Origin of the sequence: Microvirga terricola (assembly GCF_011777495.1) — a bacterium.
GTDB lineage: Bacteria > Pseudomonadota > Alphaproteobacteria > Rhizobiales > Beijerinckiaceae > Microvirga > Microvirga terricola.
Genome location: NZ_JAATJS010000001.1, coordinates 399,350 through 453,792, shown reverse-complemented (window position 1 = coordinate 453,792; position 54,443 = coordinate 399,350). Strand labels below are relative to the sequence as shown.

The 54,443-nt window shown below is 62.6% G+C and carries 62 protein-coding genes (1 of these 62 cut by a window edge); 45 read left to right on the top strand and 17 right to left on the bottom strand.

All coding sequences use genetic code 11. The annotated features are described in order from the left end of the window. Positions 1-66 precede the first annotated feature (66 nt). From HB375_RS02095 to HB375_RS01930, 35 genes are all read left to right on the top strand, one after another. Positions 67-621, top strand: coding sequence for a TIGR02594 family protein (locus tag HB375_RS02095; RefSeq protein ID WP_167671289.1), 555 nt, complete (start codon positions 67-69; stop codon positions 619-621). Positions 622-730: 109 nt separating this feature from the next. After that, positions 731-1,237 carry a hypothetical protein gene (locus HB375_RS02090; protein WP_167671288.1) on the top strand — a complete coding sequence of 169 codons (507 nt, stop codon included), beginning with the start codon at positions 731-733 and terminating at the stop codon, positions 1,235-1,237. Then, entirely contained in the window at positions 1,234-1,563 is a 330-nt protein-coding gene (locus HB375_RS02085) for a hypothetical protein (protein WP_167671287.1), read from the top strand. Before HB375_RS02090 ends, HB375_RS02085 begins: the two co-directional genes overlap by 4 nt. Further along, positions 1,563-1,958, top strand: coding sequence for a DUF2730 family protein (locus HB375_RS02080; RefSeq protein ID WP_167671286.1), 396 nt, complete (start codon positions 1,563-1,565; stop codon positions 1,956-1,958). Before HB375_RS02085 ends, HB375_RS02080 begins: the two co-directional genes overlap by 1 nt. Beyond that, positions 1,955-2,260: a VpaChn25_0724 family phage protein gene (locus tag HB375_RS02075; RefSeq protein WP_167671285.1), complete on the top strand. Its 306-nt coding sequence runs from the start codon at positions 1,955-1,957 to the stop codon at positions 2,258-2,260. Before HB375_RS02080 ends, HB375_RS02075 begins: the two co-directional genes overlap by 4 nt. A 3-nt stretch (positions 2,261-2,263) precedes the next feature. After that, positions 2,264-2,851, top strand: coding sequence for a DUF3486 family protein (locus tag HB375_RS02070; RefSeq protein WP_167671284.1), 588 nt, complete (start codon positions 2,264-2,266; stop codon positions 2,849-2,851). Continuing rightward, a complete protein-coding gene (locus HB375_RS02065) occupies positions 2,848-4,470 on the top strand; it encodes a terminase large subunit domain-containing protein (RefSeq protein ID WP_167671283.1) in 1,623 nt (540 codons plus the stop codon). The genes HB375_RS02070 and HB375_RS02065 overlap by 4 nt, the downstream gene beginning before the upstream one ends. Continuing rightward, positions 4,470-6,050 carry a DUF935 domain-containing protein gene (locus tag HB375_RS02060; protein ID WP_167671282.1) on the top strand — a complete coding sequence of 527 codons (1,581 nt, stop codon included), beginning with the start codon at positions 4,470-4,472 and terminating at the stop codon, positions 6,048-6,050. Before HB375_RS02065 ends, HB375_RS02060 begins: the two co-directional genes overlap by 1 nt. Continuing rightward, positions 6,047-6,748, top strand: a complete 702-nt coding sequence (locus HB375_RS02055) for a phage head morphogenesis protein (RefSeq protein ID WP_167671281.1) — start codon at positions 6,047-6,049, stop codon at positions 6,746-6,748. The genes HB375_RS02060 and HB375_RS02055 overlap by 4 nt, the downstream gene beginning before the upstream one ends. Beyond that, entirely contained in the window at positions 6,745-7,254 is a 510-nt protein-coding gene (locus HB375_RS02050; RefSeq protein ID WP_167671280.1) for a phage virion morphogenesis protein, read from the top strand. Before HB375_RS02055 ends, HB375_RS02050 begins: the two co-directional genes overlap by 4 nt. A 232-nt stretch (positions 7,255-7,486) precedes the next feature. Further along, on the top strand, positions 7,487-8,593 hold the full coding sequence (locus HB375_RS02045) for a phage protease (RefSeq protein WP_167671279.1): 1,107 nt from the start codon (positions 7,487-7,489) through the stop codon (positions 8,591-8,593). Beyond that, complete coding sequence (locus HB375_RS02040) at positions 8,593-8,988, top strand: hypothetical protein (RefSeq protein WP_167671278.1); 396 nt, start codon at positions 8,593-8,595, stop codon at positions 8,986-8,988. Before HB375_RS02045 ends, HB375_RS02040 begins: the two co-directional genes overlap by 1 nt. Positions 8,989-9,015: 27 nt before the next feature. Next, entirely contained in the window at positions 9,016-9,930 is a 915-nt protein-coding gene (locus HB375_RS02035) for a Mu-like prophage major head subunit gpT family protein (RefSeq protein WP_167671277.1), read from the top strand. Positions 9,931-9,942: 12 nt separating this feature from the next. Next, positions 9,943-10,338 (top strand): HI1506-related protein, encoded by a 396-nt coding sequence (locus tag HB375_RS02030; RefSeq protein WP_167671276.1) that lies wholly within the window; start codon positions 9,943-9,945, stop codon positions 10,336-10,338. 123 nt (positions 10,339-10,461) lie between these two features. Continuing rightward, the gene (locus tag HB375_RS02025; RefSeq protein WP_246728290.1) at positions 10,462-10,896 is read left to right on the top strand and encodes a gp436 family protein; all 435 of its coding nucleotides are present in this window, start codon (positions 10,462-10,464) and stop codon (positions 10,894-10,896) included. Beyond that, the gene (locus HB375_RS02020) at positions 10,896-11,471 is read left to right on the top strand and encodes a hypothetical protein (protein ID WP_167671275.1); all 576 of its coding nucleotides are present in this window, start codon (positions 10,896-10,898) and stop codon (positions 11,469-11,471) included. The genes HB375_RS02025 and HB375_RS02020 overlap by 1 nt, the downstream gene beginning before the upstream one ends. 16 nt (positions 11,472-11,487) lie before the next feature. Then, positions 11,488-11,814: a DUF2635 domain-containing protein gene (locus tag HB375_RS17925; protein WP_205800012.1), complete on the top strand. Its 327-nt coding sequence runs from the start codon at positions 11,488-11,490 to the stop codon at positions 11,812-11,814. Between the two features lie 27 nt (positions 11,815-11,841). Next, entirely contained in the window at positions 11,842-13,329 is a 1,488-nt protein-coding gene (locus HB375_RS02010; protein WP_167671274.1) for a phage tail sheath subtilisin-like domain-containing protein, read from the top strand. 14 nt (positions 13,330-13,343) lie between these two features. Then, positions 13,344-13,709: a phage tail tube protein gene (locus tag HB375_RS02005; protein ID WP_167671273.1), complete on the top strand. Its 366-nt coding sequence runs from the start codon at positions 13,344-13,346 to the stop codon at positions 13,707-13,709. Beyond that, positions 13,706-14,167: a hypothetical protein gene (locus tag HB375_RS02000; protein WP_167671272.1), complete on the top strand. Its 462-nt coding sequence runs from the start codon at positions 13,706-13,708 to the stop codon at positions 14,165-14,167. The genes HB375_RS02005 and HB375_RS02000 overlap by 4 nt, the downstream gene beginning before the upstream one ends. Positions 14,168-14,169: 2 nt before the next feature. Then, the gene (locus tag HB375_RS18330) at positions 14,170-14,301 is read left to right on the top strand and encodes a hypothetical protein (RefSeq protein WP_281409313.1); all 132 of its coding nucleotides are present in this window, start codon (positions 14,170-14,172) and stop codon (positions 14,299-14,301) included. Continuing rightward, positions 14,298-16,586, top strand: coding sequence for a phage tail tape measure protein (locus HB375_RS01995; protein ID WP_167671271.1), 2,289 nt, complete (start codon positions 14,298-14,300; stop codon positions 16,584-16,586). The genes HB375_RS18330 and HB375_RS01995 overlap by 4 nt, the downstream gene beginning before the upstream one ends. An 8-nt stretch (positions 16,587-16,594) precedes the next feature. Next, a complete protein-coding gene (locus HB375_RS01990) occupies positions 16,595-17,878 on the top strand; it encodes a DNA circularization N-terminal domain-containing protein (RefSeq protein ID WP_167671270.1) in 1,284 nt (427 codons plus the stop codon). Further along, positions 17,875-19,092, top strand: coding sequence for a phage baseplate assembly protein (locus HB375_RS01985; protein WP_167671269.1), 1,218 nt, complete (start codon positions 17,875-17,877; stop codon positions 19,090-19,092). Before HB375_RS01990 ends, HB375_RS01985 begins: the two co-directional genes overlap by 4 nt. 8 nt (positions 19,093-19,100) lie before the next feature. Further along, a complete protein-coding gene (locus HB375_RS01980) occupies positions 19,101-19,664 on the top strand; it encodes a phage baseplate assembly protein (protein ID WP_167671268.1) in 564 nt (187 codons plus the stop codon). A 58-nt stretch (positions 19,665-19,722) separates the two neighbouring features. Beyond that, positions 19,723-20,187 (top strand): phage GP46 family protein, encoded by a 465-nt coding sequence (locus HB375_RS01975; RefSeq protein WP_167671267.1) that lies wholly within the window; start codon positions 19,723-19,725, stop codon positions 20,185-20,187. Further along, entirely contained in the window at positions 20,187-21,326 is a 1,140-nt protein-coding gene (locus HB375_RS01970; protein ID WP_167671266.1) for a baseplate J/gp47 family protein, read from the top strand. The genes HB375_RS01975 and HB375_RS01970 overlap by 1 nt, the downstream gene beginning before the upstream one ends. Continuing rightward, positions 21,323-21,913 (top strand): YmfQ family protein, encoded by a 591-nt coding sequence (locus tag HB375_RS01965; protein ID WP_167671265.1) that lies wholly within the window; start codon positions 21,323-21,325, stop codon positions 21,911-21,913. Before HB375_RS01970 ends, HB375_RS01965 begins: the two co-directional genes overlap by 4 nt. A 14-nt stretch (positions 21,914-21,927) precedes the next feature. Then, on the top strand, positions 21,928-23,643 hold the full coding sequence (locus tag HB375_RS01960) for a glycine-rich domain-containing protein (protein WP_167671264.1): 1,716 nt from the start codon (positions 21,928-21,930) through the stop codon (positions 23,641-23,643). A 1-nt stretch (position 23,644) separates the two neighbouring features. Continuing rightward, a complete protein-coding gene (locus HB375_RS01955) occupies positions 23,645-24,262 on the top strand; it encodes a DUF4376 domain-containing protein (protein ID WP_167671263.1) in 618 nt (205 codons plus the stop codon). A gap of 157 nt (positions 24,263-24,419) precedes the next feature. Further along, complete coding sequence (locus HB375_RS01950; RefSeq protein WP_167671262.1) at positions 24,420-25,235, top strand: DNA adenine methylase; 816 nt, start codon at positions 24,420-24,422, stop codon at positions 25,233-25,235. Between the two features lie 59 nt (positions 25,236-25,294). Next, positions 25,295-25,777: a hypothetical protein gene (locus tag HB375_RS01945; RefSeq protein WP_167671261.1), complete on the top strand. Its 483-nt coding sequence runs from the start codon at positions 25,295-25,297 to the stop codon at positions 25,775-25,777. Between the two features lie 186 nt (positions 25,778-25,963). Next, a complete protein-coding gene (locus HB375_RS01940) occupies positions 25,964-26,710 on the top strand; it encodes an SDR family oxidoreductase (RefSeq protein ID WP_167671260.1) in 747 nt (248 codons plus the stop codon). Positions 26,711-26,836: 126 nt separating this feature from the next. Continuing rightward, a complete protein-coding gene (locus tag HB375_RS01935; protein WP_167671259.1) occupies positions 26,837-27,823 on the top strand; it encodes a hypothetical protein in 987 nt (328 codons plus the stop codon). 167 nt (positions 27,824-27,990) lie between these two features. Continuing rightward, positions 27,991-29,013 (top strand): zinc-binding dehydrogenase, encoded by a 1,023-nt coding sequence (locus tag HB375_RS01930; protein WP_167671258.1) that lies wholly within the window; start codon positions 27,991-27,993, stop codon positions 29,011-29,013. A 10-nt stretch (positions 29,014-29,023) separates the two neighbouring features. Here the strand turns inward: HB375_RS01930 and HB375_RS01925 are convergent, their stop codons facing one another. Continuing rightward, complete coding sequence (locus HB375_RS01925; RefSeq protein WP_167671257.1) at positions 29,024-30,043, bottom strand: glycosyltransferase; 1,020 nt, start codon at positions 30,041-30,043, stop codon at positions 29,024-29,026. Between the two features lie 208 nt (positions 30,044-30,251). Here HB375_RS01925 and HB375_RS01920 point away from each other — a divergent pair, with 208 nt between their 5' ends. Genes HB375_RS01920 through HB375_RS01910 form a run of 3 tightly spaced genes read left to right on the top strand, consistent with a single transcriptional unit; the run spans position 30,252 to position 33,194 of the window. After that, on the top strand, positions 30,252-31,421 hold the full coding sequence (locus HB375_RS01920) for a glycosyltransferase (RefSeq protein WP_167671256.1): 1,170 nt from the start codon (positions 30,252-30,254) through the stop codon (positions 31,419-31,421). Between the two features lie 55 nt (positions 31,422-31,476). Further along, positions 31,477-32,427: a lipid A biosynthesis lauroyl acyltransferase gene (locus HB375_RS01915; protein WP_343232336.1), complete on the top strand. Its 951-nt coding sequence runs from the start codon at positions 31,477-31,479 to the stop codon at positions 32,425-32,427. A gap of 17 nt (positions 32,428-32,444) precedes the next feature. Beyond that, a complete protein-coding gene (locus tag HB375_RS01910; protein WP_246728289.1) occupies positions 32,445-33,194 on the top strand; it encodes a DUF1223 domain-containing protein in 750 nt (249 codons plus the stop codon). Positions 33,195-33,204: 10 nt separating this feature from the next. Here the strand turns inward: HB375_RS01910 and HB375_RS01905 are convergent, their stop codons facing one another. The 3 genes from HB375_RS01905 to HB375_RS01895 are packed head-to-tail and all read right to left on the bottom strand — an operon-like array spanning position 33,205 to position 35,242. Further along, positions 33,205-33,813 carry a TPM domain-containing protein gene (locus HB375_RS01905; protein ID WP_167671255.1) on the bottom strand — a complete coding sequence of 203 codons (609 nt, stop codon included), beginning with the start codon at positions 33,811-33,813 and terminating at the stop codon, positions 33,205-33,207. A gap of 2 nt (positions 33,814-33,815) precedes the next feature. Continuing rightward, a complete protein-coding gene (locus HB375_RS01900) occupies positions 33,816-34,601 on the bottom strand; it encodes a TPM domain-containing protein (RefSeq protein WP_205800038.1) in 786 nt (261 codons plus the stop codon). A gap of 38 nt (positions 34,602-34,639) precedes the next feature. After that, the gene (locus tag HB375_RS01895; RefSeq protein WP_167671254.1) at positions 34,640-35,242 is read right to left on the bottom strand and encodes a LemA family protein; all 603 of its coding nucleotides are present in this window, start codon (positions 35,240-35,242) and stop codon (positions 34,640-34,642) included. 133 nt (positions 35,243-35,375) lie between these two features. On the opposite strand from HB375_RS01895, the gene HB375_RS01890 reads away from it, so the two are divergent. Further along, positions 35,376-36,017, top strand: coding sequence for a LysE family translocator (locus HB375_RS01890; RefSeq protein WP_167671253.1), 642 nt, complete (start codon positions 35,376-35,378; stop codon positions 36,015-36,017). Positions 36,018-36,122: 105 nt separating this feature from the next. Here HB375_RS01890 and HB375_RS01885 read toward each other — a convergent pair whose 3' ends face one another. The 6 genes from HB375_RS01885 to HB375_RS01860 all read right to left on the bottom strand — a co-directional run bounded on the left by HB375_RS01885 (position 36,123) and on the right by HB375_RS01860 (position 42,033). Continuing rightward, on the bottom strand, positions 36,123-36,599 hold the full coding sequence (locus HB375_RS01885) for a hypothetical protein (protein ID WP_167671252.1): 477 nt from the start codon (positions 36,597-36,599) through the stop codon (positions 36,123-36,125). After that, positions 36,596-37,483 (bottom strand): hypothetical protein, encoded by an 888-nt coding sequence (locus HB375_RS01880; protein ID WP_167671251.1) that lies wholly within the window; start codon positions 37,481-37,483, stop codon positions 36,596-36,598. The genes HB375_RS01885 and HB375_RS01880 overlap by 4 nt, the downstream gene beginning before the upstream one ends. 81 nt (positions 37,484-37,564) lie before the next feature. Further along, positions 37,565-38,881, bottom strand: a complete 1,317-nt coding sequence (gene rlmN, locus HB375_RS01875; protein ID WP_167671250.1) for a dual-specificity RNA methyltransferase RlmN — start codon at positions 38,879-38,881, stop codon at positions 37,565-37,567. A 258-nt stretch (positions 38,882-39,139) separates the two neighbouring features. Beyond that, positions 39,140-39,802, bottom strand: coding sequence for an invasion associated locus B family protein (locus HB375_RS01870; protein WP_205800011.1), 663 nt, complete (start codon positions 39,800-39,802; stop codon positions 39,140-39,142). Positions 39,803-40,180: 378 nt separating this feature from the next. Beyond that, the gene (locus HB375_RS01865; RefSeq protein WP_167671249.1) at positions 40,181-41,521 is read right to left on the bottom strand and encodes a calcium-binding protein; all 1,341 of its coding nucleotides are present in this window, start codon (positions 41,519-41,521) and stop codon (positions 40,181-40,183) included. Between the two features lie 140 nt (positions 41,522-41,661). Beyond that, the gene (locus HB375_RS01860) at positions 41,662-42,033 is read right to left on the bottom strand and encodes a YkvA family protein (protein ID WP_167671248.1); all 372 of its coding nucleotides are present in this window, start codon (positions 42,031-42,033) and stop codon (positions 41,662-41,664) included. A gap of 51 nt (positions 42,034-42,084) precedes the next feature. Between HB375_RS01860 and HB375_RS01855 the strand changes: the two genes are divergently transcribed. Further along, the gene (locus tag HB375_RS01855; RefSeq protein ID WP_167671247.1) at positions 42,085-42,870 is read left to right on the top strand and encodes an SDR family NAD(P)-dependent oxidoreductase; all 786 of its coding nucleotides are present in this window, start codon (positions 42,085-42,087) and stop codon (positions 42,868-42,870) included. A 17-nt stretch (positions 42,871-42,887) separates the two neighbouring features. On the opposite strand, the gene HB375_RS01850 is transcribed toward HB375_RS01855, so the two are convergent. The 7 genes from HB375_RS01850 to HB375_RS01820 form a co-directional block, all read right to left on the bottom strand. Then, the gene (locus tag HB375_RS01850; RefSeq protein WP_167671720.1) at positions 42,888-43,889 is read right to left on the bottom strand and encodes an Ldh family oxidoreductase; all 1,002 of its coding nucleotides are present in this window, start codon (positions 43,887-43,889) and stop codon (positions 42,888-42,890) included. A 64-nt stretch (positions 43,890-43,953) separates the two neighbouring features. Beyond that, on the bottom strand, positions 43,954-44,256 hold the full coding sequence (locus tag HB375_RS01845) for a 4a-hydroxytetrahydrobiopterin dehydratase (protein ID WP_167671246.1): 303 nt from the start codon (positions 44,254-44,256) through the stop codon (positions 43,954-43,956). Between the two features lie 62 nt (positions 44,257-44,318). Next, positions 44,319-45,335 carry a YeiH family protein gene (locus HB375_RS01840; RefSeq protein ID WP_167671245.1) on the bottom strand — a complete coding sequence of 339 codons (1,017 nt, stop codon included), beginning with the start codon at positions 45,333-45,335 and terminating at the stop codon, positions 44,319-44,321. A gap of 104 nt (positions 45,336-45,439) precedes the next feature. Further along, on the bottom strand, positions 45,440-46,030 hold the full coding sequence (locus tag HB375_RS01835) for a histidine phosphatase family protein (RefSeq protein WP_167671244.1): 591 nt from the start codon (positions 46,028-46,030) through the stop codon (positions 45,440-45,442). A gap of 38 nt (positions 46,031-46,068) precedes the next feature. Continuing rightward, on the bottom strand, positions 46,069-46,605 hold the full coding sequence (gene thpR, locus HB375_RS01830; protein ID WP_167671243.1) for an RNA 2',3'-cyclic phosphodiesterase: 537 nt from the start codon (positions 46,603-46,605) through the stop codon (positions 46,069-46,071). A gap of 206 nt (positions 46,606-46,811) precedes the next feature. Further along, complete coding sequence (locus HB375_RS01825; protein WP_167671242.1) at positions 46,812-47,861, bottom strand: aldo/keto reductase; 1,050 nt, start codon at positions 47,859-47,861, stop codon at positions 46,812-46,814. Positions 47,862-47,921: 60 nt separating this feature from the next. Then, positions 47,922-48,575 (bottom strand): arylesterase, encoded by a 654-nt coding sequence (locus HB375_RS01820; RefSeq protein WP_205800010.1) that lies wholly within the window; start codon positions 48,573-48,575, stop codon positions 47,922-47,924. Between the two features lie 175 nt (positions 48,576-48,750). On the opposite strand from HB375_RS01820, the gene HB375_RS01815 reads away from it, so the two are divergent. From HB375_RS01815 to HB375_RS01795, 5 genes are all read left to right on the top strand, one after another. Then, positions 48,751-49,443: an ABC transporter ATP-binding protein gene (locus tag HB375_RS01815; RefSeq protein WP_167671241.1), complete on the top strand. Its 693-nt coding sequence runs from the start codon at positions 48,751-48,753 to the stop codon at positions 49,441-49,443. A gap of 15 nt (positions 49,444-49,458) precedes the next feature. Further along, entirely contained in the window at positions 49,459-52,047 is a 2,589-nt protein-coding gene (locus tag HB375_RS01810) for an ABC transporter permease (RefSeq protein ID WP_167671240.1), read from the top strand. Between the two features lie 231 nt (positions 52,048-52,278). Further along, positions 52,279-53,061 carry a Bax inhibitor-1/YccA family protein gene (locus HB375_RS01805; protein WP_167671239.1) on the top strand — a complete coding sequence of 261 codons (783 nt, stop codon included), beginning with the start codon at positions 52,279-52,281 and terminating at the stop codon, positions 53,059-53,061. 89 nt (positions 53,062-53,150) lie between these two features. Beyond that, complete coding sequence (locus HB375_RS01800) at positions 53,151-53,687, top strand: GNAT family N-acetyltransferase (RefSeq protein WP_167671238.1); 537 nt, start codon at positions 53,151-53,153, stop codon at positions 53,685-53,687. A 23-nt stretch (positions 53,688-53,710) separates the two neighbouring features. Further along, positions 53,711-54,443: the 5' portion of an MFS transporter gene (locus tag HB375_RS01795; RefSeq protein ID WP_167671237.1), read on the top strand. The gene runs 497 nt beyond the window's last position; the window shows 733 of its 1,230 coding nt (coding positions 1-733); its start codon is at positions 53,711-53,713; the stop codon falls past the right edge of the window.

Sequence of the window (54,443 nt, the reverse complement as noted above, 5' to 3'; positions counted from 1 at the left end):
ATGATATAAGACGCATGTCTCCGGCATCTTCGGATCAGCATTCGAACATGACCTGCCGGAGCTGCAATGATTCCCGCCCGTTTTGCTTTTCTTGAGCGCATCCCGCGCCCTGTGTGGTTGACGAGCGCTCTGCGCGAGATCCGTCAGGGAGTCGCTGAGTTTCCGGGGCCGGGAAGCAACGCCGTCATCCTCAACTATCGCAAGATCGCGAAGATCGACATCAAGGGTGATGACAGTGACGTTTCGTGGTGCGCGATCGGTGCCAACGCAATGCTCGAAGAAAACAGCATTGTCGGCACGCGTTCAGCGATGGCGCGATCCTTTCTCTATCACAAGAGTTGCGTGACGCTCGATCGACCTATGATCGGCGCCATCACGGTCCTATCGTCGAGCCGAGGGCCAGCCTCCGGGCATGTCGGTTTCTATGTCGGCGAGAGCGGCGAGTACATCTACCTCGCCGGTGGCAACCAGAATGACAGCTGGTCCATCGCCGGCTTTCCGCGCTCGCGGGTTCTTGGCTATCGCTGGCCGGCTGGGCAGGCGCAGCTCCCATCTCCCTACAATGCTCCATTCCCGATCACGTCGTCCGCCTCCGTCCCGAAGGACGTCCGCGACGCGTAACCGACTTCGGCGGGCGCACACGCGCGTCCCGCAGTATCGCAGCCGCTGGCACAACCCGGACCGCGTCACTGCCGCCCGCCGGAGACTGAGAAAACCCACGGAGAACTTAATGAGAATTTTCTCAAGCCTCTCGCCGATCACCTCGCGATGTGCAGCGTTTGCAGCGTTCGCTCTGTGCTTCGGCATTCTGTTCCTCGGCTCGCCGGTCCTGGCGGCCGAGGGAGCAGATCGACTGAGCGTCGGTCCCGCTATCAGCGATGTCACGCAGATCGTCTACATGACTATCTACGGCCTGATCGGCTTCGCGATCCAGCGAACGATCAGGAACAAGGCACTCAAGGACCTCCTAATGGCGTCGCTCGACAAGGCCGCTGACTATGGTGTCCGGGTCGTCAACAACCTCACTCACGACACCTCCGTCAGTATCGGGAACGAGCGGTTAAGCTACGCCCTGCAGTATGCCCTCACGCAGTTTCCGGCGCTTGCGAAGAAGAACGGCTTCGGCAAGGTCGATCTCGCCCGAATGCTGTGGGCTCGTCTGCCTGTCTCGAATGGCGGCGAGCCGGACTTCGCGGGTTTGGTGGCCCGTTGGGAGCGTGAGGGGGTGATCCGATGATCGCACTCAACGCCGAACCCGCTCCGGCGCGCGCGCCTTGCGATCGGCGGAAGGTGGCGGCGGCGCTCTTACGCGCCGCCGGCTCCGTTCTCGACGGCACGGCGGGCGGCCCAGGAAGTCAGCAAGCCATCACGGCTACAATCCACGCTCGTAACGAGCTGGCGGCGCTTGGTTTTATTCAAGATGAGAAAGAGCTGCGTTGGGCGCTGAATGTCCTGCGCGGCGAGTGCGCCGGCGACATTCACGCGGCGGTCGTCCTGACGACAACGGCGACGACGCTCCTCAAAGCACAATTCAACGCGGAACAGCCGCAGCAGGTTCGGTGATGGAAGATTTCTCGCTGATCAAGCAAGTCAAGGAATGGTGGTGGTTGGTCAGCGTCGCCTCCACCTTTCTCTTTGCCATAGCGATGCTTTACCTCCGGGATAAGTTCACGACGAAGGAGGAGCATGCGCGGCAAACCGCAGAGCTTTCCGCGCAGATCGAGGGCGTGAAGAAGGACGTCGGTGGTGTCGGCAACCGTGTTGTGAAGCTGGAAAGCCTGACTGAGAATCTTCCCGATCGCGACACCTTCCATGCCATGGCCGAGCGTATCGGGGCCGTGGAGCGTGGTGTTGCGGTGACGACCGAAACCGTACGCGGCGTCGAAAAGATGGTCGGCAAGGTCGACCATACCCTAACCCTTATCCTTGAAAACCAGCTGAAAGAGGCCAACCGATGAGCCTTGTGGATGTGCTGGCGAAGGATCGCCGGCTTGCACTCCTCCGCTTCCTGTCCGAAGCGGATGGTTATTCGCTCAACGCCAGCGTCCTGACGACCGCACTGTCGGCTGTTGCGCACCGCGTTTACCGCGACACGATCGAGGCCGATCTCGTTCTTCTGGAGCAACACCAGCTCGTGACCCTGGAGCGCATGCCGCTGCCATCGGGCGAACTGATTTGCGCCACCCTGACGGCGCTCGGCATGGATGTGACCAACGGCCGCCCGCATCCCGTAGTCGCTCGCCCCACGCCGAAGGGATAGGCCATGGCGCGCACCTCGACGGTCGACAAGCTGCCGGCCGAGATCCGGGACCTAATCGGCCAGCTGAAGGATAAAGGACGGACCCTCGACGAGATCGTCGCTTGCCTTCGGCAGATGCTTGGCCCGGACGACGCGCCGTCGCGCTCGGCACTGGGGCGACACTTGCAGAAGGTGGAGGCAATCGCAGAGCGCATGCGCCATTCCCGCGTCGTTGCGGACACCCTCGTCCGGCAACTCGGTGAGGAGAGCACGGACAAGACGACGAGGCTCAACATCGAGCTGATGCACACCGTCATCTTCGACCTGGTCACAGCCGCGCAGATGGCGAATGGCGAAGACGGTGAACCGGCCTCGCTGACCCTCGACCCGGAACAGGTGATGTTCCTGGCGAAGAGCTTGGATCATCTCGGCAAGGCATCGGTCGCGGACGTGCAGCGCATCGAGAAGATTGAGAAACGCGCGGCCGAGAAGGCGAAGGTGGAGGCCGCAAAGGCAGTCGATAACGTGGCAAAGACCAAGGGCCTTACCTCGGACACGGTGGATGCGATTAAGCGTGAGATCCTCGGTATTCGATCGGAGCCCAAGGTTTGAGCAGGCCAATAACAGACGCAGAATGGGCGAAGCTACGGCAGGACAGCATTTCAATCCTGCCGGAGCAGCTTTCAAACGGGCTTCTGCCGGACGCGCTCCTGACGTATCAGAAGCGCGCAGTCGATCTCCTTGAAACCACGGCCGTCCTGCTCGTAGAGAAGAGCCGACGGATCGGCTTTACCTGGGGCCTTGCGGCCTACGCTGTGCTGCGAGCCGCGCGCAGCCGTAGCGCCGGCGGCATGGATGGAATGTATATCTCCTATAGCCAGGAGATGACACGCGAGTTTATTGATGCGGCAGCCATGTGGGCCAAGGCATTCGCGCTCGCGGCCGGGGAGATGGACACTTTCATCTTTGATGATGCGGACCCTGACAACCCTGCCGACACCCGTCAGATCCAAGCCTTCCGGATCCGGTTCGCCTCAGGCTTCGAGATCGTGGCGCTGTCAAGCGCTCCGCGATCGCTTCGTGGTAAGCAGGGCTTTGTCATCGTCGACGAGGCCGCGTTCGTCGACAATCTTAAGGAGCTGATGAAAGCTGCCTTAGCATTCCTGATGTGGGGTGGACAGGTTATTGTCGTGTCCACTCATAACGGTGCTGACAACTATTTCAACGAACTGATCCAGGATGTGCACGCGGGTCGCAAGCCATACACGCATATGCGGATCGACTTCGATCAAGCTCTATTGGACGGTCTGTATCAACGCATCTGCCTTGTCACCGGGAAGGAGTGGACAGCGGAAGCAGAGGCCGAATGGCGCGCTGAGATCGTCGCCTTCTACGGCGATGGCGCCGACGAGGAGTTGTTTTGCGAGCCAGCGCAGGGCGATGGTGTTTGGCTTCCCGCAACTCTGATTGAGGCGCGGATGACGGCCGATGCGCCTATCATTCGCTGGGAGCTTCCCGAGAACTTCTTGTCCTTGCCGGAGCTGAAGCGACAAGGTCTTGTCGAGGCATTTGAGGTGCTGATCGACGAGGCGCTCGCCAACTTAGACCCCGATGAGCCCCACGCTATCGGCTTTGACTTTGCCCGCGTCGCGGATCTTTCCGTTTTGACGGTCTTGGCCATACGCCGCCGGCTGGAGCGTGCGTTGCGCCTGGTCATTGAGATGCGGAGGATCCCGCACCGTGAGCAAGCTGCTATTACACAGCGCGTCGCTAAGCGGCTACCACGATTCCTCGGCGGTGCGTTCGACGCAACAGGCGCGGGTGAATTTGTGGCGGAGGATATGGTCCGCATCTACGGCGGCAGGGTTTCTTCGATCAAGATGTCGATCGATTGGTATCGCACGGAGATGCCACCGTTGAAAGCGGCCTTCGAGGACAACACAATCGCTATTGCCAGAGACAGAGATCACTTGGCCGATCTTCGTCTCGTCCGCAACATCAAGGGCGTGGCACGAGTGCCTGACGTACGCACGGGTGAGAAGGGCAAGAAACGCCATGGTGACTTCGCGGTGTCTCTCGCGCTGGCCTATCACGCGACCCAGATGGACATTCAGGAATTCGGTTACGAACCCGTCATCGGGGGCGATCCGACTTCTACAAACGGCAGCTTTCGCGACGACTTTGAGGATCGCGACCTCAGCCACCTTCCGCGCCTGAGAGGACATCTCTAATGCCCCGCCTGTCCACCATCCTCGGCCCTGATGGCGAACGCATCGATCTGGATGAACTGTTCGGTCCAGAAAAGGCCGGGCCGACGCTGACCGGCGTTCGCTCGCCGATCTCCGGCCATCCGGCGGAGGGGCTGACGCCGGCGCGCCTTGCAGCTATCCATCGCGCGGCGGCCATGGGCGATGCAACCGCCTATCTGGAGCTTGCAGAGGACATCGAGGAGCGCGATCCGCACTACCTCACGGTGCTCGGCACACGGAAGCGCGCGGTGGCGCAGCTCCCGATCACCGTTGAGGCGGCAACTGATGATCCAGAGCACGTCAAGCATGCCGACCTTATCCGCGAATGGCTCAACGGGGGCGCGCTCGATGCGGCGCTGTTCGACATCCTCGACGCCCTGGGCAAGGGCTTCTCCGTCCATGAACTCGAATGGGAAAGCACCCCGCAGCGGGTCGTGCCGAAGGACCTGATCTATCGGCCGCCGCAGTGGTTCACCTTCGACCAGACGGATCTTGAGACAATCCTTCTCAATGAAGGCGTAACGGGTGAGCCGCTGGCTCCCCACAAGTTCCTTGTCCACCGCCATAAGGCCAAGTCCGGCATCACGATCCGATCTGGCCTGGCGCGCGTTGCCTCGTGGTCCTGGATGTTCAAGTCCTTCACCCTGAAGGACTGGGCAGTCTTCGTGCAGAACTATGGCACTCCGATTCGGATCGGCAAGTACGACAGCACTGCCAGCAAGGAAGACAAGGAAGTCCTGTGGCGGGCCGTCGCCAACATCGCTGGCGATTGTGCGGCCATCATCCCGAAGGGGATGGAGATCGAGTTCATCAGCCTCAAGGACGTTGCGAAGGGCGCGGAGGTCTATGAGAAGCGATGCGACTGGCTCGATCGGCAGATCTCGAAGCTCGTCCTCGGCCAAACCACGACAACGGACGCCGTCAGCGGCGGCCATGCGGTGGCGAAGGAGCACCGGCTTGTGCAGGAGGACATCGAGCGGGCGGACGCGAAGCTCGTCTCCGCGACGCTGACACGCCACCTGGTGCCGTATATCATCGCCTTCAACTTCGGCCCGCAAGAAAAGTACCCGCGCATCCTGATCGGCCGGCCGGACGAGGTTCCGCTCCCTGTTGTGATTGAGGCGATCTACAAGCTTGGGCCCTTGGGGCTGACGGTAGAGGCCAGTCAGCTCCGCGATCGCCTGGGCTTTGCGGAGCCTGCGGCGGATGCCGTTGTCATCGGCGGCCGGAAGGCAGAGCCTGGGTCAACCGACGCGAGCCAGCACGGGCGTGGTCCGCTCGATCGTCTGCGCCACCTCATGTCACGCCACTCCAGCGCGCCGGAGCCGGAAGTCGTCGATCGCCTGACTGAGCGTCTGGCCGAGGATGCCGCTGGAGCGCTTGCCGGGCTGACGGATGAAATCCGGCAAGTCTTCGACAGCGCAACCGACCTCACTGACTTGATGGCGCGTCTCGAAGAGCTTGATCTCGATCAGGAACAGTATCAGGCCGCGATGGCGCGCGGCGTCGCCCTCGCACAGCTGGCGGGTCAAGCGTTCCTTCTCGACGAATTGAAGCAATGACCACGACGATCCAGGCGCTCGATCTTCCCTTTGACGAGGCGATAGCTTTCTTCCGTGAGAAGATGAGCGTCACGTCCGAGCACTGGACGGACATCTGGCAGAAGGCGAACTCGAGGGCGTTTACTGTCGCCGGCGCGACAACGCAGGCGCTCGTCGACGACTTCCGCCGCGAGGTGGCGAAGGCGCTGGAGCGAGGCACAACGCTCCAGGACTTTCGTCAGTCCTTCGACGACATCGTGAAGCGCCATGGTTGGGAACATGTTGGCAAGCCCGGTTGGCGCTCGCGCGTCATCTACGAGACAAACCTGTCCATGGCCTATGCGGCTGGGCGTTATGAGCAGATGACCGAACCCACAACGCTCACCATGTATCCCTACTGGCAGTATGTCCATTCAGGCGCGAAGCATCCGCGTCAGGAACATCTGTCTTGGAACGGCCTCACATTGCGGGCCGACGATCCTTTTTGGAAAACGCACTATCCGCCGAACGGCTGGAACTGTGGCTGCCGCGTCCGTCCACTCTCCGCGAAGGGATTAGAGCGCCAGGGCAAGTTGAAGCCGGACGTTTCGCCGATCATCGATACGCGCCCCTGGACCAATCCCAAGACAGGCCAGATCGTTCATGTTCCGGTCGGGATTGATCCTGGCTTCGATTACAATCCTGGCGACGCGTGGAGGCAGTTGGGGAGCGCAACATGACCGGCATTACCCTCGAAACCAAGATCGACGCCAAGGCCGCCATTGTAGCCTTCAGAAAGGTGCAGCGCCGTGTCGCTGACATGACGCCTTTGATGCGGGCGATCGGCACAGGGCTGGTCGAGAACACTCATACCCGCTTCGAGCGCGCGCAGGATCCACAAGGCCGCGCCTGGAAGCCCGTCAGCCCAACCTATGCGCTCGGAAAGCGCGGGCCGGGCATTCTGCGCGAAAGCGCCATGCGCGGCGGTCTGATGGGCTCGATCACCTTTCGCGCGTCTGCGCAGTCGGTCGCTGTCGGCAGCAACAAGGTCTATGCCGCCGTTCACCAGCTCGGCGGCACCATCTCCGCGAAAGGGTCGCATCTGGTTTTTCCAATGGGCAACCGCATGGTCTTCGCCAAGTCCGTCACCATTCCGGCGCGTCCATTTCTCGGCATTGGCCGCGAGGATGAAGAGACGATTCTCGAAGTTCTTGAAACCGCGCTCGATCCGGACAAGGGTCTCTAGACGATCCGCGTTTGAGCGCGTATCTCTCCTTGCGGGGTACTCCTCTCGTATGAGAGTATTTTAAGAGCCCGTAAGAGGCATAAGAGCGGGCTTCGCCTCATCGCTGCCACATCGATGGCACCTCGGCAGTAAGAAGCCGTCAGCGGCGAAAAATTCACGCACGATAGAAATCGTTCAGCCACAGCCCTGTGGCATGAACACGAGCAGTCGCGTCTGCCAAGTTGGCATCGTTATGACGACGATTGTGACCTCCTTGAACTCGAACATCCCCGCTGGGCAAGCGATCCCGGAATGGATCCATCTTGTCCCGGCGGGGACCTTTTATGGCGAGGATGGTCGTGGGCCTTACATCCTGCCGGAGAACGTCGATGAACTGATCCGCAAGTCGATGATGGCGGGCAAGCTCGCCATCGACGAAAACCATGCGACCGATCTTGCCGCGAAAGAAGGACGGCCTGCGCCGGCGCGCGGCTGGATTGTGAGCTTGGAGAAACGCGACGACGGCCTATGGGGCCGTGTCGAATGGACTGCCTCGGGGCGCGCTCTTCTCGAAGACCATGCCTATCGCGGCATCTCCCCGGTCATCATGTCAGAAAAGAAGACCGGGCGGATCGTTAAAGTCCTGCGCGCCTCGCTCACGAACGATCCCAATTTCCACCTCACGCATCTCCATCATTCACGGAGCCAGGATATGGACCTGATCGAGAAGCTGCGCAAAGCGCTGAACCTTGGGGCCGATGCCTCCGAGGCCGACGTGCTGGCTGCAGCGACGGCCGCGAGCGCGGCTGTCACCACACACGCCGCCAGCTTGAAGACGATCGCCGAGGCGGCGGGCCTGAAATCCGAGGCGGCGGTCGACGATCTCGTGACGCACCTGCAGTCGCGCACGGCGGACTTCAAGAAGCTCGGCGATGCTGCCGGCATCCAGGGCGACGTGACCGTCGACGCGCTCGTGACGCATCTGCAGGCCAAATCCGACAAGGGCGACAAGGGTGACGAGAAGACGATCATCTCTCTGCAGTCGCAGCTCGACACGCTCCGCAATGAGCGCGCCAAGGAAAAGGCCACCGCCGCCATCGATAAAGCGATCGAAGGCGGCAAGCCGATCAAGCCGCTGCGCGATCGCTACATCGATCGGCACATGAAGGACCCGGAGGGCGTCCAGGCGGAGCTTGACGCGCTTCCCTCCATCCACGCCGGCGGATCCCCGGCGACCCGCGAGCCCGCAAATAAGGACGAGGCTGCGCTCGACGACAACGATCTTCATATCTGCGAACTCATGGGCATCGACCCGAAGGAGTACGCGAAGACGAAGAAGCTGCAGGTGGAGAAGCTCTGATGGTGGCGACCAAGGATCGTACGATTCCGACCCGTGGCGGCGATGCCTACGGATACTCGGTCAAAGGTGGGGTGCGCCTCTTCAAGCGGACGCTCGTGGCTTTGACCGCTGCCGGTCTCGCCGTGCCTGCCGGCACCGCTGGCGCAGTGGCGATCGCCGGCGTTGCGAGCCATCACGCGGACAACCGCGAAGGGCTCGACGGCGACGGCAAGCTGCGTTGCGAGAAGGGGGCTTTCCCCTTCGACTTCGCCGCTGCGCCGACCTTCGCCGACATCGGCAAGGCCGTCTATGCGGTCGACGACAACACCGTGTCGCTCGACAATTCCGGTGGAACCCGCCTGCGGGCCGGTACGCTGGAAGGCTTCGAAGATGGCCTGATCTGGATCCGCGTCTGACGCGACCAAAACGAAAGCAAGCATCCCATGGACGTCACTCCTCAGAACCTCCGCGCCATCTACACGTCGCTGTCGACATCATTCAATCAGCGGCTCCGCGCCACCACGACGCTCTATGGCCGCGTGGCCATGGACGTGAACTCGACCAGCTCGAAGAACGAGTATCCGCGTCTCGATGACCTTCCGGGTTTCCGCGAATGGGTCGGTGATCGGCATGTCCATGACTTGTCCGAGATGACCTATGCCATCCAGAACAAATCGTTCGAGAAGACGATCGGCATCGACCGCGACAAAATCGAAGATGACGAGATCGGGATATTCACTCCTGTCGTACAGCAGTTCGGCCAAGACACTGCTCTCTTCCCGGACCTGCTTGTCTTTGACCTGATGAAGCGTGCCAATCAGGTTGTGTGCTACGACAGTCAGTACTTTTTCGACACCGATCATCCCAGCTACAATGATCAGGGGCGCGAGATCTCGGTCTCGAACTTTCAAGCCGGCGCAGGTCCGGCCTGGTATCTGATCGACGACAGCCAGGTCATCAAGCCCTTCATCTACCAGAAGCGCAGGCCCTTCACCTTCGTCTCGCGAACGGCGCTCACCGACGACAATGTCTTCAACGCGAAGAAGTTCGTCTACGGCGTGGACGGTCGCTGCAATGTCGGCGTCGGCATGTGGCAGACGGCGTTCATGTCAAAGGCAGCACTGACGCCGGATAACTATGCAGCCGCCCGCGCCGCGATGACGTCCATCCGCCGCCGAGACGGCGCGCCGCTCGCAATCGCTCCACGTATCCTGGTCGTGCCGCCGGCGCTTGAAGGAGCCGCCCGTGCGCTCATGGCTAACGACATGATTAGCAAGGACGTCGGCGGCACCCCGGTTGCCGTTAGCAACGAGTGGAAGGGAACGGCCGAAGTCCTCGTCGTTCCGTACCTCGGCTAAGAGGAGGGGCTCATGAAGCTGCGCATCCTCTGCAGTCGCCCCGGCTTTCGCCGGGCCGGCGTGGCCCATCCGGCCGACAAGACTTGGCCGGCGGACGCCTTCACCGAAGAGCAGCTTGAGCAGCTTCGTGCCGAGCCGCTCCTCACCGTGATCGAGGTTGAGGCGGGGAGCCCGCAGGGCAACGAACCGTCTCAGATCTCCGTGAATACCGAGGCGACCGGGATAGCCCCCGGCTCGCAGCACGGCGCGGCTGGCAACCAGACGGGTGCCGGTCAGGAGAGCCAGGGCGGCTCTAGCTCTGGTGCTTCCGACGAAGCCAGCAAGGGAGCGGAGGGCAATTCAACCGCGCCGTCCGCTCCCGCCAAGAACACCAAGCCGAAGGCCGTCAAGGCCACGGCGAAGAAATAACCCCCGAGCGAGGGGCGTGCCGGCTTCGTCGACAAGGCCGGCATCGGGAGTGCGAACCGAGCCCCGCCAGATCTGGGCCTGCGCCGTGTCGACCGGCGCAGGCCGCCACGAATTTCCACGGTCATGATGGCTTATCGCTACGCATCAGTTGAGGACATGGTCGCCCGCTTCGGCGAAGGCGAGATGCTGCGCCTGTCCGTGGCGGATGGCGATCTTCCCGACAGCATCCTGCCGGAGCGCATCGAGAAGGCGCTCACCGATGCGACGGACCTTATCGATAGCTATCTGCGCAGCCGCTACACGGTTCCGCTCGCTCCTGTTCCGGAAGCGATCCTGCGCGCGGCCTGTCATCTGGCGCGCTATGATCTGTCGAACAGCGGCGACAAGACGCCGACCGAGGCGATGAAGGACAGCCGTGCGGAGATCATCGCGTGGCTGACGAAGCTCAGTAAGGGCGACGCCTCACTCGAAGGTGCAACGCCGATTGCAACAGCTGGCGGAGCGCGCACGTCGGATCGCCCCGTCATGTTTGGCCACCATCAGTTGAGGGGCTGGTGATGCCGACCCTCGATCCGTTCACCTCGTTCACTAAGGCCGTCGAAGCGCGGCTGCGCATCTGGTTCCTTGATAAAAAGTGGGCGTTTCACATCGTGCCGAGCCAGCTCACGGTTCGTGAGTTCGAGCAGATCTCGACGCGCACGCCGCTTCTTGCCTTCGCCTGGACGAAGATCACCCCGCCCGCAAACGGCGGACGGTCTTTTTCGGGGCAAGCCGAGTTCACGCTGACCATCGTCGTGAAGAACCAGGCCGCCGGCGCAGCGCGCTATTTCGGCGATAGCCAAGGAGTCGGCCTTTTCCCGGCTGCCGCGCTTGCGATCGCAGTCCTCAACGGATGGACCGTAAAGGGGTTGGGCACGCTGTTCGTCACGGATGCCAACCAGACCTATGCGGATGGTCTCAACGATCACAGCCTCGCCATCGCCACGATCGATCTGAAGGCGACAATTGCATTTGGCGACTTCCTCGGCGCAGTCGACGCCGCTCCCGATTTTCTTGCGCTCTCGACACAGTGGGATGTGTCCCCGGCCGAGGACGCGCCGACCGACCTCATCGAGCCGCGCGAAGGCGCGTAATCACCGGAGAGCCTATATGCGTGACAAAACGAAGATCTACGCCAAGCCGGCCGAGGGACGCACGGTCCCTCTCGTTGACGGAAGCCCCTGGCCGGCCGAAGGCGCGTGGGTCGATCTGCAGGATCGCTATTATCGTCGTCGCCTTGCTGACGAGGACATCATCAAGACTGATCCTGTCGTCGCTGAGGCTACCGGCAAGGGCAACGCAATCGGCGAGACCGATCCGGCCACGTCTGCAGAGGCCGGCGCGACCGCAACGACCGATCCATCCGACGCGGCCGATACGCCGACGACGGGTGATGACGATGCCCGCTCGGCCACCGGCCGGCGCAAGTCCCGCTAACCCTTTTGCGAAGGAGCCAGGATCCCTATGGCGACCCAGACCACAACCTTCAACGAGATCCCTTATGACTGGCTGAAGCCGGGCACCTTAGTTGAGGTGCGGCCGAATTATGGGCGCATGGGACTTGTCCCGTTCCCGGTGCGCGCGCTCCTGATCGTGCAAAAGCTGGAGATCGGAACGGCGCAGGCGAAGAAGCTCTATCGCATCACTCGCGACGAGGAGGGCACCGCACTCTGCGGCGCAGGCTCGATCGGCGACCAGATGGTACGGAGCTTCCGCAAAACCAATCGCACGAACGATCTTTCGATCCTAGCGCTCGATGACGCCGCCGTGGGCGCAGCCGCTGCCGGCAAGTTCGTCTTCTCTGGCAATGGCGACGGCCCGGTCTCCCTCTATATCGGTAAGACGCGAGTTCGCGTCGGCGGCACGATCGCGACCGCGCCAGGGGCGCGTGCGGCGGCAGCCGTTGCTGCCATCAACGCTGATACTTCGTTGCCGGTCACGGCTCTTCAGGGCAGTGGCGCTGCGACCAACGAGGTCTTGCTGACCGCGAAACACAAGGGCGAATGCGGCAACGCCATCAGCCTCCGGGTTGCGCGCCGCGTTGACGAGACCGTGCCGTCCGGCCTCCAGGTCACCGTGACGGCCATGGCGGGCGGAGCCGGCAATCCGGACATCGTCGGCGCACTCGACGCAATCGTCGGCCAATGGTTCACGGATATCGCCATCGCGTGGGATGACAGCAACAACCTGCTCGCGTTCCAGGAAGAACTGAAAAAGCGCTACATGGCGATGGGCAAGCTCGATGCCCACGGATATTTCGGGACGCGCGGCACCTTCGGTCAGCTGACAACGAAGGGTGGCGTAACGAATTGTCCCAACCTCACGGCTGCTCCCGGCGCGAACAGATCAGCCAGCGCGCCATGGGAATGGGCTGCGGCTCTTGCCGGCATCGGAACCTTTCATCTCACCAACGACCCGGCGCGCCAGCTGCGCAGCCTCGTCCTGCCGGGCATCGACGCGCCGGATCCGGGCGACCGCTTCACGGATACCGAGCAGGATCTTCTCCTGCGCGCCGGCATTTCGACCTTCAACGTACTGGATGACGGCACCGTTACCCTTGACCGCGTGGTGACGACTTACAAGCAGTCGTCGCTCGGTATCCTCGATCGTGCCTGGCTCGATATCATGGTGCCGAAGACATTGACTCGGATCCGCTACGATTGGGCATCCTATGTCAGTCTGCTCTATCCGCGTCATAAGTTGGCCGATGATGACAGTCCGGCAGCTCACGCAAGCGACGCGGTCGTGACCCCTCGTCGCATGCACGGGACCTGGGCTAGTCGCTGCAAGCTCTACGAGCGGCAGGGCTGGATCGAGGACGCGACCCGCACCGTCTCCGAGAGTCGGTTCTACCGTTCGGAAAATGATCGTAACCGCATGGAAAGCAACCAGCAGATCCAGATCATCGGCAATCTGATGGTCCTTGCTGCTGCGTTGGAATTCCAGGTCTGAGAAAGGGATAAGCCGTGACGCAAGTAGTCGGCATCATCGATATCGTTTGGAAGGGGACGAATATCCCCGTTGAAAAAGGGGCCAAGGCGAAATTCGGCGGCCTCACCAACAATCCTGTCGTCGTCGGTCGCAGTGTCATGCGCGCACAGGAGTTCAAGGCTGGCGAGGTCAGCGCCAAGACTGCCCTGCGGCGCGGCCAAAGCGCCAAGGAGCTTTTCAAGAACGAGGAGGGCGAGCTGCAGGTGCAGTTCGATACCGGGCAGACCTACATCTGGCCCGATGCATTCTTGAGCGGGGATATCCCTGACATCACGGGCGGCGAAGGCGGCCAGATCGAACTCAAGTGGAGTGTCGGCGAACCGGAGGAGATCATCGGATGAAGACGAACCAAGTGACTGTCAATTTGGATGACGAATCCGAAATGCCGGTCGTAAACGATACGCTGGTGCTGGACGAGCGCGGAAATGCCTCTCTAGACACCGTGGTCGATGAGGACGGAGACGATGGCCGGTCTCTGCCCAAGAATGCCGTGCTCAATGCGGACGGCACGGTGACGCTGACGCTGCTTTACCCTCGAACGCTGAAGGTCAAATCAGCCGGTGTGGTGAGGGATGAGGAGTACGCGAAACTCACCTTCCATCGCCTCAACGGCGCCGATATGCGCGCTATTTCGTCGTCCTCGAATGAGAGCCGGGTGCTGGTCTCTTTCTCGAAGTCGACCAAGATCAAGCAGGCGGTCATGAACCATCTCTTCGATCTGATGGACGGCGCTGATATCCAGGCGTCCGGCGAGGTGATCGAGTATTTTTTCGAGAGTGGCCGGAAGACTGGCCGGTAATCATGGCGAACGTCGCCAAGTACTATGGCGGCGGTTGCCCTCCCATCGACGCCATGACCGTCGATGACCTGCGCTTTTGGCACAATGCCGGCGCAGCCCTCGAAGAGCGCATCAGAGCCGAGACATCTTCATGAGCAGACAACTCACAGTCTCCGTTCTGGTGCGGCTCCAAGACATGTTTTCTTCAGGTCTCAGCGGTCTCATGCGTCGCTTGCAGTCGTTCGGAAGCGGCTTTGGGCAGAAGATCAAGGCTCTCGGGTCATCGCTCGGAAATATCGGCCGGCAGGTCGGTATTCTCGGCGGCGCGGTCGCCGCGCTGTCATTCGCAGCGCCACTGCAATCGGCGGCGGCTTTCGATGGACAGTTGCGCGATATCGCCATCACGGCCGGCAAGACCGGAACGGCTGTTGAGCAATCAATCGCTGAGCAGCAGAAGCTCTATCACAAGCTCGCCCTCGAAGTTGGTCAGCGGTCGCGGGATCTCGCGGCGGGTGGCCAGCTCCTGGTGGCTGCCGGCATGGAGCAAGGTCTTATCGACCAGCTCATGCCGACCATCGGGCGCGTGGCGACTGCCGCCAATGCAGCGGTCGACGACGTAGCCAAGACTGCTTTCGCGCTTAACGACACGCTCAAGATCAACCCAGACCAGATGGAGCTTGCGCTCGCAAAGCTCGTCACCGCAGGCAAGCTCGGCCGATTCGAATTCAAGAACATGGCCTCGGAATTTCCCGAGCTGACCCAGCAGATGGCGAAGTGGGGCGTGACCGGGCTTGAGGCTGTCGAGACCCTCGGGGCCTCGCTTCAAATCGCCATGAAGGGCGCTTCCGATCCGAAGGTCGCCGCGAACAATCTCAAAAACTTCCTCACGAAAATGGCCTCACCAGAAGCCAGGAAAAACTTCGAGGAGATGGGCGTCGACATCGTCAAGGTCATGCAGGACGCGACCGCAAAGGGCATCAACCCAATGGAAGCGGTCATTCAGAAGATCAACAAGCTGACCGGGACCTCCAAGAAGGAGGTCGACGACATCATCAAGAACGCGAAGGCGGGCGGGGCTTCGGACAAGGAAGCTCTCGACCAAGTCCGTCAACGTATCGAGCAGCTGACACGCGGCACGAAAGTTGGCGATCTGTTCGCGGACATGCAGGTGCTCGACTTCCTGGTCCCCATGCTCGGCAACTTGGAGAAGTACAAAGAACTGAAAGATGGTATCGGCAAGTCCGACCTGAAGGTCATCGATGACGATTTCGGTTCGCGTATGAACGGGCTTGAAAAGCAGCTGGAGCGGTTCGCGGAAGTCGGCGACCAGGCGCTTCGACGCGTTGGCGTCGCCTTCGCGAAGAACCTGTCTTGGGTCAGCGATAGCATTGCAAAGGTCCTGGAAGGCGTCGCTTGGCTGGATAAGGAATTCCCTGGTGCAGTCGACGGATTTCTGACAGTGGCTGGCGGGGCCATCCTTCTTGCCGGTGGCCTTGGCATCCTCATGCCTGTCTTTAGCACCCTGGGGGCCGGGCTAAGCCTCATCGGCAGCCTGCTCGCGGTGCTTTTCTCGCCGATTGGCATCCTTGTCGCCCTTCTCGCAGGGGCCGCGATCATCATCATCCGCAACTGGAGCACCTTCGCTCCGTTCTTCTCGCGGCTGTGGGACGGCATAAAGCAGACGTTCAATGGCGTGGTACAGTTCTTCTCGTCGCTGTTTTCCGGTGACCTCGCCGGAATGAAAGCGGGCTTCGAACAGGCGATGAGCGGCATTTCGTCCGTTGCCTCGGCCCAGTGGGACATCGTCAAAAACGTCTTCAAGATCGCGATTGATGGGATCGATGGGTTGATCGCGGCCTACCTGCCGGAGAGCTGGAACAACGCCTGGATCGCGGTGAAGGCCTCCTGCGAGCAGTTCATCACCTGGTTGTCGGACTGGGCCTCTCGTTCGATTGAAGGCATTAGGCAAGCGTGGAGTGCTTTGACTGGCTTCTTCACCGAGCTTTGGGCAAAGGTCCGTGCACCATTCGACGAATTCATCGCCTATGTGATGCAGGGCATCGGCCGCATTCAGGGCACGATCGACGGCATCAAAAGCTTCTTTAGCCTGGGTTCGTCGCCGGCTGCCACGCCGAGCGCTGCGAATGGCGTCGCGCCGGCGGGATCTGACGCAGCCAAGCCCGGCTTCACGCCGGGCGCGGTGGGTGCCCCGGCCGCGCCTGCGACATCCGAAACAACCAAGTCCGGCTTTGCGCCGATCTCGACTGTCGGCGGCAGCAAAGGGTTTGTTCCTGCGAACCTGGGCTCCTCCAAGGACCAGAACGTCGGTGGCAAGATTGTTGTCGAGGCCGCGCCGGGCACCACAGTCAAGAACGTCCAGTCGGACAATCCGGCAGTGCCGATCGTGCCTAACCGGGGCACCGTTGTCGGTCGCGTTTGAGGCTGCTCATGACCATCTTCGATCACGAGTATGATCTGCTGCCCGGTCTCCTTCCGGGCGCGTTCCGGGGCGTTCCGTTCTACGTCGTCGATGCCGGTCATGACGTCGGCAGGCGCATCGTCACGAGCTATTTTCCAGGGCTCGATGCAAAGACCCATGAGGATCTCGGCATCCTCGACGGGCTGATCGATATCGCGGGACTGGTCATAGGCGATGACTATGTCGCTCAAGCGGAGGCGCTCCGGCGCGCATTTCAAACTCCCGGCCCCGGCACTCTCTTTCATCCCTGGATCGGTGAGCTGACAGTCATCCTTCCGCAACCGGCGCGGATAGACTTCAGCGTCACCGAGCTGCGCGTCGCGCGGATCCAGGCGACCTTCGAACGCACATCTGCTCCTGCCGTTCTTGGTCTCTCGACTCTCACCCGGCTCATCTCGACGCTTCGATCCGTCGCAACCGCCGCGCAGAGCCTAACCGCTGGCCTTTTGAGCGGGCGCGCCGTTCCGATGATGTTCTGGACTGCCGCGCGCTCGATGGCAGACAGCGTCGTTGCCGTCATCTCGGACGAGGTCAGCCGCTCCCAAGGTTCGAGTAAGCTCTTACCGGCCGTTGACGCCACGAAAACTGCACTTTCTTCGGTGGACGCAATGCTGGCCGATGCGGCACCGGCAGCTCTCGCAGCCGCGATATCGACCTTGGCGGACCCTATTGTTGACCTTGCGAGCCCGGCGATCAGCCGCGCGATAGGTCTTGGTGGAAAGCCGCTGCCGGCAGCTCCGTCCGTGCTCGATGCTCGCAGTGTCAGTTCTCTCCTCCTTCGCGTCGGCCGCACGATCTCGACCCTTGAAGCCTTTGGGATGACTGATCGGGCGGTTGCTGTCCTGTCACAAGCCGCCGTCGTCGTGGGCGCTGGCCGCTTGGTCTCTGAAGTAGATTTCGAGAGCCGCCAGGAGGCTCTCCGCTGGCGAGACCAGCTTGATGCCGCGCTTCAGCAAGTCGGTCGGGACGCCTCGCTCCTCATGACGGAGAATGTGGGTCTGGCCGCACAGGTCTGGAATACGGCCGAGGCGGCACGTGCGGCGCTCGCACTGGATCTCAATGAGGTTCTCGGCCGGCTGCCTTCCGTCCGGACGATCACGCCGCCGGGCACGGTTTCCGCGTTCTTGCTGGCCCAACATCTGGTCGGTGACGACCCGCGCAAGGTCGTGGCGATGGCGGAGGATATTCGTCGCCGCAATCGCCTGCATCATCCGGGCAGCATCCCGCCCGAACCGCTGGAGGTGCTGCTGTGAGCCTCTACGGTTTGATGGGGCACAATAGTCTTGCGACCCGCCGTGTCGCTGCCGAGATCGACGGGCGAGTCTTCGATCTCTGGACACGACTTGCGATCGACCGCGACCTGTCCGAAATCTGCGGCTCGTTTCAACTCGAGTTGCGGGACGGCGCGCGCAATCTCGCATCGTGGCCCTATGTCACGCCTGGCGATCCGATCTCGCCGTTCCATTGGGGGCAGAAGGTCAAGCTCTATGTCGACGAGGAGCTTGTGCTCGTCGGATGGATTGACGATGTGAATCCCTCGGCCGACGAAGGCAACCTGGGAGTTAGCATCTGTGGGCGGGACGTTGTCGGCGACTTGGTTGATTGCGCGGCCTCCGTTGAAGGGCCGACAGAGTTCAAGGGCCTCGACCTGCTACAGATCGCCGAGCGGTTGGTAAAGCCTTTCGGCCTGAAGGCGCGGGCAGACGTCGACGTCGGGCCGGCGTTTGACCGCTACACCTTCGACTGCGGTGAGACGGTTCTTTCCGCTCTTGAGAAGGGCGCTCGCCAACGGGGTCTCCTCGTCACTTCGGATGGGATCGAGGGTATCGTCCTCACGCATTCCGGTAAGCAGCGCGGCGCTGACGATCTGTCGTTTCCCGGTAACGTTCGGCGTAGCGATGGCAACTTCTCAGGCCGAGAGCGGTTCTCTGATTACTATGTCAAAGGGCAATCGGAACGCGCCGGCGGCGCGCGCCGCAAGGGCGTCGCACTCGACGGAACGGCGGAGCCTTTGGGGGCGGCGTCTCCCATCCAGTCGGAGGAGAAGCGCGGTGTTACCATCCAGGGGCACGCGAATGATCCCGAGGTCACACGTTATCGCCCGACCGTATCGATGACGCGCAGCGCGGCGACTGCCCAATCGGCTCAGACGCAGGCAGATTGGATGATGCGGACCCGCCGCGCGAAGAGCGACAAACTCGACTATCTTTACCCTGACTATCGCGGATCGAGCGGTCGGCTTTGGCGGCCGAACGAGATCTCGTTGGTTGATGACCGCTATCAGGTCGTCGAGCGCGATCTCCTCGCTGCCGGCGTGACCTTCCTCTACGACGAGCGCGGCACTCAAACCCGCCTGCGACTGACTGGGCCGGAGGCATACGACATGGATCCCGAAGGCGACCGTCGCTGCAACAAGAAGCGCCGGCGGGGCGGCGGGGCGCTCGACGGCACCGCAAGAGCATTGTGAGGCTGGCAATGTCGGATATGGAAACGGCTCACCAGATTCGTGGCATCGTGGCGCGCGCTTATGTTCACGCCGTCAACGATAACGAAGAAAGCCAGACCGCGAACGTTACGGTCTACCAAGGGGTTGATCGGAGCGACGTGGAGATCCTTCAGCCCTTCGGCTTCGCGTCTCGCGCTCCAGCGGGCAGTCTCATGGTCGTGTTCGCAGTGGGCGGTGATCAGGGAGACCTCGTCGGCTTTGCGCCAGGTGCTCCGTTCGCGCGCCTCGGCAAGCTCGAAGATGGCGAAACCGCTATCTACACGCTCGATGGGTCACGCGTTCACGTCAAGAAGGACGGGTCGATCGAGATCCTATCCAGCAAGCGGGTTCTCGCCAAAGTCAAAGACGCCGAGTATGAGATCACCGAGGACATGATCCGTGGCCGCATCGGCAATGAACGCCAGCCGCGTTTTGTGGTCCGGCCGGATTATGTGAAGATGCGGTGTGAGCCGCATTGGCTCGTCGTCAGCAAGACTGGTATCTTCTCGTCGACTGCAATTGTCGTCAGCCCCGATCCCGAGCCCAACGTTTAGGCTCAGCCAAAGCCCTATGGCATGATGCGTTCCGCGCGCGCGCGATAGCGTGCGTGTCATGGCGGATTTTCTCGACATCGCTCTGATCTTCGATCCTGTAACCAGGCGCGCCGACCTCGCGCTTGGCGAGGACGGCGATCTCGTGCTCGATGACACGCCTGCCACGCCGATGCTGATCTCCATCGGCTCCGATCGGCGCGCCCGGTCGGACGATACTCTTCCCAGCGGTATCGGCGACCTCAACGCGCCGACATCATTTGTCGAGCGGCGCGGATGGTCCGGCGACGCGCTCGATGCGCAGGGCCGGCGCATAGGATCGCGCCTCTGGCTGCTCGATCGCGCGAAAGCTTCGGAATTGACGCGGCGTCTGGCCGAAATCTGGGCCGCCGAGGCGTTGGAATGGATGAAGGCTGAGACGGGAACGGCTGCCGAGGTCGTAGCAACCTGGGTCCGCAAAGAGGTTCTGTCGCTGGTCGCATCCTATAACGGCATGCGCGTCGAAATCCTGCGGAGGTTCGGCTGATGCCCTTTCCTCTGCCGTCGATCGATGATCTTGTCCGTCAGCAGGAAGCCTTCATGGAATTTTCTCTTCGCCGCTTTGCGGAGGCGAAGGGGTTGAACGTGTCACCGGAGGCCATCGCACGTGCGGTGCGCTCGCCGGTCGGTATGGTCAGCGCGATCGTGCGCGGGCAGGCACAAAGCCTCTACACTTGCCATCAGCATCTGCGTTGGTGGGGCGACCAGTACATGCCGGACACGGCGGAAATCGAGCAGCTCATCCGCCATTCGGGAATTTGGGGCATCTTTCGCCGGCCGGCGACGAAAGCTATCGGCAAGGTCGTCTTTGAGGGTTCGCCCGGCACGGCCATTCCGGTCGACTTGGAGCTTCGGTCGGCAAGCGGCGTCCTCTACCGAACGACCACACTTGGTGCGATCCCGGCCGGTGGATCGGCCACAGTCAATATCAGCGCATCGGACGCTGGCGTCGCCGGGAATTTGGCGGGCGGGTCCATTCTAACTCTTGTTTCGCCACTCGTCGGGCTGTCTCAGCAACGCGGCATCGTCGACGCGGAAGGGCTTGCCGGCGGTGCGGAGGAGGAGGATCTAAACTCACTCCTCGATCGCCTCCTGAAAAGGATCCGTGAGCCGGCGCACGGCGGGGCGTTCTTCGACTATCCGAATTGGATCTTCAACGCCTTCGCGGCCTCGCATGTGCGGACGCTGCCGAATTGGGTCGGCAAAGGCACTGTCGGCGTCTGTATCGCCATGGGCACCAAGGCGGAACCGCGCGTTCCCACGTCGACAGAACTCGATGCGATGCTTGACTACCTCGGTCGCGTAAACAGCCAGACACAAGGGGTCCGGCCGGTGACGGCTGAAGTGGTCATGGTGCCTGCGGAGTTGTTGCCGGTGCCGATGCAGGTACGCCTGACGCCGGATGAGATCGCGATCCGCAACGCCGTGACATCGGCGCAGAAAGCCTTTTTCGCGAGGGATGCGGCGATCGGTGAAAAGCTCTATCTGTCGCGTCTGTCCGAGGCGATTTCGGCGGCGCAGGGTGAGTACGCGCACGATCTGCTCGACCCGGTTGCAAACGTTGTGCCAACTCCGCGTCAGTTGCCCGTGCCGGGGTCTGTCACATGGGCGGGTCCATTGCCATGAGCCGGTCCGACGACGCTGCCCTCGAAGAGCTTTTGTCTTACGTGCCGCCTGGCTGGGTCTGGCCGCGCGGCGAGGACACTTTGCTTGCTGCTCTCTTATGGCCCCTCGCTGCCGGCATCGCCATCATCGAAAAGCAGGCCGAGGACATGATGGCGGAGATCGATCCGCGTACCGCCGTTCACTGCCTGCCGGATTTCGAGCGCGTTCTTGGCCCCGATCCGTGCGGTCGCGATCCATCGACCATGTCCCTCAACGAGCGTCAGATGCTGGCGCACTCGCGGTGGACGGCGCGCGGCGGACAGAGCATCCCTTACTATGTTGATCAGGCCGCGAAACAGGGCGTCCCGATCACGGTCAAGGAGTTCAAGCCGAGCGAGGCAGACTTGCTCTGCGCGGATGATGAATTGATCGAGGATCCCGAACAGTTTGCGTGGGTCGTCGAGTTGGCCCTCACCAAGATCACCGAGTTCACGGCCGGCGAGAGCGAGGCCAACGATTATCTCTACGAAACCCTTCTCTCAGGCGTGGAATGCGACATTCGGAGGGCAAAGCCAGCCCATACTGATGTCGCGTTCTCGTATGTCTAGTTCTGGAGTCCGACATGGAGCGCATCAACCACGAGACGGCAGTCGATATCGGCGGCGGCAAGAAAGGGTTTCGCGGCCGCGACACTATGGGCGGGGCGACCGGAACGCGCGTGACGCCGAAGTGGCTGAATGATTTTCAAGAAGAACTGTGCGGGGTCGTCGAGTACCTCGATACATTGGACGGATCGAAGCGCGATCAGCTTTTGCGGGTCATCAGGACGTTGGTCCAGCAGCAAAAGGATAACTACAAGGCTGCGGCGGGCTCGGCGAATGTCTTGACCCTGACTCCCGATCTGCCCCTGACCAGCTATTTCGACGGTCTTACATTGCGCTTCCAGGTGCTGTCGTCGAACACAACGGGCGCTACCCTGAACGTCAGCGGTCTCGGCGCGAAGACGATCCTGCGCCAATCCGGCGAGGCGCTACAGGCCAACGATCTCAAAGGCGGGGCGGTGGTTGAGGTCATCTACTCCGGCGGCTCGTTCTACCTCAACGGATCATCGTCTTTTCCGATTCAGTCGGGCTCCTCGAACTATGCAGCTACGGCCGGCACTGCCAACGCACTGACGGTGACGCTGAGCCCGGTCCCCACGTCGCTTACGACTGGGATGGTGATCCGCGTCAAGCCTAGCTTCAGCAATACGGGCGCAGCGACAATCAACGTCAACGCCCTCGGCGCAAAGAGCATCGTGCGACCGGACGGGACCTCTCTGCAGGCGAATGATCTGGTGGCTAATCGAGTCGTCGAGCTGGTCTACGACGGCGCCAACTTTGAACTTCTCACACTCAGTCCGTATGCGATCCAGTCCGGAAGCGCGATCTATGCGGACGACACCGGAGCGGCGAACGCGATCAGCATAGTTCTGACACCGACGCCGACCTCATACCTGAAGGGGATGGCCGTCCGGTTCCTTGTTGCGGCACCGAACACTGGATCTGTAACCATCAACGTCAATGGCCTGGGCGCGAAGAGCCTTACCTATAGCGACGGAAGCGATCTTCAGGCGGGCGATCTGCAACTTGGGAACCTCATCGAGGCATCTTACGACGGCGCGAAGTTTCAACTGATCAACATTACCTTTCGCGCGTTGCGAGCGCTTGCTTCACAGGTCGGTCGCACGCAGATATTTTTCTCGTCCGGCACCTTCACCGTGCCAGCGGGTGTCACCTCCGCGGAAGTCGAGGTCTTTGGTGCCGGCGGTCCAGGTGGTACCTCGGGCGACGGCGTGGGCAACCCGGCAGGCACACCCGGCGCGGGCGGCGGTGGCGGCGCTTATACCCGCAAGCGGGTCACAAATCTCACCCCGGGTGCTGCGATTCCAGTGACGGTCGGCCTCGGTGGTGTTGGGGTTGCGAATGCGGCTAGCGCTGGCACTGCGGGCGGCACGTCATCCTTCGGCAGCTATTGCTCGGCGACCGGGGGTACCGGCGGGCTCTCAGGCCGGAACTACCTGTCTACCGGCGGCACTGGTGGCGTCGCAACTGGTGGCGACATCAACATCCCTGGCGCGGCGGGCGGTACAGGCGGCCCGCAATCGACCTGGGATATCAACTATCTGCTGCATGTCTTCAACAAGGGTGGTTTGGCGGGCCTGCCATTCGGCAACGTGAGCGCGTTCGGCACGGGCGCGAACGGCGCTGGTTACGGGACTGGCGGCAATGGTGCGTCAGGCGGATCGGCACTCGCCGGCGGCAATGGCGCGCCTGGCCTTGTGATTGTGAGGTGGTGAGATGAAGGTTGCTCGAATCGAAAACGGCGTCGTGGTGGAAATTGCGCAGGTGCCGGACACCGTTACCGTCATAGTCTCGCCTGAGATCCCCCCGCATATCGGTGAAGACGGCGAGGAGATTGCAGGATCGCCGGCTGTCTATGAGGAGCGGCCCGCGACACCCGCTGACTTCTTCCACCCCGATTTCGTGTTTGAAGCTGTCGGCGAGGAAGTTGCAGAGGGATGGACTCGTGAGGGCAACGTGTTTGTCGCTCCGCTTCCTTCGGTTGTCGATCCCAACGAAGTGAAGGCGGGACTCAAGGCATATGCCGCGAGCAAGCGCTTCGTCATCGAAACCGGCGGGATCGTAGTCGGCGAATCTATTATTGTGACTGATCGCGAGAGCCAGGCGCTCATTACCGGAGCCTACAATCTCGCCTTGGTGGAGCCTGACGAGCCGGTGGATTTCAAGGGCGCTTCGGGGTGGGTTGAAATCTCCTCGACGGAAATGATCGCTATCGGCCTTGCCGTTGCCCGTCATGTCCGCTCCTGCTTCCGCAAGGAACGACAGGTCACAAAAGCGATCGACGAGGGCACCGTCTCGTCAATCCCTGAGATCGATGCTGCCTTCGCGTTGTGAGGTCTCGGCCAGCCCTAGGGCCGTTAAAGCGGGGGCCGGGGTGCGCTAACACCCCGAACCACGGGTCTCCGGTCTAAGAAGGCCCGTCCGATGCACTGACACACCGGCCCGCTGCCGCGCGGCAGATTGGCCTTACGTGAGTCGTGGAGCTTCGCCAATGGCGATTGATTCGATGCGGGCTGTCGAGCCCGTCAGGCCGGCTGCCGGCTATATCGGTGGCAAGCGCAACCTCGCCCGTCGCTTAGTCGAGCGGATTGAGAACATCCCCCATCAAACCTATTGCGAGGCATTCGTTGGGATGGGCGGGGTATTCCTACGCCGCAGCCACGCCCCCAAGAGCGAGGTCATCAATGACCGTTCCGGCGACGTGGCGAACTTTTTCCGCATCCTCCAGCGCCACTACGTCCCCTTTGTCGAGATGCTGCGCTGGCAGCTGACCTCCCGAAAGGAGTTCCAGCGTCTGGCTGCAACGGATCCGACGACGCTGACCGACCTGGAGCGGGCGGCGCGCTTTCTCTACCTTCAGCGCACGGCCTTCGGCGGCAAGGTCGCCGGTCGGAACTTTGGGGTCAGCCCGATCGACCCCGGACGCTTCAACGTGACCAAGCTGGTCCCGATGCTTGAGGATATCCACGAGCGGCTCGCAGGGGTGGTTATCGAGTGCCTGGACTTCGAGGAGTTCCTCGACCGCTACGACCGACCCTACAGCCTCTTTTTCCTGGACCCACCTTATTTCGGCTCCGAGGACTTCTACGGTGCCGAACTGTTCTCCAGGGCTGACTACCAGCGCCTCGTGGCGGCTCTTCGTCGCCTCAAAGGCCGATTCCTGCTCACGATCAACGACAGGCCGGAAACTCGCGCCCTGTTCGATGGCTTCACGATTGAGGCGGTCGAAACGACCTATACGGTCAGCGGAGGAGGCCGGAGCCAGCGGGTCGGGGAGATCATTGTCAGCAATTCCGCTACTATTTGACCTTGTCCGCCACACTCGGCCGGCTCTAGGTTCCCTGTCAGCAACAAGGGAATATTTCCATGCGGTCCAGCCTTCTGATCGGCCTTCTTCTCCTCCTTGCTCCTCCGGCCATGGCCGGCGAAGCCGACAACTTCTTGAAAATTTGCGCCGTCCAGCAGGACGCTACGGCCTGTGAGACAGACGCCAAGCAATTCACGAAGTGGTACGCGGCTGCCCTCAAGCGGGACTACACCTCTCAGCGAAACGTGGCCTTTACATTCTCTTCCGGCCGGTCGGCGGCGGTGGTGCGGGATCTGGTCCAGGGCTGCGCTTGGCGGATGGTCATCATCGCATCCGGCTCGCCGGAGGTGGATGGCGGCGACCAGATGAACCTACAGACGGAATGCGGCCGTCTCTCCGCCGTCGAGATGGCCAGGGCGAAGGCCCGAGCCACCGCGATCACAAAGACCATCGCGGCCGGCGGAGAACCAGCTAAGCCGGCGGCTGCGGGCAAGCCGAAGAAGCCCACCCAGGAGCTGGACGGCACGGCGGAGCCGCTCTAAGACCCGTTCGGTCTTAAAATGTCCATGAGAGCCCTCTCAGATGTCTCTTAGAGGCTGTTTCTACGGTGCAAATTCAAGTGGCGCGCTCTGCAAAATCGGCCGGCGCGCTTCACCGAAGGTCGGCGCCGCCACCCCCACCCTAACCCTCCCAACAAGGGGGAGGGGACTTCGTCGGAGCTTTGATCGATGACCCGAGTTTTTGTGACAGGCGGCGGCAAGGGCGTCGGCGCGGCCATCGTGCGGGCGCTTGCGGCTTCAGGCCACGACGTGGATTTCACCTATCGCTCGTCCGGAGACGCCGCGACGGCGCTGGCCGATGAATTGATGGCGGCCCATCCCGGCCGGTCGATCAAGGCGCATGCGCTCGATCTCGCCAACAAGGAGGCCCTGGAAGACTTTTGCGAGAGCATCGAGGGCGAGACTTTCTTCGGCTTCGTGCACAATGCCGGCCAGCCCTATGACGCCCTCGCCGCCATGATGCAGCAGGACAAGGCCGAAGCCGCCATGCAGGTGAACTTCTGGTCGCTCACGCGCATCGCCAAAAGCCTCATGCGGAACATGATCCGCGCGAAGGCCGGGCGCATCGTCGCCATCGGCTCGGTCGCCGCGCTTCAGGGCAATCCGGGCAACGCGGCCTATGCGGCCTCGAAGGGCGCGCTCATCTCCTATTGCCGCACGCTCGCCATCGAAACGGCGAAGCGCGGCGTGACCGTCAACGTCATCGCGCCGGGCTTCATCGACACGGACATGATGGCCCCTTACGCTGCTTATCGCGAGAACATGGAAAAGCAGATTCCGGCCGGTCGCTTCGCCAAGCCGGAAGAGATCGCGGGCCTTACCGCCTTCCTGATGTCTGATCCCGCCGCCTACATCACCGGCACGGTCCTCCCCATTGATGGCGGCCTGACCTCGATGATCGGCGTGCATCGGTAAGAGGTTCTTTCCCGTTAGCTGCCTCTGCCGACAATGATATAAAGGGGCATGATCAGCTACGAAGACATAACGACTCATGGAAGACGCTCTGTCCTTCCTCCTGACCTGCAAAGGGCCGTCGCTCGCTTGGGCGAAGGGCCGGCTCAGGTGGTGGATGAAAAGGCACTTTCAGCGTTTGTCTTCGGTCTCCATAAGCTCCCCGTCGAGGCTTATCCGCAAGCTGCGAAGGAAATCCATCTGAGAGGCCGGCTGTACCATCAGCCCGGTCGAAAGCGGACCCACTTTCTCAGCCTCGTCTGGCCGACAAAGACGGAAAGCGATCTGCTGCGGCAGCATTCGCTTCTGAAGTTTCTCTACCTCTTCCAAGGCAGCGGATATTTGCGCGAGGCGGCCCTCAAGGCCTTCGACGGGCCGCTGGAGAGCCCGTTCCTGGTCGCCTGTGTCGCCTATCGCTTGAACGATTGGGTGAAAGAGGTCCGACAAGCCGCACTCGCATGTGCGGAACGGACGTTCCCCCAAACTTCGCCCGACATCATCGCAACGGCCGCCTTCATTCTGCTCACACGCGTTCGCGATTGGCGTCGGTGGAGCGAAGAGGCTGCAATTCTGGAGAAGACCTTCTCCCGGCCCGATGTCATGGAGCGTTTGGCGCTTCTCATCGCCACCGCCGTCACCGGGCCGACGAGCAAGGCACTCACATTCGCATCGCGCCACGAAGGGATGGACTGTCACCTTCTGCGGATCTCCCTAGAGGCGCTACAACCGTCCGTGCGCTCACTCGCTCTCAGAATTCTCATCGAGGGTCGGACCCTGTGGCCGGAGGGCTTGCAGAAAAAGTGGATCGACAAGTCCATGGGGCATTTCAAGTTGGTTGTGGCCTATGGAGAGCGGATGATCGAGAGGCCCGTCTCTCTTGCTTCCCTGATCACCCAAGGTGCGATGGACAAAACACCCGCCGTCCGCCGGGTAGCGGCGGACGGTCTCGTTCGCCACCGGGCCTCTTTGAAAGAAGTCGATCAGTTGACGCAAAAATTCGCCGCGGACCGAAGCGCCTCTGTCCGGGAGCGCGCGATCTTCATCCTCAAGGAACGGGAAGGGAAGGAGACGCGGTAAGGCCAGGGCGCGTGTGGAGCTTGTCATCCGCCTCTCGGCCCTTTAAGCCGCCGTTTCAAGTGTTTCCCGTCATCGCCGGGCTTGACCCGGCTATCCACGCCTTCTCCGTCATAAGACGTGGATTCCCCGGAACAGGTCCGGGATGATGCCGAATAGGATTTTTGCCCATGCGTTCTCTTCAGCTCTTCGGCGACCGTGACCTTCGCATCACCGAGATGGATGCGCCTCCGCCGCCGGCGGCGGGGGAGGTGCAGATCCGCGTGAAGGCGCTGGCGCTGAACTATCTCGACGTCTGGGGCTTTCGCGGCATGGCGTTCGCCAAGCGCAAGATGCCGCAGGCGGTGGGCGTCGAGGCGTCGGGCGAGATCGCCGCTGTCGGCCAAGGCGTCACCAAGTTCAAGGTCGGTGACAAGGTCACCATGTATGGCGCGGAGACCTGCGGCCATTGCAAGGCCTGTCAAAAGGGTTGGGACAATCTCTGCGAGAACGTCGCGGGGATCATGGGCTTCCATATCGATGGTTTCGCCCGCGAGCTGATCAACCGGCCCGAGCGCCTCGTCGTTCCGGTGCCGCAAAACGTCTCCTTCGAGGATGCGGCCTGCGCGCCCATCGGGTTCGGCACGGTGCAGCACATGCTGTTCGACAACGCGAAACTGGAGCCGGGTGAATCGATTCTCGTCCATGCGGGCGGGTCGGGCATCGGCACGGCGGCGATCAAGATGGCGAAGGCCATCGGCTGCGAGGTCTTCACCACCGTCGGTGACGACGAGAAGGGCGCGAAGGCCAAGGCGCTTGGCGCCGATCACGTCATCAACTACCGCACCGAGCGTTTCGAGGGCGAGGTTCGTCGTCTTACCAAGCGCAAGGGCGTCGACGTGGTGTTCGAGCATGTGGGCGTCGACACCTGGAACGGCTCGCTCCTGTGCCTGAAGCGCGGCGGACGCCTCGTCACCTGCGGCTCGACATCGGGCGTCTCCACCACCATGAACCTGATGCAGCTCTTCCAGCAGCAGTATCGGATTTTCGGGTCCTTCGGCTGCCGGATCGAGAACATTGCCCAGTCGCTCGACAAAATGGCCGCCGGCATGACCCCGGTCATCGATTCGGTCTTCAAGCTCGAAGATTTCCAGCAGGGCCTGGAGCGGCTCGAAAGCCGCAAGGTCTTTGGGAAAGTCGTGGTGACGTTCTAAGGGCGGCGCGTTAGCGCCTCACCACGCGCTCGATCACATCGGCCGTCTCCGCGGCGCGGGCGTCCCAGGAATGGTGGGCAGCGATAAGCTCAGCGCCCGCCGCACCGAGTCGGTCGGCAAGCGCCGGGTCGGCAACGAGCGTGCTAACCGCGCGGGCGAGCGCTTCTACGTCGCCCGAGGGAATCACCAATCCGGCGGGGCCTTGGCGCACCAGATCGGCCATGCCCCTAAAATCGCTGACGATCACCGGGCGGCCGCAGGCCATCATCTCGAACAGTTTGAGCGGTGTGATGCCGTGGGCGGTAATTCCGCTCGGATCGACGGTCGGCACCAGCGCCGCGACCGCGCCGCGAATAAGCGCGGGAAGTTCCTCCTGCGGCACCCGGTCGAGCCACGCGACATGCGGCGGCGCGTTCATGATGCGCGCTTTCAGGCTCGGATCGACCACCGGGCCTGCGAGGAGCAGATCGACGTTCTCCGGCCAGGCGGGCGATTGCACCGCGTCGAGCATCACCTCGATACCGTGCCAGCGCGTCATGCCGCCGAAGAAGAGCACATAAGGAAGGGTTCTTTCTGTCCTCAGCCCGTCGGGCCGGAAGCGCTCCGTGTTCGCGCCGTTGCCGACATGAAATGCACGACCGTGTCCGGCCTCAGCCGAACCCCATTCCACGAGTTGCGGCGTCACTGCGATCAGCGCGTTCGCCCAGCGATATTGCAGGCGCTGCATCCACGACAAAATGCCCCGCAACCGCGCGAATCGCGGATGGGTGACGAAGGCCTCTCCATAGACGCCGTTGATTTCCTGAATCGTCTTCTTGCGCAAAAGCCGCGCGGCGAGCGCGATGGGGAAGGCTGCGAAGTGCGAGCGGAAATAGACCACGTCGGTCTGCAACAGCTTGCCGATGGACGAGGTGATGACGCGCGCATAGCGCGCGAGTTGTCCGCCGAGCGCGTTGCTGCGTTCGCCGTGTTCCGCCTGCAACGTCACCGCGAATCCGCGTCGGATCAGGCCATCGCAAATTTCATGCACATGGGTCGCCGCGGCGCTGCCGGGGACGATGCGCTCGCAACAGACGTACAGAATCCGTGGCTTTTTGGGGGTATCCAGGGAAAAACTCGCGTAATTAAGAGATCGGGCCTTGTACAAACTTGACGCCTGATCGTCGAGTGCTTCACGTTACGTCACTGGACATTGTTGCTTCAGCGGTCTATCGCCCCCGCAAGGATTTTGACCGTTCATGCGAATCGCCGTTCTCGATTTTCATCCCCTTGCCAGCGATTCGCGCGTCCTGCGGACGGCGGAGGCTTTGCATCGGGCGGGGCACGAGGTTCTGCTGATCGGTTACGGACCCGCGCCGAAGAGCGTTCCCTACAAGGTCGCCCTTCTGCCGGACCTGCCGTCGCCCTTCGCAATCCGCGCGGGGATTCTGCTGCGGCAGGTGTCTGCGAACCTGTGGCCCGATTCCTCGCACATCTTCTACTGGTTCCATGAGGGGCGTCGCCGGGCGCGCGAGATCCTGCACGCCTTCAAGCCGGATGCGGTGCACGCCAACGACTGGAACACCCTGCCGCTGGCGCTCGACGCCAAGGCACGTTTCGGCTCGCGGATCGTTTACGACACCCATGAGATGGCGATTGCGGAATATGAGCACAGCCTGAAGTGGCGTCTCGCCGCGTTGGCGCATGTCAAGGCCATCGAGCAGCGCGGCATTCGGGCGGCGGACGCGGTCATCACCGTCAGTCCCGGCATCGCCGAGGCGCTGCAGGAGGCCTATCCCGGGCTTAAGACCCCGTCCGTTGTCAGGAACGTGCCCGATTCGGTTCCGGCCTCGTTCCGTCCGTCCGGATCCGCTATCGACGTGTTGTTCCATGGGCTTTTGCGCGACAACCGCGGGCTGGAGGCCATTATCGATTCCGTGCCGCTTTGGCGCGACGAGTTCCGGCTCGTCTTCAGGGGATCGGCTTCCCCATCTTACCTGGAGGGGCTGAAGGCACGCGCCGCGGCCAGAGGCGTGGAGGCCCGCGTCCGGTTCGAAGCCTCGGTCGCTCCGCAGGATGTGGTGTCCCGCGCGTCAGAGGCCGATATCGGCCTGTGTCTTCTGCCGGATACGAGCCGCCACAACCGTTTTGCGCTCCCCAACAAGCTTTTCGAATATCTCGCGGCGGGCCTTGCGGTCATCACGTCCCCGCTGCCGGATATGGCCGCCATTCTTCAGCACTATGAATGCGGTCGGCTCGTCCCGGTGGACGGGGCCGCCATTGCGAGGGCCGTCAACGGTCTCGACCGGCCGGCCATCGACCGCATGAAGCGCCAGGCCCTCACCGCCGCCGAGGAGTTGAGCTGGGGGCGGGAGCGGCACACCCTGATTTCTCTGTACGACAAGCTGCCGCGCGCCTCCCACCCTTGACGCCGCGCGCCAGTCGCGGAAAGACGCGTTTCCTCTTTCCTGCCAGGACGAATTTGTGGCTCATCATCACCGTCGCACCCGCAGCCTTGTCTCGCGCCTGACCGAAACGGTCATGGTCGGCGTCGTGCGGGGCGTCTTCGTCCTGTCCCGTGCGCTCGGCCCGGAACGCTCGGGCGCGGTGGGCGCGGCGCTGGCGCGGACCCTTGGGCCGCTGCTTCCCGCGCACAAGACGGCGCTAGCCAACATCCGCGCGGTCTATCCGGACAAGACGGACGCCGAGGTGCGGGCCATTGCCCGCGGCGCGTGGGACAATCTCGGACGTACAGGCGGCGAATATCCCCATCTCGGGCGCCTCTTCGACTTCGACCCGGCAAACCCCGTGCCCGGCCGGACGGAGGTGGACGGCATCGAGCATTTCGTCAGCCTTCTGGGAGACGAGAAGCCCGCCATCATCTTTTCCGCCCATCTCGCCAATTGGGAACTGCCCGCCATCTGCGCCGCCCGGTTCGGGCTCGACGCCACGGCGGTTTTTCGCGCGCCCAACGACCCAGCGGTCGCCCGCGTGCTGCACGAGATCCGCAGCGAAACGATGGGCGGCTTGGAGGCCGCGCGTCAGGGGGCGGCTTTCGCCATGCAGGGCGCGCTGGAAAAGGGCGGCCATCTCGGCATGCTCATCGACCAGCACTTTACCCGGGGTGTGCGCGTGAACTTCATGGGCCGACCCGCGATGGTGAACCCGATCCTCGGCAAGTTCGCCCGCCGGTTCGAATGCCCCGTGCACGGGGTGCGGGTGATCCGCCTTCCCAACCATCGTTTCCGGCTCCAGCTCACCCCGCCGCTCGACCTGCCGCGCGACGCGGAGGGTCTCATCGACGTGCAGGGCGCCATGCAGGCCATGACTTCGGTGGTGGAGGGCTGGGTGCGCGAACACCCCGAGCAATGGCTGTGGATGCACCGGCGCTGGCGCGTGCCGGCGGGTGCTCAAGGTAACGTGAGTTCCCTTTAAGCCCGGTTTCGTGTTCCATGGCCGCCATCATGGTCTCACGCCTGACATTGTCCCTGGGCGCCCTCGGTCTGGCCGCTCTGATCCAACCCGCGCTGGCCGATCCGCCGCGCGCCGTCGTGGAACTGTTCACCAGCCAGGGCTGCTCGTCCTGCCCGCCGGCGGATGCGGTCCTGACCGAGCTCGCGGGTCAGCCCGACATCGTCGCCCTGTCCTTCCCGGTCAATTATTGGGACTATCTCGGCTGGAAGGACACGCTGGCACATGCCGCCTTCACGGAGCGCCAGAAGGCCTATGCCCAGGCCCGCAGCGACCGGCAGGTCTATACCCCGCAGATGATCGTCAATGGCACGAAGGGGTGCATCGGCTCGGACCGGGCGCGGATCGAAAAGTCGATCGAGGAATCCAATGCCGGCCGGGCGCATCTGCCCGTCGATGTGGAGCTGAAGGAGCAGAACGGCCTTGTTACCATCGCGGTCGATGGCGCCGTTCCCGCCGACGTGCACCACGCACAGGTCTTGGTGCTGCCGGTGATGCACTCCAAGACCGTGCGCATCGGCAAGGGCGAGAACAGCGGCCGCACGGTCACCTACGCCAACGTGGTACGCGGTGTAACGCGTGTCGGCGAATGGCGCGGCGGCGCGGCGCATTTCGAGGTGCCGCTGGCGACGGCGCGGGGCGACGGCGACGGGTATGTGGTGCTGCTACAGACCTCGACCGATGTTCACCCCGGCCCGATCCTCGGTGCCGCCAAGAGCCACGGCCTCTGAGCCGCGGCCTTTAGATCACGATCACCTTGTTCGGCAATTCGTCCATGTCGTCGAAGCGCGGCGGTGCGTGCCGCGCGAGCAGCGCGCCCGCGCTCTGAACCGCCTCCAGCAGACCGTCGCCGAGCCGGCCTTCCTTGATCGCGCCGGTCAGGTTGTCGATGATTCCCTGCCACGCGCCTGCACCGACCCGGTCCGCGATGCCGGTATCGGCGATGATCTCCGCGTGGCGTTCGGCGAGCGCGACATAGATCAGCACGCCGGTCCGGTCGCGCGTGCGGGTCAGGCCCCGGCCGACAAATTCCCGCGCCGCCGCCTCGCGGGCGCGGGTGCGCTTGATGAAGCGTGGCACGAGCGCATGACGTCGGCTGGGCCAGGACAGAAACAGGCACAGCAGAAGGGCGACGACGAGCTGCACCAAAAAGATGCGCCCGGCGCTTAAATGGGTGATCCAGATCAGCGGCCAGGGCACGAGAAGCGCGCCGATCAACGCCCACACGATGGGGATGGAGCGATAGGTGCTGGCCTGTTCGGCCACGACGACGACAATCTCGCCCGAGGTCTGGCTTTCCGCATCGCGGATCGCATGGGTCAGGCGCGTATGGTCTTCCTTCGAGATCATTGTTACCAGCTCCCCGACGCGCCGCCGCCCCCGGACGAGCCGCCCCCGCCCGAGAACCCGCCTCCGCCGGACCATCCGCCACCGCCGCCCGACCAGCCGCCGCCGGTTGGAATGTACCAGATTCCCCCGCTGCGACGCCCGCGCGGCCCCGCATTCACGGCGCTGGCGTTGAGCAGCCGGTTGATCGTGTAAACGACGATCAGGAACAGGATGAAGGTGATGAACGGATCGAGCGGCGTACCCTCGTCCTGGCGCACCTGCGCGCGCCGCTGCCATTCTTCCGCATCGCCGGTGAGGATCGACAGCATGGCATCGACGCCCGCATTGATGCCGGCGGCAAAATCCCCTTTCTGGAATTGCGGCGCGATGGCGGTGGTGACGATGACCTTGGACAGCGCGTCGGTCAGCGCGCCCTCAAGCCCGTAGCCGACCTCGATACGCACCTTGCGCTCCTTCGGTGCGACGAGAAGTAGCGCGCCGTTGTTCTTGTCCTTCTGGCCGAGCTGCCACTGCCGGAAGAGACGGTTGCCGTAATCCTCGATGGTGGTGCCTTCGAGCGATGGCACGGTCGCGACGACCACCTGATCGCTCGTCTTGTCCTCGTAGGCCTTGAGTTTGGCTTCCAGTGTTACCCGCTGCTCGGGTTTCAAAATGTTTGCCGCGTCGACCACGCGGCCCGTGAGTGGCGGGAAGGTTTGGGCAAGCGCGATGGCGGGAAAGAGGAGGAGAAGGAGGGCAAGGAAAGCCGCTTCGACTTTTCGACCCCCACCCTCGGGCCCTCCCGGCAAGGGGGAGGGAAGTCCGCGTGCGATCACCTTCGCCCCCGTCAGAACTTCACCTGCGGCGGGCGGTCGGAGCCGGCGGTCGCGACAAAGGTCTCCATCGGCTTGGCGCTCGGATAAAGGATCGCGGCGATCCAACGGCCGGGGATGGTGCGAAGCTCGGTGTTATAGACCCGGACCGCCTCGATATAATCACGCCGCGCCACCGCGATGCGGTTTTCCGTTCCCTCCAGCTGCGATTGTAGCGCGAGGAAGTTGGCGTTCGACTTCAGCTCCGGATAACGCTCGACTGTCACGAGCAGGCGGCCGAGCGCCCCGGAAAGCTGGTTCTGCGCGTCCTGATACTGACGGAACTTTTCCGGGTCCGTGACAGTGGAAGCATCGACCTTGATCTGGCTCGCCTTCGCGCGCGCTTCCGTCACCTGCGTCAGTACCTCGCGCTCCTGCTGGGCATAGCCTTTCACGGTCTCGACCAGGTTCGGAATGAGGTCGCTGCGACGCTGGTACTGGTTCTGCACCTCGCTCCAGGCGGACTTGGCCTTTTCCTCAAAGGTCGGCACGTTGTTGATGCCGCAGGCCGAGAGGCTGACAGCAAGACCCAATCCGACCAGAACGGCGCGCAGTCGAAGAGGGAGAAACGTTAGCATGATCGGTAGTCCTCGATTCGTCCGGCGGAACCCTTGAAGCCATGACATGGGGCAACGCTCCGCCTTCGCCAAGCGGTTTTTCCAGTGATAAGGTGGCGCGCCCTCCGTTATTGCCAGGCTTGAAGGATCGACGATGAGTTTTCTGCCCGACCTTGGAACGCTCCTGACCTATTCGCTCGCCTGCACGGTTCTGTTCATCACGCCGGGGCCGGACATGAGCCTCTTCCTCGCCAAGACCATGGCCGGAGGGCGAAGGGCGGGCATGGCCTCCATGCTCGGTGCGATGACCGGATGCTGCTTCCACACGCTGCTTGCCGCGCTCGGCCTCTCGGCGCTGCTCGCGGCATCCGTCACGGCCTTCACCGTGCTGAAAGTTGTCGGTGCGCTTTATCTGCTCTGGCTCGCGTTCGATGCGGTGCGCAACGGCTCGGCGCTCAACCTGAAAGATGACACCAAGGCCGAGGTTTCGCTGACCAAGACATTTTTGGTCGGCGTCGGCATCAACCTGACGAATCCGAAGGTTGTGCTGTTTTTCGTGACCTTCCTGCCGCAATTCGTGCACGCGGGCGATCCGAACGCGTCGGAAAAGCTCGTGTTTCTCGGGCTCTATTTCATCGCGCTCACCGCGCCGATGGCGGCCGTGATGATTCTCGGCGCGGAAAAGGTGATCGCGCTGCTCCGCCGCCGCCCGAAGGTGATGCGCGCCATCGACTATTCGTTTGCCGGTCTGTTCTCGGCGTTTGCGGTGAAGATTCTGGCGGCTTCGGCGCGGTAAGACATCGAGATGCTACCGTAAATTTCCTCCCCCACGGATCTCGGGTGTTCCCGAGATCCGCAGTGCCCATCGCAAGTCGGGAACACCCGACTTGCGATGGGGGAATTACCGTGGTGTATCGCGGCCTCTGCCCGTATCCCGCCCCGCGACCAGCCAATAGACCAGGCCCGTCACCGCTCCGGTGAGCCCGAGCACGGCGCTCACATGCAATTCGCCGGGCGCGGCGACGTGAGCCGAGCCGCGCAAAATCCACGGTACCGCCGCGGTCAGCACGCCGGTTGCGCCCCCATACCAGATGAGGCTACGCGCCCGCACCGCCTCGCCAATGACGGCGACGAGAAGGGCCGGAAAGACAAGAAAAATAAAGATCAGCCGCCCGATCCCCGACAAGGCGTGCGCCACGACGAGGCCGGGATCGTCGGCGGACACGATCGCATCGAAAAACTTCGAGAGCCCCACAAACAGCGTCTCGCCGGTCAGGGTCGCCATGACCGGATCGACGATAGAGGCGAGGAAGAGAAAGAAGCTGCCTGCGCCGATGGCGATGAGGAGGGCGAACGGGATGAGGAGCCAGCGGATCATTGTTGGGCTATAGCATGCGCGGCCTTAGATGGCCGCCCGATGGCGATACGCCAATAGATCCAGCCGCAGATGGCGCCGGATGGAATCATTGTGCCGACCAGCGTCAAGAGCAATTTCCTTTCTGATCCGGGAAACATCTCGGCAAGAACATAGATCGGCATACACGCGAGGACTGCGCCGCCGAACAAATATATCCAGCGCGACCGCCAGCCCATCCATGCGCCAATCAATGCGGCCAGGAGGGCAATGGGGAAAAGCGTCACCGCGGTCACATTCACCGCAGTTGCGGTCGCTTGCGCCAATCGGTTCGTGATGAATAGAAAATCCTTTGTCCAGCGCCCGCCAATCACAAACTCGAACTCGGCTAGGAGCCATAGAGTTCCGGTGAGAAAGGGAGCGGCCAAAGTTGCAACAGCGGCCGCTCTTGCGACGCGGAGGAATTTTTCCGTGGCGTTTTGCCGTGCCCTTTGTTGCTTCCCGGCGAGGAAACCGTAACCCAGTCCACCGAGACCGCCGGCCACAAAACCAGCCACACCAACGAGGATGCGCGTCTCGGCCACGACAAAGCGGGACCAAAACGTATCCGAGACCGCTAAAATGCCCCCCAACAAAGCTCCGATGACGGCTGTTTTCCAAAGGGGCTGATGCGGGTGGCGTGTTAGGAAACGGGCAGCGAGGGCGGCACAGAGAAGGATCGGCAGCGCGTAAACGATCAGATCATACGTACCATCTAGCATTGCGTTCGCGAGAGCGAGCGCTGCGCTTGGACTTCGCTCAGTGCCGGACAGAAAAGCGAGCATCTCTCTGAGAAACAGCGTTGTGAGCGACAGCAGGTACGAGAACCCGGCGGTTGCTCCCAGCAGCGCGAAAAAATGCCGCTTCATGATCTTCTCCGGACTAAGACTCCAGATCAGATGTTATTCTATTATAAAGATCAAGAACCGCTTGAGGCACTTGGAGTCAGGTTACTCCCCATCCCCCAGCGCATACACACCCTCCGCCCCGATGCCCTGTTCGAGCATCATGCGGGCGCGGGCGCGCAGTTTTTCCGTCTCGCTCTTGAGCTGGCCGCAGGCCGCGAGAATGTCACGGCCGCGCGGGGTGCGCACGGGAGAGGCGTAGCCGGCGCGATAGACGATCTCGGAGAAGCGCTCGATGCGCTCCCAATCCGAGCACTCGTATTTCGAGCCGGGCCAGGGATTGAACGGGATCAGGTTGATCTTGGCCGGGATGCCCTTGAGCAGGCGCACCAATTCGCGCGCATCAGCGTCGGAATCATTTACATCTTTCAGCATCACGTACTCGAACGTGATGCGGCGGGCGTTCGACAGGCCGGGATAGGCGCGGCAGGCGTCGAGCAATTCCTTGACGTCGTATTTGCGATTGATCGGCACCAGCACGTCGCGCAGGTCGTCGCGCACCGCGTGGAGCGAAATCGCGAGCATCGTGTTGGCTTCCGCACCCAGACGCTCCATCTGCGGCACGACGCCGGAGGTCGACACCGTGATGCGGCGGCGCGAGAGCGTAAGACCCTCGCCGTCCGACATCACATCGATGGCGGCAATCACGTTGTCGGTGTTGTAGAGCGGCTCGCCCATACCCATGAACACGATGTTGGACACGAAACGTCCGCCATCGGTCGGAACGAACGCGCCTTCCGGCGGCGTCGCATCCGGCCAGTCGCCGATGCAGTCGCGAGCGACGATGAGTTGCGCCACGATTTCCGCCGAGGTCAGGTTGCGCACGAGGCGCTGCGTGCCCGTGTGGCAGAACGAGCAGGTGAGCGTGCAGCCGACCTGGCTCGATACGCAAAGCGTGCCGCGATCGACCTCGGGAATATAGACGCACTCGATCTCTGCGCCCTTGTCGAGCGGGCCGGTCGAGGGCATGCGGATCAGCCATTTGCGGGTGCCGTCCTTCGACACCTGCTCGGAGACGACCTGCGGACGCGCCAACGTATAAGCCTCGGTGAGCGCCGCACGCAGGCCCTTGCCCACATTGGTCATCTCGTCGAATTGCTTCGCCCCGCGGAAGTAGATCCAGTGCCAGAGCTGCGCCACGCGCATCTTGTGCTCGCGCTCAGGCACGCCGATAGCCGCAAGCTTGTCCTTCAACTCGTCGCGGGTCAGGCCGACGAGCGACGTCTGGCCTGCAGCCGAAACCGTGATTTCCGCCTTCTTCTCAATGGCAAGCGCGTCGCGCCCGGCCGCACGCGCGTCGTCGGTCACGGCCTGCGGGGTCGCGTTCGGGTTGTGCTTGGCGATGTCGAGCACCGTCGCCATGGGAAATCTCAGCCTTGAAAGAAGTGGGGGACGAAGGCCCCTATAACACGATTGCGTCGGAAACGTGAGGTTTTTCGAAAAGCCTCGGCCCAACGCGGCACGCCTCTTCCCTCCCCCTTGCGGGGAGGGAAAGGGTGGGGTGGTTCGACCGGATGGACGCGTCGGGAAAAAGACGCTGGTCGTGCCGCTAAAGCGCTGCCGTTTGAGGAGGGGTCAACTTTGCGACCCCCGTCCTAGCCTCGGATCAGCGCGGTCCAGTTACGGACATTCCTTGCGGGCGCGATCCAGGGCCTGTCCGAAGCCGTTCAACGAATAGCGGTCGGTCAGCTGATTGCCGCGGGTCGACTGTGCCTTCACGATCACGTTCTGGCCCTTCGACATGGCGGCGATGGCCTGGGTTTCCTCGGCGGGGTTTTTCAGCCAGGCATTGGTCGCCTTGGTCAGAAGAGCATAAGACGACGTGCCGATGGCGGCGCTGGAGGGGGCGTTGTCCTTCGCGGCGTAGCCCAGCACCAAAGCGACCTCGTTCTTCACGTTCTCCGCCGGGCGGAAGGATACGAAGAGATAGGCGGGGTCGCGGCTCAGGTTTTTGGGCAGCCGCTCCTTTGGCTGGCTGAGCGCGTAGCAGATCTTCGAGCGGCCGGACTGGGCGGTGTAGACGCCCCAGTCTCCATAAGACGCCAGAAGCGCCGCGCCGCCGGGGCCGGTAGCCGCCTGAGCCGGTTTGGCCGCAGTGGCCGCCGCCGCTCCTGCCGCCGCGCCCGCAGCAGCCGGCTTCGTTTTCGAGGCCGCTGTCGGCTTCGCAGGGGTTTTGGCAGGAGTCTTCGCCGGCGCAGCCTGAACGTCAGGTCCGGTTCCGGCAAGGAAGACAGCGGAGATGATGCCCGCGGCAAAGCCGCGCTGAAGAGATGCGAGAATCATGAAGCGGAGCCTACACGCGAGATGGTTAAGAACTCTTCACCATGTTTTTGGACGCGAACAAAGGCTTGCGTCCGTCACGCCGCGCTTGTGAGGGCGGGATGCGTCGAAAAGGTGGCGCGGCTGTCCCGTCAACGACGTCATGCACAAAATAAAAGAGGCCGTAAAAACGGCCCCCAAGTTGTACGCCCCCAACAGGAAAAGATCTGTTCTTTAAAAGACTTTGAAAAAAAGTGAGGCCAAGGCCTCACTCGCAACAGACTTACAACCTCTCTTAAGGTAACGCAATAAGATTATATTACAAAATGTATTTGAATATATACCTACATACATCAAGACGAAGGGGGCACCACGGCTCCCTTCGCGGGAGAAACCCGGTCTTCAGACGATGTAAAAATCTTTGAAGGTGAGCGCGACCTTCTTGTCGATCCGCGCGAACTCGACAGCCGCACCCTTGCCGCTGCCGTCGGCGTCATAGGACAGGGAGCCCGTCTTTTTGTTGAAGATGATCCGGTCGTCCTTGTCGGCTGCCGCGTCGCCGATCTTGAACATGCTGGCCTTGAGGGTGCCCTTCTTGGAGATCTTCGAGAAGATGGACTTGCTCAGGTAGATGGTGTCGTCCTTGGCGTTGAAGTCGGTGATCTTGTCGACGTTCTTCGACTTGTTGAGCTTCGCGTCGAAAGTGAAAACGTCCTTGCCCTTGCCGCCGGTGAGGGTGTCGTTGCCGAGTTCGCCCTTCAGCGTATCGTTGCCAAGGCCACCGGACAGCTTGTTGTTGGCCGTGTTGCCGACGATGGTGTTGTCGATCCCATTACCGGTCAGGCTGATCGCCGCCTTGCCCGATGCCTGCAGAATCTCCACGTCGGCCGCTCCCAGCGAGAAGCTGGCGGTGGTGATGACAGTATCAAATCCCTCGCCCCTCCACTCGCGCACCAGATCAGCCACGTTGTCGACGACATAAACATCATCGCCGACTCCGCCGTACATGTCATCGATGCCGGCTCCGCCATCCAGCGTGTCGTTGCCCCATCCGCCTGCCAGTTTGTCGTTGCCGGCACCGGCTTGAAAAAGATTGTTACTGTCGTCGCCGTTCAAGTCGTCGCTGAAAGCGGTTCCGATGGCATTCTCAATGGAAAAAAGGCTCTGTTGGCCCCCGCTTCCCGTCCGAGCGAAAAGGCTATCGAAATGGACCTCTACTCCGCTTTCGAGGAGGGCGTACGAGACAACGTCAATGCCCTCGCCACCGCCCAACCGGGAATCTCCTGAATGGGCGATGATAGTATCGTTGCCGCTGTCGCCAAAGAGGTCGTCAAAGCCCGCAGCACCCCCGAAGAGGATGTTGTTGCCGCTATTCCCCGTGATGTTGTTGTCCTCGCCGTTCCCGAACCCATTGATATTGGCGGTCCCCGTGAGCTCGAGATTTTCGACGTTCTCCGGAAGCGTATAGCTGAACATCGAGAAAACCCGATCGATGCCTTCGTCAAATCCTTCCACGATCACATCGTTGGCGTCGGCGTCGAGGACGTAGGTATCATCCCCACGGCCGCCTATCAGCCGGTCCGTCCCTAGGCCGCCGTTGAACCAGTTATAGGTCGCGTCGCCGGTAAGAATGTTGTCGCGTGCGTTGCCAATGATGCCCATGTCCGGCGGCGTCGCGCCACCGCCCGGAAGGGTGACAGGAATTGTGAAATTCAGCTCGTTCGTGTCGAGAATGAATCTCATCGTGTCCGCATCGTAACGCGCCATAGCTGCCTCAAGCTTGCAAAATGAACCGTGGGTCGCCGTTAGGACGACATTCCCCTAGTCAATCCAAGATTGAGGTTATTTGCAATAGTATATCTTTGCGCATGGTCTCGTCCGGCCTATCCGGCTAGCGTCTTTCGCGCCTTTTCGTGGTGATCTTCGGTGATGGAGCCGGCGACCTGCGTGATTGCGGTCGCGAGCACCGCCGCGTCGTCGGCGAAGCCGAAGAGGGGGAGGATGTCGGGGATCGCGTCCGTCGAGAGCACGAAATAGGCGATGGCGCCCATGAGAATCAGCTTCACACGGCGCGGAGTCGTCGGGTCCGTCGCGCAGAAGAAGGCGGCCAAAAGGTCCTCGGCGAAGGGAATGCGGCTTCCCACGCGCTTGAGCTTGGCCCAGAACTGACGGGCGATCTTGTCCTCGTCGCGGGCGACGGCTCGCATGGCCTCCATCTCGGTCTTGCTGAAAGGCTTGGTGACCATGTCGCTCATGTGCCTTAAATCCTTCGATGGCGCGGTTTGCCCGCGCGGGAGAGGAAATCCATGAAGCTCGACAAAACTATGGCGGCCATCGTCACGGGTGGCGCCTCCGGCCTGGGGGGCGCAACCGCCGCCATGCTCGCCGCGCAAGGCGCGAAGGTCGCGATCTTCGATCGGGATGCGGAGCGCGGAGAGGCGCATGCGAAAGCCATCGGCGGGCTCTTCTGCCCGGCGGACGTGACGGATGAAGCCTCCATCGATGCCGCGCTGGAAAAGGCGCGCGCGGCGCATGGCGTCGAGCGCATTCTCGTCAATTGCGCCGGCATTGCGCCGGGCAAGCGCACGGTGACGAAGAAGCGCGAGACGGGCGAACTGATCGCGCACGACATCGCCTCCTTCCGCCGCACGGTGGAGATCAACCTCATCGGCACGTTTTCGATGATTGCGAAAAGCGCCGCCGCCATGGCCGGGCTCGATCCGATCACAGTGGATGGCGGGCGCGGGGTCATCGTCAACACGGCGTCCGTTGCGGCGCAAGACGGGCAGATCGGACAGGCGGCGTACGCGGCCTCGAAAGGCGGCGTGCTTGGCCTGACGCTTCCCGTCGCACGCGATCTTTCAGGCTTCGGCATCCGTGTCATGACGATCATGCCGGGGCTTTTTCACACGCCGCTCTTTGAGGGCATCGCGGAGGATTACCGCAAGGCGCTCGAGGCCAACGTGCCGTTCCCCTCGCGCCTCGGACGGCCGGAGGAATATGCGCAGCTTGTCAAAAGCATTGTCGAGAACGACATGCTCAACGGCGAGGCCATCCGCCTGGATGGCGCGCTGCGCATGCAGCCCAAGTGATTCTTTGAGCTGACTTTTCAGACGAGCTTGAGAAAACGGGCGGTGTCCGGATCGACCGGAATACCGTCCCGGTTTCGTTGCTCCATGGTCCGCCACTCGCGGTCGCCGGGGGCAAGGATCTCGGCACCGGATCGTCCGGGCGATTCCCGCAAGCCGGTCAGATATTGCTGCATCAGCGCGTCATAGCCCGCTCGTCCGACGAAGCGCTCGGGATCGATGGCGAGGCAGAAATGGCCGATGTCGTGCGGTTTCGGCTCGCCTTCTTCCGGGTTCATCGGTGGGACGAGATGATCGGGCGTCGAGCCGGTCAGGATTGCGGACAGGATGGTCACGAGACCGGCAAGGCCCGCTCCCTTGAATCCGAAATCCTGGCCGCCCAGCGGCGTCAGCACTTCGGCCAGATGCGGATCGCGCGTTGGCTCACCCGCGATGTCGGCGGTCACCTCGGCGGGCAATTCCCGTTGCAGCGACCGGAACAGCAGAATGCGATTGTAGGGAATTGACGAGGTCGCCATGTCGAGAAGCCATGGGCGCGCACCGGCAACCGGAGCTGCCGCGGCGATGGGGTTCGTGCCGTGAAAGCGTTTCGCCCCGCCGTGCAGGGTGACAAGCGAATCGGCGTTCGAGGTCGAAAGCGCGATGAACCCCGCCTCAGCTCCTGCGAGCGCATAGGCACCCGCCGCCCCATAATGGGTGGAATGCGCAACGCCGACTGCGCCGACGCCGCTTTCTTTCGCGATCTGACAGGCGAGCTCCATCCCCGCATAGGCGGCGGCATGGCCGAGCCCGCGATCGGCATCGAGCACGGCGCTGGCGGAAGCGGTGCGGCGTACTTTGAAGTCGGGGCGACCGTTGACCTGCCCGCTGCGCAGCGCTTCCGCGTAAAACGAGGTGAGGCGCACGCCGTGACTGTCGACCCCCATGCGCGAGGCATGCATCATGGCCCGCGTGGCGGCTGTGGCGGAGGGCTCGTCAGCGCCCGCTTCGCGCAAAGCAGCGAGCGCGCGCTCCTCCAGCATCGGTGCGGGGAAAGTCCGATTCGCCGTTGATCCGCTCAATGTCTTGCGTCCTCTTCGTCCGGGATCAGGCTTCTGACAGTCCCGCCGCGAACTGGTCCATCTTCTGCGCCAGTTCGATGTCGCGGCGCGTCAGGCCGTTAGCGTCGTGGGTGGAAAGAGTAACGTCTACCTTGCGGTAGACGTTCGACCACTCCGGATGATGGTCCATCTTCTCCGCCGCCAGGGCGACGCGGGTCATCCAGCCGAAGGCAGCGTTGAAATCGTCGAAGACGAACTGCTTGCGGATGGCGTCGCGACCCTCGACCATCGTCCAGCCGTCGAGGTTTCTTAAAAGTTCGGCGCGTTCGCTGTCGTTCAAGGGCTTCATCGGCGTTCTCCCCGTCACTTTGAGAAGTGATGATCTTTTTCCTGCCGGTTTCAAGCCCGCCCTTAAGCGATGCCGAGAAGCCGGATCAGTCCGAGGCTGACGGCGATGAGCACGAGAAGCGAAAGCGTCACCGCCAACGTCACCTTTCCGCCGACGCGTCCGAGAACGCGTAAGTCCACGCCAAGGCCCAACGCTGCCATCGACACCACTGTAAGCATGGTCGCGGTCGGCATGACGAGGCTCAACACCGCATCGGGAATCGCGCCCCAGGAGCGCAGGGCCGCAAGGCTTAAAAACCCGATGATGAACCAGGGCACGAGCTTGCTGAACGACAGGCTTTTTTGCGCCGCCGGAGACGAGCGGCCCGCGATCACGGAGAGCAGAATCACCACGGGACCAAGCATCAGCACGCGCACCAGCTTCACCAACGTGCCGAGCTGGGTCGAAACCACGCTCACTGGCACCGTGGCGGCGAGAACTTGTGGCACCGCATAGACGGTGAGGCCGGCCAGCACGCCATATTGCGTCTCGGACAGGCCCATCAGGGGCACGAAGAGGGGCAACGTCAAAACCACCACCACGCCGAGAATGGCGGTAAACGCGATGGAAGACGCAACATCTTCACTTTTCGCGCCGATGACGGGGGCCACCGCCGCGATCGCCGAGTTGCCGCAGATCGAGTTGCCGCAGGCGACAAGAACCGCCATCCGCTTCGGCAATCCCAAAAGGCGGCAGAGGCCATAGCTCGCGCCAATGGCCGCCGCCACGACGACCGCGATGCCGAGAATGAGAGGCAAGCCCGCCTGCATCACGGCCTGGAAGCTGATGGAGGCTCCCAGCAACGCGACGGCGATCTCTAGAAGCGTTTTGGCGCTGAATACGATGCCGGGCACCCAGTGCAGGGAAGGGTTCCACGCGGTGCGCACGGCGGTGCCAAGCAGAATCGCGATGACGAGCGCCTCGAGATAGGGGCGGCCGGTAAAAAGCTCTTCCAGATGCTGGAGCCCGATGGCAACGAGCGAGATGACGACGCAAAGGCCAATGCCCGGAGCCAGTTGCGCGATGCGCTTGCCGTCCATCGTGATTGTCCCCGTTTCCCGCCGCGCTTGTTGATGCGGCTTTGGTGGAGACGGGCTAGTCCCATGCGGCGGGCAAGGCAAGTCTCAAAACAGGCGCAGCGGCTTCAAGCGACCGCGCTGTCCTCGATCACCCGCCAGTCTCGCGCGAGCGCAAGCGGGGCGCGGTCGAGGACGAGGTAACAGCCGCCACCGGGGTGCGAAGGGCGGCTTTCCTGGCCGATGGTGACGCCTTGCAGATGGGCCGTGAGCAGGCAGCCGACGCCGCCATGGGAGACGATGACAATGTCGCCCGCGCTTGGCTCATTCTCGGCAATGGTGGCCACCGCCTTGACGATCCGCGCTTGCGCGTCGATGGCACGCTCCCAGCCGCGCACGCTCTCATGCGGCCGCCCGAAAAATTCGGCCACCACCTCCCAGAATTCGGGCGGAGCGATGTAGCCCGTGGCCGAGCGGTCGTTTTCGCCGAGATGTTCGTCAGTGCGATAGGAAAGGCCGAGTTTGTTCGCCACGATCTCGGCCCCATCTATCGCCTTGCGTTCCGTGCTCGCATAGACGGCTGAGACATTCCGGCCCACGAGCGTTTCCGCGAACCGCTCCATGCGCCCGCGCCCGACGGCGTTGAGGGGCCATTCGGGGACCGGCTGGTTCGGATCGATGACGACTTCCGGGTGGGTGACGAAGATGAGCGAGGCCATGCGCTCAGGGGTAACGGACCTTCGCCGTTCCGTCGAGCTTATCCCAACGGATAGGCCGCCTCGACCACATAGGGTCCGCCACCGACTGAATCGCGGGAGGAAAACAGCACAAACCGGCGCGCGGTGAAGGTCAGTTTTCGGAAATGTCCCCTCGTCGCGAAGTAATCCGCGACATCGATGGGCGAGGCGTCGCGCAGGCGGGCGAGCGTCACATGCGGCGTGAACTTGCGCTTTTCCGGCGGCAGGCCGACCCGGCGCACCAGGCGCTCCTGTTCCGCTTGCAGATCCGCGATGCCGTTGGTCGCAAGAGCGCGAGCAAAGACCGTGCGCGGTCTACTGCCGCCAAACGTGTCGAGACTGTCGAAGGTGACATCGACCGGGTCGCGCCTGCGGCTGTCGCCGAGGATCGAGAGCACGTCATCCGCCATGCGCTCGTCGATGTCGCCGAGGAAGCGCAGAGTGATGTGGTAGTTCTCGGGGTCGATCCACCGCGCGCCGGGAAGCCCGCCGCGATAGGCCGAGAGCTGAAGGCCGATATCGGCCGGGATCTCGATGCCGGTGAACAGGCGTGGCATGGCGCACCTCCTGAAGGTCGGGCGGCCTCAATCTCATTGATGATGGGGGCTTAGGGGCCTTTCCGACAAGGCGCGGATCGACGCGATCAACAGGGCACTCTCGTCATCACGGGGCCTGTTCCGGTGATCCCGGTCCGAAAGGCGAGCCTTGCGAATCGAAATGGCCGGCACAAGGCCGGCCATGACATGGGGGGAATGTTTTGCCTTTAAGGGCAGGGGTTGCAGTGCTCCAGGTGGATCGCGTTGATCCGCTCCTCCAGCTCCGGCGTGATTGTCACGTTGATCGAGCCAATATCGGTCTTCAACTGCTCCATCGAGGTCGCGCCGATGATGTTGGAGTTTACGAACGGACGCGAATTGACGAAGGCAAGCGCCATCTGCGCCGGGTCGAGGCTGAATTCGCGGGCGAGTGCGATGTATTTGCGGATCGCCGACTCAGCGCCGGGCGTCTCGTAGCGCTGGCCACGCTGGAAGAGCGTCGTGCGGGCTCCTGCCGGACGCGCGCCGTCGAGATACTTGCCGGTCAGATAGCCCTGGGCGAGCGGCGAATAGGCGAGAAGGCCCACTTCCTCGCGCATGGTGACTTCGGCCAGCGCCACCTCATAGGTGCGGTTCAGGAGGCTGTAGGCGTTCTGAATCGATGGCACTCGCGGCAGGCCCTTGGTGTCGGAGGCCTTGAGGAAGCTCATGGTGCCCCAGGCGCTCTCGTTCGAGAGGCCGACATGGCGGATCTTTCCGGCCTTCACCAGATCGGCCAGGACGCCGAGCGTTTCCTCGATGGCGATCGAATCGCCGTCCTGCGTTTCCTGTCGATAGATGGTGGGGTTCGAGCCCCAGGGCATCGGGCGGTCCGGCCAGTGGAGCTGGTAGAGGTCGATGTAGTCCGTCTGCAGGCGCTTGAGGCTGCCGTTGACCGCCTCCTCGATCTGAGCGCGGGACAGTTCGCCCTTCGAGCCGTCCTTGCGGAACCAGGTCATGTCCGTGCGCCCGACGACCTTAGTCGCCAGAATGACTTTGTCGCGGGTGCCGCGTGCCTTGAACCAGGAGCCGATGATGGTTTCCGTCGAGCCTTGCGTCTCGGGCTTAGGCGGAATCGAATAAAGCTCGGCGGTGTCGAAGAAATTGATGCCCTGGTCGAGGGCGTAATCCATCTGCGCGTGGCCTTCTGCCTCGGTGTTCTGCTGGCCCCAGGTCATGGTTCCAAGGCAGATGAGGCTGACATTGAGGTCCGTGCGGCCGAGGCGGCGATAGTCCATGGCAGGCTCCTCGCAGCGGGGAGCCGCCGCGTTCAGGCATGAGAAGAGCGCTAACGGGCGTCAGCGCTTGAGGGTGGCGAGAAAAGTCTCGACGGTGGGCAGGATGCGCGCGACGATGATCTCAATCCCCTTGGCCGTCGGGTGAAGGCCGTCCTGGAGGTTGAGAGACGCATCGCCCGCGACTCCATCCAGAAAGAAGGGATAGAGCACAAGGCCGTGCTTCTTCGCAATGTCCGGATAGAGCTGGTCGAATTTTTGCGCGTAATCGGGGCCCAGATTGCGGGAGGCGACCATGCCGGCGAGCATGACCGGGATGTTGCGGGCTTTTAAGCGCTCAACGATGGTCTCGATAGCTTTGCGCGGCACGGAGGGGTCGAGCCCCCGCAGCATATCATTGGCCCCGAGTTCAAGAATCACCCCGTCGGTCCCGTCCGGCACAGACCAGTCGATCCGGTCGAGCCCGCCGGAGGCGGTGTCGCCGGATACCCCGGCATTGGCCACTTCCACGTTATAGCCCTTGGCCTTGAGCGCCCGCTCCAGGGCCATCGGGAAAGCCGCCTCATTGGGAAGGCCGTAGCCCGCGGACAGGCTGTCGCCGAGGGCGACGAGGCGAATCGGTGCGCTTTGGGCACGAACCGGCGGCGCCGCGGACAGGGAAAAAAGAGCCGCGCACGCAAAAATGATCGCCATGAACGGGCCGGATTGGCGCTTCATCACTATGCTTCCCATATGTGCCAAACTAGAGCTTGATCATGTCTCTTTGAAACATGATCAAGCTCTAGTTTTCTTGAGTATCGCATGATCCGGGCGAACAACCGGTTTCCACTGGTCTCGATCATGCTCTAGGCCGAACACCTCGGCAGTTTTCCACTAGATCGGATGATTGAGTATGCAGGACAAGGCCATCGCGCTCCACGATGTTGATCTGAGCCTCGGGCGCGGGGCCGCGCGGGTGCATATCCTCAAAAAGATTTCGCTCGATATCGGCAAGGGTGAGGCGGTCGGTCTCGTCGGGCCGTCGGGGTCGGGAAAATCCACGCTTCTCATGACCATGGCGGGGCTGGAGCGTCCGGATTCGGGCCGAATTCTTGTGGAAGGCACCGATCTGGCGGCGCTCGATGAGGATGCACTGGCGCGGTTTCGCGGGCGGCGCATCGGCATCGTGTTTCAATCCTTCCACCTCGTGCCCACCATGACCGCGCTTGAAAACGTCGCCCTGCCGCTGGAGCTGGCAGGAGACGGTGACGCCTTTACGCGGGCGGAGGCCGAACTTCAGGCGGTGGGCTTGGGTCATCGCCTGCACCATTACCCGGCGCAGCTCTCCGGCGGCGAGCAGCAGCGCGTGGCGATTGCCCGCGCCATCGTGCCTAACCCGGCAATTCTGGTGGCCGACGAGCCCACCGGCAATCTCGACGAGGAGACGGGCAAGGCGATCATCGACCTTTTGTTCGCGCTCAAGCGCGACCGGGGCTCGACGCTGGTTCTCGTGACGCACGATCTCAACCTCGCCCGGCTCTGCGATCGCATGGTGCGGCTGCGCTCCGGCCATGTGGAGGCTGATGCGGCCTCCACCGTGGCGTAAGCGGGGAGGGGTTTTATGCACGGAACGCTTCCCGCCTCCCCGCAAAAAGGCCCCAACCGGGCCTCCTTCCTACCCCTGGTGTTGCGCCTCGCTTTCCGCGAATTGCGCGGCGGGTTGAGGGGCTTTGCAATCTTTCTCGCCTGCATCGCGCTCGGTGTCGCGGCAATTGCCGGCGTTTCGTCGCTCTCGCGCTCGCTCACCGACGGCATCACCCGCGAGGGCCGACGCATTCTCGGCGGCGACATGGCGTTTTCGTTGTTACAGCGGGAGGCGAACGAGGCCGAACGCGCTTTTCTCAGCCAGAAAGGGCAGGTGAGCACCATCGCCAACCTGCGCGCCATGGCGGTGGCAGGCGAGAAGGGCTCGGCCCTTGTCGAATTGAAGGCGGTGGACGTCAGCTATCCGGCTATCGGCCAGCTTGAAACCGATCCGCCGTTAACGTCCGCCGACCTTTTTTTCGAGCGCAGCGGATTTTTCGGCGCTGCTGCCGATCCGACCCTTTTGGCGCGGCTCGATCTGAAAGTCGGGGATCGCATCACCATCGGCGTGGCGAAGGTCGAGCTGCGCGCGAGTCTGATCTCCGAGCCGGACAAGATCGCAAGTGGCATCGGCTTCGGCCCGCGCCTCATCGTTTCGCAGGATGCGTTGCGCGCGAGCGGCCTCATCCAGCCCGGCTCCCTCGTGCGCTGGACCTATCGGCTGATGCTGCCGCCGGCTCTTTCCAGCGAAGAGGCGCTCGACGCCATCGAGGCCGAGGCCAACCGCGTTCTGCCGGAGGCAGGGTGGAATGTCCGCAACCGCGTCAACGCGGATGCGCGCTTTGCCCGCAACATTGAGCGCTTCACGCAGTTCCTCACGCTTGTCGGCCTGACCGCGCTTCTCGTCGGCGGCGTCGGTGTCGCCAATGCGGTGCGCGGTTTCGTAGACCGCAAGCGGGCTTCCATCGCGACGTTGAAAAGCCTTGGCGCGCCGGGTGGGCAGGTGGTGCGGCTCTATCTCACGCAAGTGATGCTGATCGCCGCCATTGGCGTCGGCATCGGGCTTGTGGTGGGGGCGGCACTGCCCTTCGTCGTCACCGGCCTCTTCGGCCATCTTCTGCCGATTCCGATTCAGCCGACGCTCGCCTGGAGCGAACTCGGCATCGCATCGCTTTACGGTTTCCTCACTGCGCTGGTCTTTGCGCTCGGTCCATTGGGCCGCGCGCATGACGTGCCGGTGTCGGGCCTTTTTCGCGATCAGATCGATCCCGAACGGCGCTGGCCGCGGCGGCGTTACGCGGTGGCGCTTATCATCTCCGTCGCGGCGCTGGTCGCGCTGTCCGTCGTCGCGGCGTATGACCAAAAGATCGCGCTCATGTTCGTCGGCGCGGCGGCTGTGTCCTTCGCGCTGCTGCGCGTTGTCGCCTCCGGCATCATGGCGCTGGCGCGTCGTTTGCCGCGTCCGCGCCGCACGGCGCCGCGTCTCGCGCTTGCGAACATTCACCGCCCCGGCGCGCTGACGCCCTCGCTCGTCCTGTCTCTCGGGCTCGGCATCACGCTTCTGGTCACGCTGGCGATGATCGATGGCAACCTGACGCGTGAACTCAAGCAGACCCTGCCGAAAAACGCGCCGAGCTTCTTCTTTCTCGACATTCCGAGCGCTCAAGCCGATGCCTTCGAGGGATTCCTGAGAACCGAGGCGGCCTCCGCTCAAGTGGAGCGCGTGCCGATGATGCGCGGGCGGCTCGTGACCTTACGCGGCCTGCCGGTCAGCCAGATCAAGGCGAACGAGGATGTCTCCTGGGTGCTCGAGGGCGACCGGGGCATCACCTACGCCAAGACGCAGCCGGAAGGCTCGCGCCTCCTGCAAGGCAGTTGGTGGGCTGAGGACTACAAGGGCAAGCCGCTCGTCTCCTTCGACGACAAGATCGCCGAAGGGCTCGGGCTCAAGCTCGGCGACGAGGTGATGGTGAATGTGCTCGGCCGCAACATCACCGCGACCATCACGAATTTGCGCCGCGTGGAATGGCGTTCGCTCGGCATCAACTTCGTCATGGTGTTTTCGCCCAACACCTTTGCCGGTGCGCCGCATACGCATCTCGCCACCGTCACCTTCCCGGGCGGGTCCGACGCAGCGACGGACGCGCGCATCCTGCGGAAAAGCGCGCTGGCCTATCCGATGGTGACGAGCGTGCGGGTGAAGGATGCGCTCGATGCGGTGAACGATCTCGTCTCGCAGCTCATCACCGCCATTCGCGGCGCCAGCGCGATTGCGCTCATCGCGAGCCTTTTGGTGCTGGCCGGCGCGCTCGCAGCCGGGCACCGGGCGCGGCTCTACGATGCGGTGGTGCTGAAGACACTCGGCGCCACCCGCGCCCGCCTGCTTTCGGCCTATGCGCTCGAATACGGACTTTTGGGCGCAGCGACGGCGTTGTTCGGCCTGATCGCCGGAACAGCGGCGGCCTCGCTTATCGTCACGCGCGTCATGAACCTGAGCTTTACGTTAGATTTATCCGGCGCGCTGACCGCTTCCATCCTTGCGGTTCTCGTGGCGGTGGGGCTCGGGTTGATGGGGACGTGGCGGATTTTGAGTCAAAAGCCAGCGCAATACTTGAGAAACCTTTAACCCTTTCGGCTGATCCGGAGTGTTACGGCGAAACAGTTTTCCATGATGGGCGAGTGCGATCCGTTCATCTTGATAGTTCTTGAAAATCTCAAGTGAAGCTTGGCTGCACCCCTTGCAGAAGCAGAAGCGACCCCTCATATTCGTGTCGTCGCCACACATGCGGCGGCCGAAGGCTGGGTTTTCCGGCCTTTCGAGGGAATCATCAACGGCACACCGCGAGAGAGGACTCCGATGCAACCGTATGAGCAAAACCAATACGCCTCTGGCACCGGCTTTGCCCGGACGGCAGCACAGGTCGATCAGGGCCTGCGCGCCTTCATGCTCGGGGTCTACAACAACATGGTCCTGGGCCTGGCGATTTCGGCGCTGGTTGCCCTGGGCGTCAACAAGCTCGCCACCACGACCGACCCGGCGCAGGCCGTGGTCCGCATGGGCGGCGTCTACCTGACCGAGTTCGGCCGCACGCTTTACGGCACGCCCCTGATGTGGGTCGTGGCGCTGGCGCCGCTGGCCTTCATTTTCTTCTTCTCGTTCCGCATGGACAAGATGTCGGCGGCTGCCGCGCGCACCACCTTTTTCGCCTTCGCGGCGGTGATGGGCGCTTCGCTCTCCACGCTTCTCATCCGCTATACGGGTGCCAGCGTCGTGCAGGTGTTCTTCATCACGGCGGCGGCCTTCGGCTCGCTGTCGCTGTGGGGTTACACCACGAACCGCAGCCTGTCCGGCATCGGCTCGTTCCTGATTATGGGCGTGGTGGGCCTCATCATCGCCTCGCTCGTCAATATCTTCCTCGTTTCGAGCATGCTTCAGTTCGCGATCTCGGTGATCGGCGTGCTGATCTTCGCGGGCCTGACCGCTTACGACACGCAGAAGCTCAAGGAGATGTATCTCTACGGGAACTTCGACACCGAGGCCGCGGCCAAGGTTTCGGTCTACGGCGCGCTGCAGCTCTACCTGGACTTCATCAACATGTTCCAGTTCCTGCTGGCGCTGGTCGGCAATCGTAACGAGTAAGCAACACCTTTACGAAAATACGAAGAGCCCCGGCCGAAAGCCGGGGCTTTTTGTTGTCGCATAGTGCGGGCGAATCTAGGACTATCCTCATGGACGTCCTCATTCGCCCGTCGCGGGATTCCGACATTCCCGCTATTGCCGCCATTTATGCCCACGCGGTGACGCACGGCACGGCTTCTTTCGAACTCGACCCGCCGAGCGAGGCTGAAATGGTGCGCCGCCGCGCGGCGCTGCTGGAAGGCGGCTATCCCTACCTCGTCGCCGAGGAGGCTGGCACGGTCCTCGGTTACGCCTATGCCGGATCCTACCGCTCGCGTCCGGCCTATCGCTCGACGGTTGAGGATTCCATCTACATCGCCCCCACGGCGCAGCGGCGTGGCCTTGGCCGCACGCTTCTCGAAGCCCTGATCACTGAATGCGAGACGCGCGATTTCCGGCTCATGATCGCAGTGATCGGCGATGAGGAATCGCACGGCTCCATTGGCGTGCACAAAAGCCTCGGTTTCGAGACAGTCGGCGTGTTGAAAGGCATCGGCTACAAGCACGGCCGCTGGCTCTCCACCGTTCTGATGCAATGTCCTCTCGGGCGCGGCATGACCGAGCCGCCGACGCGGCCGGTGGTTTAAGGGCTTTTGCCATGACGAGATGGATGCCCCGCCCTAGCGGCGAACTCTGGCGCAATCCCGACTTCATGAAATTGTGGGCCGCGCAGAGCCTCTCCGCCGTCGGAACCCGCTTCACGCGCGAGGGCCTGCCGATGATCGCGGCCCTTCTGCTCGATGCCTCCGCGACCGATCTCGGCCTTCTCGTGGCGCTCACCGCCCTGCCGGGCGTGATCCTCGGCCCGTTCATCGGCAGCTGGATCGACCGCACGCGCCGTCGCCGGGTGCTGATTATCGCCGATCTCGTTCGTGCGGCCGTGCTGTTCTCGCTTCCGGTCGCGGCCTGGTTCAGTGCCATCACCATCGCGCAGCTCATGGCGGTCGCGATCACCGTGGCGTTGTTCTCGATGATCTTCAGCACCGCCGACAACGCCTACCTGCCGACAGTCGTGTCGCGCGAGCAGCTTTTGGAAGGCAATGCGAAGCTCGCGACCACCGATGCGGTGGCGGAAATCGCCGGTCCCGCGTTCGCGGGCGTGCTGATCCAGGCGCTCACCGCGCCTTTCGCGATCCTGTTCGATGCTTTGTCTTATCTCTGGTCCGCCGTGCTGCTCGGGTCGATCAAACGCGCGGAGCCGCCGCTCGTGACCGGCGACGCGCCGCCGGATCTCTGGCGCGAAACCGTGGAAGGCCTGCGCTTCGTCTTCAGCCATCCGACATTGCGCTCGCTGACGCTCTGCATCGCGACGATGACGTTCTTTCTCACTTTCTTCGCGCCGC

What these genes read in the sequence shown, in the direction of transcription:
- HB375_RS02095 (WP_167671289.1), top strand. Translation starts at nt 67, where the DNA reads ATGATTCCCGCCCGTTTTGCTTTTCTTGAGCGCATCCCGCGCCCTGTG.
- HB375_RS02090 (WP_167671288.1), top strand. Translation starts at nt 731, where the DNA reads ATGAGAATTTTCTCAAGCCTCTCGCCGATCACCTCGCGATGTGCAGCG.
- HB375_RS02085 (WP_167671287.1), top strand. Translation starts at nt 1,234, where the DNA reads ATGATCGCACTCAACGCCGAACCCGCTCCGGCGCGCGCGCCTTGCGAT.
- HB375_RS02080 (WP_167671286.1), top strand. Translation starts at nt 1,563, where the DNA reads ATGGAAGATTTCTCGCTGATCAAGCAAGTCAAGGAATGGTGGTGGTTG.
- HB375_RS02075 (WP_167671285.1), top strand. Translation starts at nt 1,955, where the DNA reads ATGAGCCTTGTGGATGTGCTGGCGAAGGATCGCCGGCTTGCACTCCTC.
- HB375_RS02070 (WP_167671284.1), top strand. Translation starts at nt 2,264, where the DNA reads ATGGCGCGCACCTCGACGGTCGACAAGCTGCCGGCCGAGATCCGGGAC.
- HB375_RS02060 (WP_167671282.1), top strand. Translation starts at nt 4,470, where the DNA reads ATGCCCCGCCTGTCCACCATCCTCGGCCCTGATGGCGAACGCATCGAT.
- HB375_RS02055 (WP_167671281.1), top strand. Translation starts at nt 6,047, where the DNA reads ATGACCACGACGATCCAGGCGCTCGATCTTCCCTTTGACGAGGCGATA.
- HB375_RS02050 (WP_167671280.1), top strand. Translation starts at nt 6,745, where the DNA reads ATGACCGGCATTACCCTCGAAACCAAGATCGACGCCAAGGCCGCCATT.
- HB375_RS02045 (WP_167671279.1), top strand. Translation starts at nt 7,487, where the DNA reads ATGACGACGATTGTGACCTCCTTGAACTCGAACATCCCCGCTGGGCAA.
- HB375_RS02040 (WP_167671278.1), top strand. Translation starts at nt 8,593, where the DNA reads ATGGTGGCGACCAAGGATCGTACGATTCCGACCCGTGGCGGCGATGCC.
- HB375_RS02035 (WP_167671277.1), top strand. Translation starts at nt 9,016, where the DNA reads ATGGACGTCACTCCTCAGAACCTCCGCGCCATCTACACGTCGCTGTCG.
- HB375_RS02030 (WP_167671276.1), top strand. Translation starts at nt 9,943, where the DNA reads ATGAAGCTGCGCATCCTCTGCAGTCGCCCCGGCTTTCGCCGGGCCGGC.
- HB375_RS02025 (WP_246728290.1), top strand. Translation starts at nt 10,462, where the DNA reads ATGATGGCTTATCGCTACGCATCAGTTGAGGACATGGTCGCCCGCTTC.
- HB375_RS02020 (WP_167671275.1), top strand. Translation starts at nt 10,896, where the DNA reads ATGCCGACCCTCGATCCGTTCACCTCGTTCACTAAGGCCGTCGAAGCG.
- HB375_RS17925 (WP_205800012.1), top strand. Translation starts at nt 11,488, where the DNA reads ATGCGTGACAAAACGAAGATCTACGCCAAGCCGGCCGAGGGACGCACG.
- HB375_RS02010 (WP_167671274.1), top strand. Translation starts at nt 11,842, where the DNA reads ATGGCGACCCAGACCACAACCTTCAACGAGATCCCTTATGACTGGCTG.
- HB375_RS02000 (WP_167671272.1), top strand. Translation starts at nt 13,706, where the DNA reads ATGAAGACGAACCAAGTGACTGTCAATTTGGATGACGAATCCGAAATG.
- HB375_RS18330 (WP_281409313.1), top strand. Translation starts at nt 14,170, where the DNA reads ATGGCGAACGTCGCCAAGTACTATGGCGGCGGTTGCCCTCCCATCGAC.
- HB375_RS01995 (WP_167671271.1), top strand. Translation starts at nt 14,298, where the DNA reads ATGAGCAGACAACTCACAGTCTCCGTTCTGGTGCGGCTCCAAGACATG.
- HB375_RS01990 (WP_167671270.1), top strand. Translation starts at nt 16,595, where the DNA reads ATGACCATCTTCGATCACGAGTATGATCTGCTGCCCGGTCTCCTTCCG.
- HB375_RS01980 (WP_167671268.1), top strand. Translation starts at nt 19,101, where the DNA reads ATGTCGGATATGGAAACGGCTCACCAGATTCGTGGCATCGTGGCGCGC.
- HB375_RS01975 (WP_167671267.1), top strand. Translation starts at nt 19,723, where the DNA reads ATGGCGGATTTTCTCGACATCGCTCTGATCTTCGATCCTGTAACCAGG.
- HB375_RS01970 (WP_167671266.1), top strand. Translation starts at nt 20,187, where the DNA reads ATGCCCTTTCCTCTGCCGTCGATCGATGATCTTGTCCGTCAGCAGGAA.
- HB375_RS01965 (WP_167671265.1), top strand. Translation starts at nt 21,323, where the DNA reads ATGAGCCGGTCCGACGACGCTGCCCTCGAAGAGCTTTTGTCTTACGTG.
- HB375_RS01960 (WP_167671264.1), top strand. Translation starts at nt 21,928, where the DNA reads ATGGAGCGCATCAACCACGAGACGGCAGTCGATATCGGCGGCGGCAAG.
- HB375_RS01955 (WP_167671263.1), top strand. Translation starts at nt 23,645, where the DNA reads ATGAAGGTTGCTCGAATCGAAAACGGCGTCGTGGTGGAAATTGCGCAG.
- HB375_RS01950 (WP_167671262.1), top strand. Translation starts at nt 24,420, where the DNA reads ATGGCGATTGATTCGATGCGGGCTGTCGAGCCCGTCAGGCCGGCTGCC.
- HB375_RS01945 (WP_167671261.1), top strand. Translation starts at nt 25,295, where the DNA reads ATGCGGTCCAGCCTTCTGATCGGCCTTCTTCTCCTCCTTGCTCCTCCG.
- HB375_RS01940 (WP_167671260.1), top strand. Translation starts at nt 25,964, where the DNA reads ATGACCCGAGTTTTTGTGACAGGCGGCGGCAAGGGCGTCGGCGCGGCC.
- HB375_RS01930 (WP_167671258.1), top strand. Translation starts at nt 27,991, where the DNA reads ATGCGTTCTCTTCAGCTCTTCGGCGACCGTGACCTTCGCATCACCGAG.
- HB375_RS01920 (WP_167671256.1), top strand. Translation starts at nt 30,252, where the DNA reads ATGCGAATCGCCGTTCTCGATTTTCATCCCCTTGCCAGCGATTCGCGC.
- HB375_RS01910 (WP_246728289.1), top strand. Translation starts at nt 32,445, where the DNA reads ATGGCCGCCATCATGGTCTCACGCCTGACATTGTCCCTGGGCGCCCTC.
- HB375_RS01905 (WP_167671255.1), bottom strand. Translation starts at nt 33,813, where the DNA reads ATGATCTCGAAGGAAGACCATACGCGCCTGACCCATGCGATCCGCGAT.
- HB375_RS01895 (WP_167671254.1), bottom strand. Translation starts at nt 35,242, where the DNA reads ATGCTAACGTTTCTCCCTCTTCGACTGCGCGCCGTTCTGGTCGGATTG.
- HB375_RS01890 (WP_167671253.1), top strand. Translation starts at nt 35,376, where the DNA reads ATGAGTTTTCTGCCCGACCTTGGAACGCTCCTGACCTATTCGCTCGCC.
- HB375_RS01885 (WP_167671252.1), bottom strand. Translation starts at nt 36,599, where the DNA reads ATGATCCGCTGGCTCCTCATCCCGTTCGCCCTCCTCATCGCCATCGGC.
- HB375_RS01880 (WP_167671251.1), bottom strand. Translation starts at nt 37,483, where the DNA reads ATGAAGCGGCATTTTTTCGCGCTGCTGGGAGCAACCGCCGGGTTCTCG.
- rlmN (WP_167671250.1), bottom strand. Translation starts at nt 38,881, where the DNA reads ATGGCGACGGTGCTCGACATCGCCAAGCACAACCCGAACGCGACCCCG.
- HB375_RS01870 (WP_205800011.1), bottom strand. Translation starts at nt 39,802, where the DNA reads ATGATTCTCGCATCTCTTCAGCGCGGCTTTGCCGCGGGCATCATCTCC.
- HB375_RS01865 (WP_167671249.1), bottom strand. Translation starts at nt 41,521, where the DNA reads ATGAGATTCATTCTCGACACGAACGAGCTGAATTTCACAATTCCTGTC.
- HB375_RS01860 (WP_167671248.1), bottom strand. Translation starts at nt 42,033, where the DNA reads ATGAGCGACATGGTCACCAAGCCTTTCAGCAAGACCGAGATGGAGGCC.
- HB375_RS01855 (WP_167671247.1), top strand. Translation starts at nt 42,085, where the DNA reads ATGAAGCTCGACAAAACTATGGCGGCCATCGTCACGGGTGGCGCCTCC.
- HB375_RS01850 (WP_167671720.1), bottom strand. Translation starts at nt 43,889, where the DNA reads ATGCTGGAGGAGCGCGCGCTCGCTGCTTTGCGCGAAGCGGGCGCTGAC.
- HB375_RS01845 (WP_167671246.1), bottom strand. Translation starts at nt 44,256, where the DNA reads ATGAAGCCCTTGAACGACAGCGAACGCGCCGAACTTTTAAGAAACCTC.
- HB375_RS01840 (WP_167671245.1), bottom strand. Translation starts at nt 45,335, where the DNA reads ATGGACGGCAAGCGCATCGCGCAACTGGCTCCGGGCATTGGCCTTTGC.
- HB375_RS01835 (WP_167671244.1), bottom strand. Translation starts at nt 46,030, where the DNA reads ATGGCCTCGCTCATCTTCGTCACCCACCCGGAAGTCGTCATCGATCCG.
- thpR (WP_167671243.1), bottom strand. Translation starts at nt 46,605, where the DNA reads ATGCCACGCCTGTTCACCGGCATCGAGATCCCGGCCGATATCGGCCTT.
- HB375_RS01825 (WP_167671242.1), bottom strand. Translation starts at nt 47,861, where the DNA reads ATGGACTATCGCCGCCTCGGCCGCACGGACCTCAATGTCAGCCTCATC.
- HB375_RS01820 (WP_205800010.1), bottom strand. Translation starts at nt 48,575, where the DNA reads ATGAAGCGCCAATCCGGCCCGTTCATGGCGATCATTTTTGCGTGCGCG.
- HB375_RS01815 (WP_167671241.1), top strand. Translation starts at nt 48,751, where the DNA reads ATGCAGGACAAGGCCATCGCGCTCCACGATGTTGATCTGAGCCTCGGG.
- HB375_RS01810 (WP_167671240.1), top strand. Translation starts at nt 49,459, where the DNA reads ATGCACGGAACGCTTCCCGCCTCCCCGCAAAAAGGCCCCAACCGGGCC.
- HB375_RS01805 (WP_167671239.1), top strand. Translation starts at nt 52,279, where the DNA reads ATGCAACCGTATGAGCAAAACCAATACGCCTCTGGCACCGGCTTTGCC.
- HB375_RS01800 (WP_167671238.1), top strand. Translation starts at nt 53,151, where the DNA reads ATGGACGTCCTCATTCGCCCGTCGCGGGATTCCGACATTCCCGCTATT.